Origin of the sequence: Acetobacter sp. DmW_043 (assembly GCF_002153485.1) — a bacterium.
Classification (GTDB): Bacteria; Pseudomonadota; Alphaproteobacteria; order Acetobacterales; family Acetobacteraceae; genus Acetobacter; species Acetobacter thailandicus.
In genome coordinates, this window is record NZ_JOMN01000010.1 from 1 (window position 1) to 57,671 (window position 57,671).

The window sequence follows — 57,671 nt, forward strand, 5'->3', positions numbered from 1 at the left end:
GTAAGCCTGTGAATCACAATCTCTCGCTCAGTTCAATAAATTAACAGGTCCTGAGCCTAGTTTTTTTGGAGAAGATCATCAGGTGATGATCTTCTCGTTATAGGGTTTTTAATATTCAGGTTTCTGCCCGGGTTCTGCTTTGAATGTTGCCGCACCTGGTGTGCCTGAGTAGGTGATAATAAGAACAGTTGGTGTTGAACCACTGACCCCGCGGTGAACATCATCAACTGATTCCGTAAAGCCTTCACCAGCATGAAAAACCTGTTTTTTACCGCTGGCTTTGTCCTCAATCGTCAGCTGCCCCTGTAAAACATATACCGAATTAGGAAAAGGATGCGTGTGCCATGGCAGAGCAGTATTGGCGGGAATGGACATTCTGAGCATTGTCAGCTGAGGTTGCCCGGCAGGGTAAGTTGTATAGGGTTTACCGTTCCAGGATGTGCTGCTTTTGACCAGCACGTCAGCATGCGCTGAGGATGTGGTATGCGGTTTCTGAGCAAGAGCCGGCGTGATCGCCAGGCAAGCCGTGGTAAAAACTGCAAAGGCGAATTTTGACATAATGCTCCTCTTTACTGTCTGTGGCTTTTTATTCCTATGCATCAAAGCACTGATGATATGCCGCATGCCAGTAAAGAGAGCATGATCCGGCCTCTGACGGGGGCCGGACTGAGATGCGTAAGCGGGATCTTCTGCTTTAGCCGACGGTATGAACCCAGCCCTGGGTGTCATGAGTGCGGCCAAACTGCATATCACACAGAGCCTGACGCAGAGAGGCCGTTACTGCACCTGTTTCTTTACTGATGACATGCTCACCTTTTGAGGTTTTCAGTGTGCCAATTGGGGTGACAACAGCGGCAGTGCCACAGGCAAACAGCTCACGCAGACGGCCGGAGGCAATATCAGCATAAAGCTGGTCGATGGCATAAGGCTCTTCACGCACTGTCAGCCCCTGGCTGCGTGCCAGAGTGAGCAGGGAGTCCCGTGTGATACCGTGCAGGATGGTTCCTTTAAGAGGAGGCGTAAGGAGTGATCCATCATCAAGAACAGCAACGATGTTCATGCCGCCCATTTCCTCAATCCATTTACGCTCAGTGGCGTCAAGGAAGAGAACCTGATGGCAGCCATTCTCTTTCGCTTCCTGCTGGGCTGTCAGGCTGGCTGCATAGTTGCCGCCACATTTGGCTTCACCGGTGCCACCGCGTGAGGCCCGCACGGTATTTTCTTCAACCCATACGGTAACCGGGCCGGCGTCTTTAGAGAAATAATCACCGGCAGCGCAGGCAATGACGATGAATTTATATTCTGCCGAAGGCTTAACACCCAGAGCAACCTCTGTTGCGATCATGAACGGACGAATATACAGCGTGCCGACCTCAGGAGCGGGAATCCAGTCAGCATCAATTTTCACCAGCTGTTTCACCGCATCAAGAAACAGCTCTTCAGGCACCTGAGCCATAGCCATACGTTCGGCTGACCGGCGAAAACGGCGGGCATTTGCATCTGGTCTGAACAGTAATGGCTCACCGGTGGGGCTGCGATAGGCTTTCATGCCTTCAAAAATTTCCTGCGCGTAGTGCAGCACAGAGGCAGCAGGGTCGAGCTGTAAAGGCTGGCGAGGCAGAATTTCAGGTGTGTGCCATCCCTTACCCTCAGTGTAGGTCACAACGGCCATATGTTCAGAAAAGACACGGCCAAACCCTGGGGCTTTAAGGAGCTCTTCACGTTCAGCGGCTGAAATACGGTCAGCTTTTGGTGTGATAGTGAAAGCGGTTTTTATAGGCTGGCTCATCGGGTCTGACGTCTCCGCGTTCATAATGGCTGAAATTTCAGCTTCAGCAGGTCATAATTTCTTTCTGATATGATCTATCATATATTGCTTTGACAGAGCCAGAGTGCCTGGTCACGATATTGCCTGCCGTCAGCGGGAAGTGAAAATTTTTATCAGGATTATTTTCTGCCAGCCATGTAATACAGGCGTTGGTTAGTGAGTGAAGATATAATTTTATCTCCGAATTTAAGAGCATGAGAATGATACCAGTTCTGCCAGCACAGACTTATACAACACTTCCTGAACGGTTTTACGTGCATCCGCCTTTGTCTCCGGTTGTCGCGCCGCAGATCGTGCAGCTTAATACCGCTCTTGCCGGTGAGCTGGGGCTGGACTGTCACTGGCTGCGCAGCAGAGAGGGTGTGGCTATGCTCTCAGGCAATGCAATGCCTGAAGGGGTCATACCTGTCGCGCAGGTGTATGCCGGGCACCAGTTCGGGCAGTTTGTACCTAAGCTGGGTGATGGCCGCGCTATGTTGCTGGGTAGTGTGACAGACCAGAACGGGCATGTGAAAGAAATTCAGCTCAAGGGTGTGGGGCGCACAAGGTTTTCACGTAGTGGTGATGGCCGTGCTGCGCTCGGCCCGGTTCTGCGTGAGTACATTGTCAGTGAGGCCATGGCGGCCCTGGGTGTGCCAACAACACGCGCGCTGGCAGCGGTGACAACCGGCCAGCCGGTATATCGTGAAACACCCCTGCCTGGTGCGGTGCTGACACGTGTGGCCTCAGGTTTCATACGTGTGGGGACGTTTCAGTTTTTTGCCGCACAGGAAGATTTTGAAGGACTGCGCCTGCTGACTGATTATGCTCTGACGCATCATTACCCTGAGGCTTCTCATGAGGGCGGGGCTGCCTGTGCGTTGTTGCGTGAGGTTATAGCCAGTCAGTGTCAGCTGCTTGCTCAGTGGATGTTATATGGCTTTGTGCATGGTGTGATGAACACGGATAATATGGCCATATCAGGTGAAACAATTGATTATGGCCCCTGTGCTTTTATGGAGCATTATGACCCGGATACGGTTTTCAGTTTTATCGATAAAAGAGGCCGTTATGCTTATGGCAGACAGCCAGAGATAGGGTTGTGGAACCTGACCCGCCTGGCTGAAGCCCTTCTGCCTGTCATATCTGAAGATCGGAACACGGCTCTTGAGCTTGCCCGTGCAGAGCTGGCCGTGTTTGAGGGGCAGTTTCAGCAAATTTATCTGGCAGGCTTACGTCAGAAACTGGGGCTGCAGACAGCTCAGGAGGGAGATGCAGGCCTGGTACGCAGCCTGTTTGAGGTGATGCAGGCCCAGCGTCTGGATTATACGGCAACGTTCAGAAGCCTGAGTAATGAGGCAGCACTGAGCACCCCGACAGCATATCTGTCTGAGGCATTGCACCCCTGGGCAGCACAGTGGCAGGCCAGACTTGCCGCAGAACCTTTGCCTGGCACGACACAGCGTGCTCAGGCGATGCAGCGTGTTAACCCGCTGTACATTCCGCGCAATCATCTTGTTGAAGAGATGATCACACAGGCCGTTTCGCATAATAACATGACAGCTTTTGAAGAACTGCTGGCTGTGACATCGCGTCCTTTTGAAGAGCAGCCCGGCAAAGAGCGTTATGCCCGCCCGGCAGAGGCGCATGAGCAGGTGCAGAACACATTCTGCGGCACGTAGCTTCAGGTTTCTTCTGCAATACCGCTGATCTGAATAAATGGTCGTCCACTCTGGCCACGTTCGACATGTGCATGAACGCGGTAGACATCACGCAACACCTCCGGGGTCAGCACCTCAGCTGGAAGGCCATCTGCTTTTATGCGACCTTCATGCAGCAGGAGAACACGATCTGCCATGTTCAGGGCGATATTCAGGTCGTGCAGTACAATCAGGGTGATGAGCGGGCGTTCTCTGGTTTCCTGCTGTAAAAGTCGCATAACGGCAAACTGATGGTGCAGGTCGAGGGCACTGAGGGGTTCATCAAGCAGGAGAGACACAGGTCTTCGGCTGAGAGCCTGAGCAAGCCCGATCAGCTGCCTTTGTCCGCCTGAGAGTGTGCTCATATTTTTCAGGGCCAGGTGGCTGACGGAGAGCCTGTCCAGCCATGCCAGAGCATGTTCGGTCTCTGATATTGTGATTTCTTCATGCCGCCTGGGGCCGCAGGCGCGTTGCGCAGCCATCAGGGCTTCAATAACAGGCAGCTGCACAGCGGCTGGTAATGTCTGAGGCAGATATAAACAGCGTTGTGCCCTTTGTGCCAGAGGCAGGTGCGCGAGGTTTTCATCTCCGAGGGTGAGTGTCGCCTGTGATGGTATCAGGCCGGAGAGAGCACGCAGAAAAGTTGATTTTCCGCTGCCATTAGGCCCTGTGAGAGCACAAATCTGTCCTGATACAAATGGTTTGGGGGAGAGGTCGTGCAAAATGCGACGTCGGCCGAAGCCTGCATTCAGGTTTTTAACCGTCAGGGGGCCGACTGGCGACATTAGTTCAGCTCCTCACGGCGAAGCACGATAATCAGGAAAAATGGGATGCCTGCGAGAGATGTTACGATACCTGTCGGCACAATAAGGCCGGGCACCAGTACGCGTGCAATCAGGGCGGAAAGAGAGAGGATAAGCGCTCCCGTTGCCATGCTGCCTGGCAGGTAAAAGCGGTGATCTTCGCCGAGAAGCCGGCGCGCAATATGTGGTGCAACCAGCCCGACAAAACCGATAACCCCGACAAACGAGACGGCCAGAGCTGAAAGCAGGCTGATACGTATGAGTGAAGCCCGGCGAATGCGCGCGACATCTATCCCAAGGCTTGCTGCTCTTTCTTCTCCCATACGTAATGTGGTGAGTTGCCACGCGGCCCTGAATGAAAACAGGCTGACGACCCCTCCGATACCAGCAATTACTCCGACTTTTGCCCATGATGCGCGGGTCAGACTGCCCAGAGTCCAGAATACAAGATCCTGTAAGGCATCTTCACTGGCGATAAACTGCATAAGAGATACGAGAGCCTGAAAGGTAAAAACCAGGGCGATACCTGTCAGCACGACGACGTTGGTACTGGCGACTCTGCTCTGGCTGATTTTATCTAATAACAGTACGGAAAGCAGGGCACAGATGAATGCACTGGCTGTAATGAGCGTACTTTGAGAAACCAGAGCTGTATGCAGACCTGTGACCAGAATAAGGGAAGCGCCAAAGGCCGCCGCCGCTGAAACGCCAAGTGTAAAAGGGCTGGCAAGCGGATTAGCCAGGATAGTCTGCATTTCGGCTCCTGCCAGTCCGAGTGCCGCCCCCACACACAGGGCCATCAGAGTGTAAGGCAGGCGGATCTGCCAGACGATCAGCCGTTGCGTGGCTGGTACTGTGTCAGGGTGCAGCAGGGTGTGTAACAAAGCGGATGGAGAAAGCCCGGAGGGACCGATGGCAAAGTCAGCAAGGCAGGAGAGTATAATAGCTCCCGTCAGGGTCAGCAGGGTAATGCCGCGTTTGCGCAGAGTTTTGCGGTAAGCTTCATGCACAGAGTGTACGTCATAGCTGCGGAGGGGAGGAGGCCGGGAGATCGTCGGGTTACTCCTGCTTATGGACCCGCAGGAAAGGGCGGGATATGAAGAAAGACAGTTTTTCTGTGTAGCACCAGCCTGTTGTAAGAGAAATGGTTTGCATAAAAAACTCTCTCATCTGACGTTCCCCTCTTTGTGTATAAGGCAGGAAAACCGCGTGACATACTCTGATTCAACTGATGAAAACCCTGAGGCTGATTTTGCCGCAGGAGAGACACTCATTTTTGTTGTGAAGCCTGAACAGGCGGGTGAGCGGGTTGACCGGTTTATTGCACTACATTCGGGCGGTTTGTCGCGTTCACGTGTAAAAACTTTGATCGAGGCAGGGCACCTTACGCGTGACGGGCAGAGTGTAACCGAACCTGCCGAGACGGTGAAAGCAGGTCAGAGTTATTCTCTGAGTGTGCCATCGGCTGTGCCGGCTGTGCCGGAGGGCGAGGCGATGGCATTTGATATTTATTATGAAGACAACGACCTGCTTGTGCTTAATAAGCCTGCGGGGCTGGTTGTACATCCTGCCCCGGGCAATGAGACAGGTACTCTGGTGAATGGCCTTGTTGCCCATTGCGGAGACAGCCTGCAGGGAATTGGCGGGCAAAAACGGCCAGGCATAGTTCATCGTCTTGATAAAGATACATCGGGCCTGATGGTTGTGGCCAAAACAGAGAAAGCGCATCTGGCTTTATCAGAGGATTTCGCAGCCCGGCGGATTGACCGGGCCTATCTTGCCTTGTGCTGGGGCTGTCCTGCTCCGGCAGAGGGAGATTTTGAAGGCAATATCGGGCGTGACAAGCGTGATCGTAAACGTATGACCATTACACCACGCAGCGGGAAGTGGGCTTTAACGCACTATAAAACGCTTAAAAACTTTCAGGGGAGTGCGTCACTGGTAACGTGTAAACTCGCAACCGGGCGTACGCACCAGATCAGAGTGCATTTTTCAGCACATGGATACCCGCTGATAGGTGACCCGGTTTATCTGCGGCGCATTCCCGCTGTCGCGAAGGGATTTTCTGCTACGGCACGGGCTGCTGCACTCGACTTCCCGCGGCAGGCATTACATGCGACCCGCCTTGGGTTTACACACCCGCGTACAGGCGAGGCTTTGCTTTTTGAGGCTCCGGCTCCCGATGACATGGTGCAGCTGGCTGAAATGTTAGAAGCCTGACACAGAAAAAGGGGGAGCAGAATATCTGCTCCCCCTTCTTTTTTACCAGCTCTGTTAAGTGCGGGCTTAGTGCTGTGTTTTTTCTGGCAGAGCATAGGCGGTGATATAATCGCCCAGTCTGGTGCCGAAAGAACCATGACCACCATCGGCAGAAACAACAAACTGACGTCCGTTTGTTTCATATGTCATGGGTGTAGACTGACCACCCGCTGGCAGACGGTCCTGCCAGAGCTGCTTACCTGTGGTGACATCATAAGCGCGGATATAATAATCAGCAGTTGAAGTCAGGAAAGCAACGCCACCGGCTGTAATCAGCGGTCCGCCAAGTGAAGGGATCCCCACTTTGAAAGGCAGCGGCAGAGGTGAGCTGTCATAGGTGGTGCCGTTACGGTGCATCCAGATGATCTTGTTTGTTTTCAGATCAATACCGGCAACATAACCCCAGCCTGGCTGTTTGCAGGGAATACCCAGCGGTGACAGGAAGGCATGCAGGTCAACACCATAAGGTGTGCCGTACTGTGGCTGAACACCGCTTTCTGAGCCGGAAGGACCGGCTTTTGGGTCAGGGTGTGCAGGGTTGCCCGGACCACGCGGGATAAGAGTTGAAACGAACGGAATAGCAATCGGGTTAGCAAAAGCTACCTGTCTGACCGGGTCAACAGCCAGACCACCCCATTCGAACATGCCAAGGTTACCAGGGAAGATCAGCGACCCCTGCAGTGATGGCGGAGTAAACGGACCATCATAGCGCAGGCGTTTGAACATGATGCGGCAGACCATCTGGTCGAACATCGTGCCGCCCCACATGTCAGAATCCTTCAGGCGCTCTTTCGGGCGGAAGGTCAGCTGAGAGTAAGGCTGTGTTGGTGTAACATGATCACCCGGTGCAGCACCCTGTGGCACTGGTGTTTCAGGTGCCGGTACGATCAGGTTACCATTGCGGCGGTCAAGCACAAAGATGTTGCCTGTTTTTGCCGGTGCATAGAGGGCCGGGATAACAGTACCGTCTTTCTGACGAATATCGACCAGGCTGGGCTGAGAAGGAATGTCCATATCCCACAAATCGTGGTGAACTGTCTGATAGAACCAGACCTGTTTGCCTGTGTCAGCATCAAGAGCCAGAATGCCAGAGGCATATTTTTCCTGCTGAGGGGTACGGTTGCCGCCCCAGATGTCAGGTGTTGCAACGCCTGTTGGGATGTAGATCTGGTTCAGGCCTGCATCGTAGGAAGCCGTGATCCATGAGTTAGGTGAGTTGGCAACATACTGATGAGTGGCTGATGGCAGCTCGTTCGGGTCAGGGTTACCTGCATCGAACGCCCACAGCAGTTTACCTGTACGCACATCAAATGCACGGGTTACGCCAGATGGTTCGTGTGTTGAATAGTTATCGGTGACAGCGCCGGAGATGATAACTGCTTTTTTGGTAACAACCGGCGGAGATGTCGGTTCATAAAAACCATCTCTCTTCATTGGCATGCCGTCACTCAGGTCGAGTGCGCCATTGTTAGCAAAGCCGTGGCAGAGTTCACCTGTGTCAGCGTTCAGAGCGATCAGGCGGCCGTCATTTGTTGGCAGGAAGATACGTGCCGTGCAGTCATCAGCCGGAGCGGCAGGAGCAGCGGGTGCATCAGTTGCTGCTGCCGTGTTGTCGGCTTCAGCTGCAACAGGAGCGACTGCCGGTGTTTCAGCGTAAGAAACGCCACGACAGGTCATGTGCTGGAAGGAAGGATTATATTTGATTTTAGGGTCAAATTTCCATTTCTGCTTGCCGGTAGCCGGGTCAAGGGCAAACAAAATCTGGTGCGGTGTGCACAGATAAAGTGTGTCCCGGATTTTGATCGGGGTAACTTCGTCTGTAATTTCACCCGGGTCGTTCGCTGTTTTCAGATCATGGGTGCGGAAGGTCCATGCCACCTTCAGATTTTTAACATTTGCAGGTGTGATCTGTGTCAGGGGTGAGAAGCGGTCACCAAACTGCGTGCGGCCATAAGCGGGCCAGTCACCTGCGGCAGCTTCGGCAGTGTCTCCCGGGGTAACAGGTTCACCCTGCTGTGCCACGGAGGGGAGTGAGCCGGCAATATCCTGCGGGTCCTGCGTTATGGCATAGCCGGCAACGCCCAGGGTGCAGAGAATGCTTAGTGCGAGCGGTAAAAGTGCGACTTTGCTGACTGTCAGCTTGCGTGAGACGAAGGGGAGCAGCAGCAGCAGCCCCAGAGGCGGAATGATATCCAGACGGGGAGCCAGTGTCCAGAAGTCAAAGCCAGCTTCGTTTACAGCCCAGCCGAGTGTGGCAAACACAAGAGCAGCGTAAAGCCATAATACCGCGCTTTTGCGCCTGAAAAGCATTACGGTGGAAACAAGCAGGATAACGCCGCTGAACAGATAAAAGGCTGAACCGCCCAGTACTGCCAGGTAAGCGCCTCCGGCTGTAAGGAAAAGGCCTGTTAGTGCAAACAGGAGGATAGTCAGGATCATGGATACTCCTGATTGAAAGAAAGAACGTCGCTACGATCTATCCCATGGCGCAGGATAAAAAAAGGACACAGACGGTACTTTATTTCATTTCTATGGTTAAGTGCAGGTTTGGTTATAGTGTCTGCGCCTGGCAGCACTTAGCTGTCTGATGTGAGCTTATCAGCGGTTTTCGTCTCAAAATCTGAGGCATCATGCCGTTCATGAAGCTGTGTGGCAGGGTCGCCAAAAGTGCGGTTGACCATGCGGCCACGCTGCACCGCCGGGCGCTGAAGTAACTGATCAGCCCAGCGCGTTACGTGGGGGTAGTCATCAACGCTCAGAAAATGGGCGGCATTATAAAGCCAGCCTTCGACCAGCCCGCCATACCACGGAAAAATGGCCATATCGGCAATGCTATACTCATGTCCTGCAACAAAGGGGTGGTCGGCAAGCTGACGGTTAAGCACATCAAGCAGTCGCTTGGTTTCCATAGCGAAGCGGTCAATTGCATATTCAATTTTGACTGGTGCATACGCGTAAAAATGCCCGAAGCCACCACCAACAAAAGGTGCGCTTCCCATCTGCCAGAACAGCCAGTTCAGGCATTCTGTGCGCTGTGAGGGCGACGCAGGTAAAAAGGCACCAAATTTCTCAGCAAGATATAAAAGGATAGAACCTGATTCAAAAACCCGCTGAGGTTCGGCTCCGCTGTGATCAACCAGGGCCGGAATTTTTGAATTGGGGTTAGCTGCAACAAATCCGGAGCTGAACTGGTCACCCTGGCCGATGTTAATCAGCCAGGCGTCGTATTCAGCGCCTGTATGCCCGGCTGCCAGCAGCTCCTCAAGCAGAATGGTGACCTTAACGCCATTAGGTGTACCAAGCGAGTAGAGCTGGAGCGGGTGCTTGCCAACGGGGAGTGCTTTATCGTGGGTTGCACCGGCAACCGGTCGGTTGATGGCTGCATATTTCCCCCCGGTATTTTTATTCCATTTCCAGACGTCCGGGGGGGTGTAGGTGTCGGGCTGTTTCATAAAAAATACCTTTCACGGTGTGTTGTTGCACAGAAAGCGGTGAAGCAGACGGGTATAGCAACACTAACGCAGAAATTGTGTAATCTATTTTAATTCCTTTGTTTGCCAGGAACCGGAATAAGGTTGTGCAGGGCCGGCGGGCTGTTACAGCCAGGCGCTTAACAGTACAGCAGCAGGAATGGCCACAATCATCCCGACTGTTGTCACCAGCATGATACTCGCTGTTTCAGCCTGGCATTTGCCATATTGCTGGGCAAATAAGACAGACGGTGTTGAAGTTGGCATGGCGCTGGCCACAAAGGTTGCCTTTGCCATAGTACTTTTAAGTCCCCATGCTTTAATAAACACGAAGAAGAGCAACGGCTGAAAGATAATGCAGGTTGCAGAGCCGAAAATAACTATTTTTGATGTCAGGTTAACAGGGAAAGAGGACAGGGTGAGGCCGCAGGCAAAGATGGCAACCGCAGCGGCACAAACGGCAAGAGGCTTAAGTGTTGATATCGTGATATCGGGTAATGTTATGCCTGAAACGGAGATGACCGCACCGAGTACAGGTGCCCATACCAGCGGGTTTTTAAGAGTGTCTTTTAATATGGTGCTGATGGAGGCAGCCTGGCCTTCTGCCATGCTGGCTGACTGAAGCATAAAGACAGCGACTGAGACCTGCACAAGGTTTGTAACAAGTGCGGCCAGCCCGACAACACCACTTCCTGTTTGCAGGCCATAAATCGGTACAAGTACGGTCAGGCCATAAATGGGAGCAGCTGTTGAACTGACTGTATAACCGAGCAGAATGGCTTCAGTTTTGCCAAACTTTTTCATTCGTAAAATCAGGTAGCTTGCTAAAAAAAACAGGGAGTAACCCAGAACCATAATGACGATAACGGGGCCCTGCTGAAGTAACAGAGACTTGTTAAATTGTGCCATGCCAAGAAACAAAGCCACAGGTAACGCATAACGCAGGGCAAGGCGACTGAAGCCTTTTGTCTGGTGTGCGTCAAAATCTTTGTTCCTGCCGGCACAGTAACCAAGTGCGATAATAAAAATAACCGGAGCAATCGCACTAATCATGATGCTGGCGTTCATGATAGTCCCTTTCTGTGATGGTTCACGTTTGTCAGGGTTACATGACACAGGATAAAGGGGAAAATTATGGCAGAAATGACAGTGCAGGTATGTTATTGCACCTGGGGTGTTACGTATTCAGACCCGTAACTTCCTTTTGAAATGCAGTGGCTCAATGGTCACTTCTGACTATAAGGTTGCTTCGCGCCTAACAAAATGTCCCGGCGTTTTCCGTTACGGGCACCTGTAGCTATACCAACGTCATGCCAACGCTCTTTAGGCACAATAAAGCGGACGTAATAAACGCTTCCCCGCCTGGTCATGTTCTGCATGTCATGCTCACCCTTGGCATTCTGCTTGGGTATGACGCTAGGCCTATGACGCACGACTACAGCCCTATGACGCTTGGCTCTGGTAACGCATTGATTTTCAAAGGAAATATCAAGCTGGGGCGAATGACGGGGCTCGAACCCGCGACAACCGGTACCACAAACCGGCGCTCTACCAGCTGAGCTACATCCGCCACACAGCTTGATGCCGTCATTTAGAGAAGGTACGGGCGTCCGTCAATCCATAACTGACATAATCCTGAAGAAAATTTTTCAACGTTGTTTCTGCCAGGTTTCTATACGGCTCAGTGCATCACGCAAAACCTGCTCCTGCTTGCAAAATGCAAAGCGGAGAAGGTGCGCAGGCGGTGTGCCGTTAAGCTGACTGTAAAAAGCTGAGGCTGGTATGGTTGCAACCCCGGCTTCAATGGTCAGAGTTTTTGCAAATGTCATGTCATCTTCACCACGAGCCAGAGGTGAAATATCAGCGATAACAAAATAACTGCCATGGCAGGGGAGCACATCAAGGCCGAGTTTGCGCAGCCCGTCCGAAAGGAGGTCGCGTTTGCCCGCAAAGTCCGCAGCTATTTGTGTAAAATAATCTGTGTCTTTGCGCAGCCCGGCAGCGACAGCCCGCTGAAGGTTGGGAGCCGTTGCAAAGACAAGATTCTGATGCGCTTTGGCAATGACGGATGCCACCGGAGCCGGAGCTGTGACATATCCGACTTTCCAGCCGGTCATTGAAAAACTTTTGCCTGCACTGCCAATGCGAATGCACCGCTCGCGCATGCCGGGTAACGTCATAAGCGAGATATGCTTTGCGCCAAAAGTCAGGTGTTCATACACCTCGTCACATAACGCATAAGCATCGTGCTCTCTGAGCAGGCCGGCAATGAAAGACAGCTCATCGTGAGTGAAGACTTTGCCGGTGGGATTCATAGGCGTGTTGAGCAGGATGGCTTTGGTTCGGGCAGAGAAAGCATCGGCCAGAGCCTGACGAGGAAGGGTCCAGTCCGGATGTTCGAGTCGTACCAGGCGTGGAACCCCGCCAAGCTGAAGCACGACAGGCAGGTAGGTGTCATAGAGGGGTTCTATCAGAACGACCTCATCGCCTGGCTCAATCAGGGCCATAAGAGAGGCAGCAAGTGCCTCGGTTGCTCCTGATGTCACCACTACTTCTGTGTCAGGGTTAATGTTAAGTCCCTGAAAACGCCTGTTCGATTCGGCAACGGCCTGGCGCAGTTCCGGCAGGCCGGTCAGTGGTGCGTACTGGTTTTGACCGTCGAGCAGAGCGTTCACAGCTGTCTGCACAATGTCCTGCGGGCCTTCAGTGTCAGGAAAACCCTGACCTAAGTTGATGGCATTGTGCTCACGTGCAAGCGCAGACATCACTGTGAAAATCGTTGTGGGTAGTGCTTCAAGCTGCTGGTTGAGGGGTTTTGTCATGTGCAGATTCGCTTTCTTTTCGAAAAACAGAAATCATAAAAATGATTTAATATCATTGTATTAATAAGGGTATTGGTGCTTTATCGATATTATTGCTTCTAAGCCCGATTGCTCCTGCGGCCAACCCGTGCCAGTTTGTCACTGCTCGGCCCCGGGTTACTGTTGCCTGAGGACAGGGTTGCATAAAAGATGGACCCTGACAGAGAGCGCCGTGATATAGTGACGATGTGATATGAAAAAGATCGAAGCCATCATAAAGCCTTTTAAGCTCGACGAAGTGAAGGAGGCTCTTCACGAACTCGGGTTGCAGGGCATTACCGTGATCGAAGCTAAAGGTTTTGGCCGGCAGAAAGGCCACACCGAGCTTTATCGTGGCGCCGAATATATTGTTGATTTTCTCCCCAAGATAAAAATTGAGATCGTCTGCCCCGCCAGTCTGGCAGAACGGGCGATTGAAGCCATATCTGCTGCGGCTCGTACGGGGCGGATCGGTGACGGTAAGATCTTTGTGATGCCGGTTGATGATGTGGTACGGATTCGTACGGGAGAAAGAGGAGAAGACGCTATCTGATGTCAGGAAAAAGCAGAGAGCGCTGACCCTGACAGCAACGTTTCAGGACGTGTATTTGATAGTTTTCAGTCATGCCGGTATCTCCGGTTTGCAACAGATGGTTTAAAGTGAGGAAAGAATGGTTAAAAAGACAGCATCTTCCGGCGATGCAAAAGCCGCAGCAGTTAAGCGGGTTTTTGATCTTATTAAAGAGCATTCTGTAGAGCTGGTTGATCTGCGCTTCACAGATCCGCGCGGTAAATGGCACCACACAACACAGTATGTGACCACAATTGAAGATGAAACCTTTGTTGAAGGCTTCATGTTCGATGGCTCCTCTATCGCTGGCTGGAAAGCGATTAACGAGAGCGACATGGTTCTGCTGCCAGACCCTGAAACAGCTGTAATGGACCCGTTCTCAGCCCGTCCTCAGCTGATTCTGTTCTGCGATATTATCGAGCCATCAACCGGGCAGCCTTACAACCGTGACCCACGTTCAACAGCAAAGCTGGCTGAACAGTATCTGAAGGCTTCTGGCCTGGGTGATACCGCATTCTTCGGTCCTGAAGCAGAATTTTTCATTTTCGACAACGTGCTGTTTGGCACAGGCCCGAACTATGGTAAATTCCAGCTCGACAGCATTGAAGGTCCTGGCGCTTCTCTGAAAGAATATCCTGAAGGCAACATGGGTCATCGCCCTGGCCAGAAGGGTGGTTACTTCCCGGTTGCACCAGTTGACAGCGAAGCTGACCTGCGCGCTGAAATGCTCGCCACTATGGGTGAGATGGGTCTGCCGATTGAAAAGCATCACCACGAGGTTGCACAGTCGCAGCATGAGCTGGGCACGAAGTTCGACACGCTGGTGCGTTCTGCTGACTTCATGCAGATCTATAAATACTGTATCCACAATGTTGCTCAGTCTTATGGCAAAACAGCAACCTTCATGCCAAAGCCAATTTATGGCGATAATGGCTCAGGTATGCATGTTCACCAGTCTATCTGGAAAGACGGCAAGCCAACATTTGCTGGCAACGGTTATGCAGACCTTTCTGACACAGCCCTGTATTACATCGGCGGTATCATTAAGCATGCAAAAGCACTCAATGCTTTTACCAACCCGTCAACTAACTCTTACAAGCGTCTGATCCCAGGGTTTGAAGCTCCTGTGCTGCTGGCTTACTCAGCCCGCAACCGTTCAGCATCCTGCCGTATCCCATACGCAACCAACCCTAAAGCTAAGCGGGTTGAAGTGCGTTTCCCTGATCCGACAGCAAACCCATACCTCGCATTCTCTGCCATGCTGATGGCTGGTCTTGATGGTATCAAGAACAAAATTCACCCTGGTGATGCGATGGACAAAGATCTGTATGATCTGCCACCAGAAGAACTGAAGCAGATTCCAACAGTTGCAGGCTCTCTGCGTGAAGCTCTTGAAGCTCTGCAGGCTGATCATGAGTTCCTGCTGGCTGGTGGCGTGTTCACCAAAGACCAGATCGAAAGCTATATCAACATCAAGTGGGAAGATGTGTATCGCTTTGAACACACACCTCACCCTGTTGAGTTCGAAATGTACTACTCAGTCTGATTTTTATCAGAGTGATGAACTAAAAGGCGCGCCCTCTGTTTCAGGGGGCGCGTTTTTTATTGATGGCCTTATGGTGCGGCGGTCTGAAATCTGAAAACAGTTGTCTGATCATATTCCTGTCCGGGTAGCAGCGTCGTTGTCGGAAAGCTCGGATGATTAGGTGAATCAGGGTAGTGCTGCGTTTCGAGTGCGACACCATCTGTCTGACGATATGCCCGTCCCGAAGGCCCGGCATAGGCACCATTGAGTGAGTTGCCGGTGTAAACCTGCATAGCGGGTTGTGTGGTCAGCACGGTCAGAGAACGGCCTGACTGTGGGTCACTGAGTATTGCGGCCTCGCGGAGTGTTTTGCCGTCATAGCCGTCGATAATCCAGTTATGATCATAGCCGCGCGCCTGTAGCATCTGCTGGTCGTTGCTGCGCAAAAAATCTCCGATGGCGTGCATTGCTCTGAAGTCAAAGGGTGTTTGCGCAACCGGACTGATTTGCCCGGTCGGAATACCGTTTGCATCAGTCGGGGTAAAAAGGCTGGCGTTAATTTTTAACCGGTGGTTTGCGACCGAGCCTGACCCTTCTCCAGCAAGATTAAAATAGCTGTGATTTGTCAGGTTAATAACTGTCGGTTTGTCAGTTGTGGCATGATAGTGAATGTGCAGCTGGTTATCATCATCCAGAATATACCGGACTTTGACCTGTAACTTGCCGGGAAAACCTTCTTCACCGTCAGCACTGGTCAGGGTGAGTTCTGCTCCTGTTGTCTGTTTCAGACCAGAGAGTGGCTGCACATGCCAGAGCTTTTTATTAAAACCCGTATTGCCGCCGTGGAGTGTATTGGGCGGAAGGTTTATCGGCGTGTGATAGGTTTTACCTTCAAGCACAAACGTGCCCCGGGCAATACGGTTAGCATAGCGCCCTATCAGGGCACCAAAACATATATTGGCTTCGGCATCTTTTTTGCTGTACCCCTCAAGGTCTGAAAAGCCGAGAACCACGTTATCTATTCTGCCGTTTTTGTCTGGTACTTTTATGGCGGTGATAATCCCCCCGTAAGAGATGAACTGTACTTCCATCCCGTTTTTGTTGTGCAGGGTATAAAGTTCAACAGTTTCACCTGATGGCAGAGCACCATAAGATTCTTTTTTTAGTGTTTGGGTCATGGCAGGCAGGGGAGATAAGAGACTGATCATTACAGACCCCGATATGAGAAGTTTCGTTGCTGTATAGTGCAGAATATTTTCTGATTTATCAGAAAATATGAAGCGGGGAATAAATGAAAAATATATAAAAATACTTAAAAAATTTTTCGTCTTATTTGAGAAAGACTGATTATTTAACGGTAGGGAATATACCAGATCTCCCTTCGGATGCGCTGATACTTTCTGAGAGAGTTTTCTTGACACGTCCATGATTCAGAGTCATCCTTTTCAGCCATCCCGGTGTGTTGTTAAAGAAGCCGGAAGATGGACGCCTGATCCCCTCAGACCGCCCATACGGGGGTGAAGGGGAGAGAGACGTAAATAATGTCTACTTTTGACTGAGGCTTGCCTCTTTTAGCGTTATGCTACCGGGAGAAAAAATACACCTGGTAGTAGAAACAGGGAGTTTTCAGGTCAGGGGAGTACTGGTTCGATGGTGTCTTCTGTTGTTAATGTTGGTCCTGAAAATAACTTATCAAGGTATTTTCAGGAAATTCGTAAATATCCTATCCTCTCCCCCGAAGAGGAACTTCGCCTGTCCTATCTCTGGAAAGATAAAGGGGACGTGAAGGCTGCACATAAACTCGTCACATCACATCTGCGGCTTGTTGCAAAAATTGCCATGGGCTACCGCGGGTATGGTCTGCCGATGAATGAGCTTATCAGTGAAGGCAATGTCGGTATGATGCAGGCCGTTAAACGGTTTGATCCCGACAAAGGCTTCCGTCTTGCAACTTATGCTATGTGGTGGATCAGAGCCGCTATTCAGGAATATATTCTGCACAGCTGGTCTCTGGTTAAAATGGGTACGACTGCGGCACAGAAAAAACTGTTCTTTAATCTCCGTCGCCTTAAAGGGCAGATGCAGGCAATTGAAGACGGTGATCTGCAGCCTGAGCAGGTTGATAAAATTGCTGCAACGCTTGGTGTGTCCGAGCAGGATGTTGTGAGCATGAACCGCCGTATGTCTGCACCTGACCACAGCCTGAATGCGCCAATGCGTGCGGATGAGGCCGGGGAGTGGCAGGACCGTCTGGTTGATGAGCAACATAACCAGGAAGAAGTTTACGCAGAGAATGAGGAGCTTTCAGGCCGAAAAGCTTTGCTGGCAACTGCTCTGGCTACGCTGAATGAGCGTGAACGGCATATTTTCAGCGAACGTCGCCTGAAAGATGAGCCGACAACGCTTGAAAATCTTGCCCTTGAATATTCGATTTCGCGTGAGCGTGTAAGGCAGATCGAGGTACGTGCTTTTGAAAAAGTACAGCTTGCAATGAAGAAAGAAGTTGAGGCCCGCCGTGAGCAGGAACAACAGCAGTAAGTAAAAGCAGGTTTTCTTCAAACGCCAGGATAAGGGAGGTTCAGCCTCCCTTTTTTGTTTGAGCTCAGGCTTCAGGCTAAAGCAACATCCTGAATAAAGAACGTGGCGTCCGTACGGTCGCGCCATGTTTCTGAGCGCAGATATCCGGCGATGTGCAGCAAAGGGCGGGTTGAATCTTCAAGGATTTCTGTCAGAGGGCTTTTATCAGCACGGAAGATAAGGGCTTTAAGCCGTCCCCCCTCTGTGCCACGCAAAAACAGGCGCAATGTGTTTTTATCCGCGCCGATACGATCTGATTTAGTAATATGTACGCCTGATAATGCAATCAGAGGCTCGGCATTGCCCGTGCCAAACGGAGCAAGCAGGGTCATTTGTTCGGCCAGCTCAACAGTTGCTCCGGCCGGAGAGAGCGTGATGTCCACTTCAAGGTCAACCGTTTCGGGCAGTGCTGCCGCTGTTGCGAGACGCTCTTCTAAAAAGGTATGAACCTGCGCCATATTCGCTTCAGGGAAAGAGAAGCCGGCTGCCATAGCGTGTCCGCCACCTGTTGTAAGCAAACCGCTCTGGCGGGCCGCTATGATGGCTGTGCCGAGGTCAATGCCAGGCACAGAACGACCTGAACCTTTAACAGCGCCATCATCCTGTACGGTACCAACCAGAACAGGGCGGTTAAACTGTTCTTTAATGCGCCCTGCGACAATGCCTGCCACGCCCGGGTGCCATGCTTTACTGGCAAGCAGAATAACGGAGTGACCTGCTTCACGCTGTTCAGTGGCCAGCTGCAGGGCATGGTCAAGAATATCTGCTTCAATGGTCTGACGGTTGCGGTTTACACCGTCCAGCCGTTCGGCCATGACACGTGCTTCGTGCGGGTCTTCACAGCGCAGCAGTTTTAAGCCAAGCGTGGCTTCAGCAATGCGCCCCCCTGCGTTAATACGTGGCCCCAGAGCAAACCCGCATGAAAACGCATCCGGCGCGCGGGTAACCCCGGCAACATCAAGTAAGGTAGCCAGACCAGTGCGTTGCCGGCGCGCCATAACTTTAAGGCCCTGTGCGACAAAAGCCCGGTTCAGGTCACGCAGGGGCATGACGTCGCATATGGTGGCCAGAGCCACCAGGTCAAGCTGGCGCATAAGGTCTGGCTCAGGGTGAGTTTTGAACCAGTCCGCTTCACGGAGTTTCTTCTGTGTCGCGATGAGAGAGAGGAAAGCGAGTGCTGCGGCGCAAATATGCTTCAGGCCAGAGGCACAGTCAGGACGGTTGGGGTTAACTGTTGCCAGAATGTCGGGCAGGGCATCCTCAGACTTATGATGGTCGAGAACAATAATATCAGCCCTGTCAGTAATCTGATTGAGAATATCAGCCGCTGCTGTGCCGCAGTCAGCGCAGATGATAAGCGTCGCACCCTGTTCAGCCAGTTTTTCAAGGGCTGGCACGTTAGGACCATAGCCTTCGGTCATCCTGTCCGGGATATGGGTATGAACGGTGCAGCCCAGCTCTTCAAAAAAAGAGGCCAGAATAGCTGAAGAGCACGCACCATCTACGTCATAGTCACCAAATACGCCGATGGTTTCATGCTGCATGGCTGCCCTCGCCATGCGGGCTGCAGCGGGCTCCATATCCTGTAGCTTATTCAGGTCTGGCAGAGCCGTTTTAAGGCGGGGGGTAAGGAATACACTCAGTGTTTCAGGTGTAAGCCCGCGTAAAGCAAGGAGACGCCCTATAATTTCGGGCAGGCCTGCCTGCCTGGCAATGCTGGCCCCCATACGTATGACATCAGGGTTATCTGCTCCCTGCCTGTAAAGCCATCTGCGTCCGGAGACGCTGCTTTCAACCCCCAGAACAGTATGATGCGTTGAGGGTGTCTGGTCTTTGGTCAGGCAGGGAGAGGTCATAACGTGTTAAGTATACTCTTTATAAAGAGGTGGGTTATTTAGGAAGCCAGGTTTTTGTATTGAAGTTGTGATGACCTTCAATAAACCGGATTGTACCCGATTTTGAGCGCATAACGAGCGAATGCGTTACAGCATGTGTTGTGTAGTGGCGAATGCCGCGCAGCAATGTGCCGGAAGTAACCCCGGTTGCTGAAAACAGAACCGACCCGGCTGCCATGTCATGCAGGTCAAGTTTACGGTCAGGGTTTTTACCCGGGTTCATTGTTCTGGCACGTTCGCGCTGTGCATCATCTTCAAATAAAAGACGGGCCTGCATCTGTCCGTTAGCACAGCGCAGGGCTGCCGCGGCCAGTACGCCTTCAGGGGCTCCGCCTGAGCCGGCATAGATATCAACCTGGCTTGTGTCCATACAGGTTGCAATAACTGCCGCAACATCACCATCGCTTAACAGGCGCACGCGTGCACCGGCCTCGCGGGTTTTTGCAATCAGCTCTTCGTGGCGTTCACGGTCAAGCGTGCACAGAACGATTTCTTCAATAGGTTTATTTTTAGCTTTTGCCAGGTTGCGCAGGTTGGCCGCGATAGAGGAATCGAGGTCAACCACGCCTTCAGGCAGGTTTGAACCAACAGCAATTTTGTCCATATAGACATCAGGTGCGTGCAGGAAATTACCTTTTTCGGCCAGTGCCACAACCGTAATGGCATTGGGCATATCTTTGGCGCACAGGTTCGTACCCTCAAGCGGGTCAACGGCTATATCCATTGCCGGGCCACCTGAGCCGACTTTTTCACCAATGTAGAGCATTGGTGCTTCGTCCATTTCGCCTTCACCAATGACAACGGTGCCATCAATGGCTACCGTGTCAAAAGCGGTGCGCATACCCTCAACGGCAGCATCATCAGCTTCATTTTTTTTGCCGCGACCCGTCCAGTGAGACGAGGCAAGAGCTGCGGCTTCGGTAACGCGCACCAGTTCGAGTGCCAGGTTGCGGTCAGAAACAACAAACCTCTTAGCGTCCTGTGAGTCGGGCATAAAAATTCCTTCCTGATTATACAGAGGGTATCAGAGTTTAAGCCACTTAGTCAGTTTCGATACGAATGACGACAGGAGAGGCTGTCACAACGCTGAGAGCTTTGATGCGTGTAACAGCGTCCTGCATAGCGGCTTCAGATGTCTGATGAGTGACCAGAATCAAAGGCACATGAGGTGTTGTTTCGTTTCTGGCTGGGGTGGGTTGCAGCATACTGCGAAGTGAAACCCCACAGTCGCGTAGTACGGCGGAAACATCGGCAATAACGCCGGGGCGGTCTTCCACCAGCAGGCGCAGGTAGAACGCCCCTTTACCGGCTGAAAGTGGCAGTGCCTGAAGGGCAGGCTTGTCAGAATGTTCGACACCCCAGACAGAGACTGTCTTGCCGCGTGCGATATCAATCAGATCGGCGGTGACAGCGCTGGCTGTCGGGCCGGCACCGGCGCCGCGTCCTTCAATCATCAGGCGGCCGGCAAAGGCACTTTCTGTCACGACAGCGTTAAAAACACCGTCAACCTGAGCGATGGGAGCATCTTCCCTGACAAGACATGGTGTTACGCGGGCTTCAAGCCCGTCTTCACGCAGGCTGGCCAGCCCCAGCAGCTTGATGCGGTAGCCCAGTTTGCGTGCGAAATCGAGATCAGCTGAGCCAATCTGGCGAATGCCCTCAACGTGAAGGCTGTCAAAAACAACAGGCTGACCAAAGGCGAGACCTGCCAGAATAGCCAGCTTATGGGCAGCATCCCAGCCATCAACGTCTGTTGACGGGTCAGCCTCAGCGTAGCCCAGTTTTTGCGCATCAGCCAGAACGGTTGCAAAATCCTGTCCGGTTTCACGCATGACGGTCAGAATGTAGTTACAGGTGCCATTAAGGATACCGCCAATGCGTTCAAGGCGGTCAGCAGCAAGCCCCTCTCTGACAGTTTTAATGGCAGGGATACCACCCGCAACAGCAGCTTCGAAAAGCAGAGGTGCGGCATTGTCAGCGCTCAGTTTTGCCAGTGCCGGCCCATGTAGTGCGAGAAGAGCTTTATTGGCGGTAACAACAGGTTTGCCAGCTTTCAGCGCGGCTTCAACCAGTGTTCTGGCGGTGCCTTCAGCACCACCAATAAGCTCAACAATAACATCAACTTCAGCATCATTTACGAGGTCAGCTGCGTTATCATACCAGCGCAGGGTATCAAGACATATGCCGCGGTCCTGTTTGCGGTTGCGCGCACTGACAGCCACAACTTTTAAAGCCCGGCCGGCACGTGCACTGATCAGATCCGCATTAGCTTCAATCAGTTTAATGACGCCTGCGCCGACTGTACCCAGCCCTGCAATACCAAGACGAAGAGGAGAAGAAGAAGAAGATAAAGCACTCACGACCTGGCGGGCTCCGGCTTGCTGGTGGAGGGAGAAGAAGCGGGTTGTTTTACACCATGTGCAGCAAGAAAGCCACGAATGGCCCGTGTTGCCTGGCGCAGGCGATGGGTGTTTTCGACCAGGCCAATTCTGACAAAGCCTTCACCATATTCACCAAAACCCAGGCCTGGCGCTACGGCAACGCCTGCTTCTTCAAGCAGAAGTTTAGAGAAGGCAACGCTTCCAAGATCACGGAATTTTTCGGGAATAGGCGCCCACGCGAACATTGATCCTTCCGGAGAGGGGACATCCCAGCCGGCAGCATGCAGGCCGCGAATCAGAACGTCGCGGCGTTCTTTATAAAGCGCACGAATTTCACTTACGCAGTCCTGCGGGCCGTTAAGAGCCGCGACAGCAGCAACCTGAATGGGGGTGAAGGCACCATAATCCAGGTAGGATTTGATGCGGGTCAGGGCCGCGACCAGGCGTTCATTCCCTGCAGCAAAGCCCATACGCCAGCCAGCCATAGAGTAGGTTTTGGAGAGCGAGGTAAATTCAACGGCGATATCTTTGGCGCCTGGTACAGCCAGAATCGAAGGAGGGACCAGATTGCCAAAATAGATCTCTGCGTAGGCCAGGTCAGAGAGAATATAAATCTCATGTTTTCTGGCAAACGCTACGAGTTCTTTATAAAAATCGAGGTCAGCCAGGTAAGCCGTCGGGTTTGACGGGAAATTTACAATCAGAGCTGTTGGTTTAGGCACAGAATGTCGCACGGCACGGTCAAGTGCGCTGAGCATGTTGTCGTCAGGTGTTGCCGGAATAGAGCGTACTGAGGCCCCTGCAATCATAAAGCCAAACTGATGAATGGGATATGACGGGTTCGGCACCAGAATAGTGTCACCAGGGCTGGTGATGGCTGACGCCAGATTAGCCAGCCCTTCTTTCGAACCCAGAGTTGCAATCACTTCGCGTTCAGGGTCGAGTTTGACATTAAAACGGCGTTCATAATAGCCGGCCAGTGCGCGGCGCAGGCCAGGAATGCCTTTACTGACCGAATAACGGTGCGAGCGGGCATCCTGCACTGTTTCGATCAGTTTTTTAACAATGTGAGGTGGGGTGGGGCTGTCAGGGTTACCCATGCCCAGATCGATAATATCTTCACCTCTGGCCCTGGCCGCCGCCTTCGCCTGGTTAACTGAGGCAAAAACATACGGGGGCAGGCGGCGGATACGATGGAATTCTTCGGTCATGGACGGCAAATATCCGAGGTGAGGATGCGGGCAGAGCCCGCCTGGTTACGAGACAGGTCATAGTAGTGGCAGAAACGGATGAGGCAACTCCCCTTAAGGGCTTCTTATATTACTTTTTACTATAGATTTGTTATGGCGAGACTGTGTTCATGGTGTGGTTGATACATGAGTACCGCTGCCAAAAGACTCAGCGCGAATATGAATAGCATTAGCAGGTACGTGCAAAGCTATAAGCTGGCTGGCTACACGCTGGGCCCGAAGCAGCCCGAGCTGGACAGCATCGGCCTGGTCACTGGCACTCAGCGAGATGGAGCTGCCGGATGCCCGGACATAGAACGGTCCCTGAGGGGTTTTGCCAACAAGCTTGATCAGCGCAGAGTCCTGCCCGGCAGAAAGCTGGTCAGAGCCTGGCATAAAGTGCAGGGCTGTGCCTGTCGGGTCAGCCAGATCATAGTCCGGGGTTTTTTCGTCCGGTATCAGCGCATCTGAGGGAACATTAATCCCTGCTACAGAGGGTACCGCCGGAGGCGCTTCCGCAATCTGTGGCAGGTCGCTGTCAGCCACGGGCAGCGCCTGCGCCTTGCCTGTGACTTCAGGCATGGCAAGTTCTGCTTCCTGCTGTGGTGCCGCAGGGGCTTTGCTCTGGGGAGCTGATGTTTTTTTTGCCTCAGTTTGCGGTGGCGCGGTTGCGGCATCCATCACGGCACCATTTTGCCCTTCAGCCAGTGCCGGAGCTGCAGAGTTTTTAGAGGATGTCAGTCTGGCTGATGGAGGAGGAGGGATGTCAGGTGTCAGTGTGCCATTGGCGGCTTCGGTGCGGTGTGTCAGGTTTTTGTCACGAATAAGCTGTTCGGTCAGCAGAGCACGCGCTTCAGGTGATGGCATAGGCGGGACAGTTGTCGGGACGAGACCAACATTTGGATAGGGCTCATTGGCTCCTGGCGGCGGTGGTCTTTGTGTTGCGATAATTCCCCCTCGCATTTTTTGTGTCCAGTCAAGGCTGTTATCCACAAAGTCCTTATGGTTGTTGCTGCACCCGTTCAGCAGCAGGCCACCCGCCGCGAAAAACAGCTGCACCGGCAGTCTCGTTGCCTTGCAGGGTAAACAGGTCAGAACACTCTGTTTCAGATTTCTGAACTGCCGGGAACATACATTAGGCATGTGGGTGCAGATACTCCGTTGTAAACACTGTCTGTGGCTATCCTAGCTGCTTCTCAGCCTGGTGGCGAGATCATCTGTGCAGGGAGTTTTCTTTTACGTTATTGCTGTCCTGTTACTTTTGCCACTTGGCACAGGCGCAGAGCAGGGGCAGGATGTAGCCATGACACATGATACAAATGATGCGGAGACAGGTATGACGGGTATTTTCTCCCGCGACATGATCAGACTTGATGATGAGGAGCCCGATGCTCCTGATACCCCTGAAACACCAGGCGGGTCTGAGAAAGAAACGCAGAAACCTCAGGCCGCAGAGCTTGAGGAAAAGTTATTTAAGCAGAGAAAAGTGCTTATTTTTGGCGGTATTAACGACAAAATAGCACGTGACGTAACTGGCAGATTGCTTGCGCTTGCAGGTGAGTCTGACAAGCCGATTGATGTTTATGTGAACTCTCCCGGAGGGCATGTAGAGAGCGGTGATACGATTCACGATATGATTCGTTTTGTCGATTCGGTGGCGCCGGTGAACATGATTGGCACAGGCTGGGTTGCTTCGGCTGGTGCCCTTATTTTTGCGGCCGGGCACAAAGACCGTCGTTTCTGTTTACCTAATACGCGCTTCCTGTTGCATCAGCCAATGGGCGGTGTAAGAGGCCCCGCAACTGATATTGATATCGAGGCACGCGAAATTATTAAAATGCGCGAGCGTCTTAACAGGTTGTTTGCGCGTGAAACCGGTCATTCTTACGAAAAAATTTCGAAAGATACAGACCGTAATTACTGGATGTCTGCACAGGAAGCGATTGATTATGGTCTGGTGACCAGAATTATTTCGAAATTGTCTGATATTCATTAAGTTCTGGCTTCGGTATGGCTTTTCTGATTCTCAGAATCAGAAAAGCCAGTAATTTACTACTCCCGGGCAGTTTTCTGGCTTTGCGGCGTTTTGCTCTGTGTTTTGTCAGAAAAGCCCTTAGCGAACGGGCGTTATATGATGAACTCTCTTTCTGATATTTATACAAAATTACCTGACAGAATTGATGATCTGCCAGTTCCTCCTGATTCAGCCGCTGTTGTCAAAGCAGATTATCAGGCCCGGCACTGGGTGAGCGCACATCGCGGACCTCTGGTTCCAGGTTCTGCTGAACACAAGCAGGCTATGGCGCAGATGTTTCGTGATACGTTTAATCCCTATAAGCCATCAGTTATTGACTGGCCGAAGCTTGACCCTGAAACACTCAGGCGTGTGACCTCTCTGCCTATCTGGGATATTGCTGTGCAGACTGAGGGGAAAGCACGGCTGCGTATGGCAGCTTATGCCAGTCTGGTTGATGATCCGGATATCAGAGATGCGATTTCGCGTAATGCCTGGGAAGAGAATCGTCATAAAGAAGTTCTGAGCAAACTTGTTGCGGCCTATAATATTCCTATGGCTCCGGAGCCGCCGTATATCGAGCCCAAAGATGCTGAGTGGGCATATATGGTCACAGGCTTCTCTGAGTGTGTGGACAGTTTTTTTGCTTTTGGGTTATTTGAACTGGCAAAGCGTTCAGCTTTTTTCCCACCGGAGCTGATTGAGACGTTTGAGCCGGTTATGCAGGAAGAATGCAGGCACATTTTATTATTTGCCAACTGGCTGGCCTGGTATCGTGCTGTTTTACCGTGGTACCGTCGCCCTTATTTCGAGCTTAAGGTTGTTGCGGTCTGGCTTTTCCTTATTTATGAGCGGTTAAGTCTGGTTAAAACGGTTGATGACAAGGGTGAAGTACACACACAGGATAATAATTTTACAGTTACCGGTACAAAAGAGATTTCCAGTATTGATCTGAATTTGCCTGATTTTATGGCGTTATGTATCGAGGAAGATGACCGTCGTTTTTCCGGTTATGACCCGCGTCTGCTACGCCCTAAAGCAGCACCACGACTGGCAAAAGCGATTTGTACGGCAGGCCGTACATGGCAGTTTGTTCGTGGTATTGTAAGTGCTGCGCGTCATAAAGACCGGCCATAAAGTCTGTATGTCATGGCACTGCTGTTTTGCAGTGCCATGACGTTGCTCTCCGGCTGGAAAAGAGAGCTAATCCTCAGAAACCGGGCGATGTCCCACATGCAGCGTTAAAGTGACAGGTTTGTTCCTGCGGGTAACTGAAATCTGCACGTCCGTATTAGGCTGAGCTGCCGCAATGGCACGAATCAGGATGCGCGCTGAGCTGATACTGTCTTTGTTGATTTTTGTTATAATGTCACCGCGCAGCATGCCGCTTTTGGCAGCAGGCCCGTTTCTGTCGACCTCTACAACCTTTGCGCCATCACGTGAGGGAGTATCTTCAAGGGTCGCCCCCATCCATCCCCGGTCAATGTGACCATAGCGGCGCAGTGCCTCGACAACAGGGATGACTATTTCTGACGGAATGGAAAAGCCAATCCCTACCGACCCGCCTGTAGGTGACACAATGGCCGTATTAAGTGCAATGACCTGACCGGCCAGGTTGAATGTGGGACCACCTGAATTGCCAGGATTAATCGGGGCATCAAGCTGTAAAAAATCATCAAACGGGCCGGTGCCTATATCGCGCCCGCGTGCGGAAACAATGCCTGCTGTGACGGATGACCCCAGACCAAAAGGATTACCTGCAGCGAGAATCCAGTCTCCTACCTGTACCTGACGGCTATCGCCCCATTCCAGGTAAGGGAGGGTATGCTGTGTTTCAATTTTTATCACAGCGATATCTGTCAGTTTATCAATGCCGACGAGGCGTGCGGTATATTCATTACCGTTAAGCAGCGAGACGGTAATAGTGTCAGCATCATCAACAACGTGACCATTAGTGACGATTAACCCGCTTGGATCAAGGATGAACCCTGAGCCGGCTTCAAGAATATTATTGCCATGTTTGCGCATGCGTTCGCGCAGGCGGTGTTCAAGAGGTGTCCCTTTAATAGTGCTCGGTAATTTTTTTTGCGCGGAAGAATCAGAGCCACGCGTCACGGCAATGTTGACAACTGCAGGCACAACTTTTTTGACAAGGGGAGCAAAAGAGCCTGTGCCAGGTGGCTGGACAATGGGCTGAGCCGGAGGGATGTAAGTCGGCTGTGCTCTGGCACGTAATGTGATCCAGCCTGCGCTGACGGCAAGGGTAGTAAGGCAAACTGCCGAACAGCGTAAGAAAAGCTTCATGATCTCAGTATCAGTTTTTTTAAAACAGTCATCTCAGCTCCATTTTTACAGCTGTCAGCGCAATGAACCAGCAAAACATCAAAACATGTGTTTTTTGGTTTGTCACTGTGACATTGCACAGACAGGTGAGCGCAGGTTCTTAGTATTATCTGCCTGAGCTTCGCTTTGCTTTTGGCTGTGCCGGGGCAAGGGCCGGGTTTTCTGGCCACTCATGTTTTGGGTAGCGGCCTCGCATATCCCGCCTCATGTCCAGCCAGCCATTTTTCCAGAAATTTTCCAGGTCAGCCGTAATAGCCTGTGGTCTGCCAGCGGGTGAAAGCAGCGCCAGGCGAAGAGGAACGAGGCCTGATGCGAGTTGTGGTGTCGCTGTTGTGCCATAAAAAACCTGAGCTCTGGCTGAGGCCACAGGCACGGGCTGGGTATAATCAACAGCGGCGCTCCCGCCTGGAAATGTCAGCTGTACAGGCAGGTGCGTATCCAGCCAGCGGGTGCGTGCATAGCCCAGGTAAGTGCACAGAAGCTGGGAGAGGTCCAGTTCTTTCAGAGCCGTTACTGAGGTTATATTATCCATCCAGGGGGCAAGCCATTCTTCCATCCCGGCAGCAAGAGCTTCTGTCGAAAAATCGGGCCATCCCTCTTCACTGGTGTTGCCTGCTGCGGGAAGGTTACGCGCCAGTTCAACGCGCGCCTGAAGCTGACGGGCGGCATCTGTCCAGCCAAGTGTTGTGTCTGGTGCTGCTTTAGCCTGTTGGAGAAGGAGAGCCGCAGCATTGGCGGTATCAACTTTTTCGGTGATATCTTTAAGGATCAGGCAGCCTATGCGTGTGCGTCTGCGGGCAAGAATAGCACCCGAAACAGGGTCAAGCGTGGTTTCAACCTGTTCTTTTGTGCGTGCCAGTAAAGCAGGTGGTAACGCGTCAGGGTCAAGCGGGGCAGCCAGACGAATTTCAGCCGATGTGCGCAAATGAAGACTTGCTACAGCCAGGAGTTTTTTTTCGGCCAGTGTGTCATCGCGCCGTAGTTTTGCATTGTTGCCACCTGACAGACGAAAGCTCCCGGCTTCTCCGCGTGAGAGGGCCACCCGGTCAGGAAAGCCAGCGGCGAGAAGAGCCGCGGGGTCACCTTGTGCTGCATGCCCGGGCCGAAGCCCCAGGCGGGTACGAAAACGATTTGCTGTTTGCCTGATCGCTGCGAGTGCTGCCCGGTCTGCCTGCGGGTGGTCATGGCCTGCAATCAGGTCAAGGCGCAGAGAAATATCTGAGAGTGCCGGCGTGGGAGGGCCACTACGGCCGCTTGTTACAGGGCGCAGGGGGTCACGCTCCTCCAGCAAAGCAGCAATATCGGCGGCAAGAGCCATCTCTTCTCTGGTTCTGGCAGCCAGCATCATTGCAGCCAGGCGCGGGTGCGTGCCCAGGCCAGCCATTTTGCGCCCCAGGCTGGTAATCGTTTTATCGTCATTGAGTGCACCAAGCAGCATAAGCAGCTGCGTTGCTGTTGCGACAGCACTGCCAGGAGGCGCATCAGGCAGGGGCAGGGCTGATGTCGTGTCGCCGGTTGTATCAGCCCACAATGTGGTGGAGAGGACAAAATCAGATAAATCAGATTCGAGAATTTCAGGACGGTCATGCTGAGGCAGTCCGCGCTCAGCTGCGGCTGTCCACAGGCGAATGGCAATGCCAGGCGCTTCACGGCCGGCACGGCCGGCACGTTGTCTGGCGGCTGCTTTTGAAATGCGCACAGTGGCGAGGCGTGACAGGCCAGCTCCGGCATCAAAGCGTGGGGCGCGGCGAAAGCCACCATCAATAACAACCCGCACACCCGGAACAGTCAGAGAGGTTTCAGCAATTGAGGTCGCAAGGATAACCCGTCTGGGGCCGCCTGGGTCAGGACGCAGCACGCGGTTTTGTTCAGCCGGAGGGAGCTCTCCATGCAGAGGTAATACAGCTGCCGCGCAATTTTCGAGTAAAGCGGCTGTGCGTCGTATCTCTCCCTTTCCTGGTAAAAAGACGAGGATATTACCTTCAGTATCCGTGAGTGCCTGGCGGACCGCAGCTGCTGTGGCCGCCGGCAGGTCACGAATATGCGCAATATCACGTTTTGCATGCTGCACAGTAAGCGGAAAAATGCGCCCTTCACTGGTGATGACAGGAGCCTGCATCAGGGCTGTGAGCCGGTCTGTTTCAGCTGTGGCTGACATTGCAACAAGGCGCAGGTCAGGGCGCAGACTACGTTGCAGATCAAGGCAGAAAGCCAGAGCAAGGTCAGCTTCAAGGGAGCGTTCGTGTATTTCGTCGATGATGACGCAGGCAACCCCTTCAAGCATAGGGTCATTCAGTACCTGGCGTAAAAACAGCCCTTCCGTCAGCACTTCAATGCGTGTGCGGGCAGAGACTGCTGAATCGAGGCGCGTGCGATAGCCTGCAAAACCGCCGGCTTCCTCGCCCCGCAGGCTGGCAATGCGCTGGGCTGCAGCACGGGCTGCCAGCCTGCGGGGTTCGAGCATAATGATGCGGTCAGTTTCTTTGCGCCACGAAGCGCGGGCAAGCACGGGGGGAACAGTCGTGGTTTTACCGGCACCTGGCGGTGCGACCAGAATGGCTGATGTGCCCTGTTCCAGAGCATTATAAAGCTCTGGCAGAACATCGCGTATGGGCAGGGTATCTGCCACAGAGAACAGGGAGGAAGAAGCTGCTGCTGACATAAGTCAGTTATGGCAGACCTGTCGGGAACTGCAATCTCCTGATGCTATATCAGAGGATTGCAGTGTTGTCTTTTGCTTCGGTTACCCGGGTAATTTCAGGGTATGAGGAGGGGGGGACATAACCTTTGACTGAGTTGCAGTGCTGTCAGAAGAGGTGTCTTCTCCTGCAGGGAAGACCGCATCAGGTTCCGCTGACTGTGATGGTGTTTTTGTGGCGGAAGGCTGAGCAGCACTGTAACCTGTTATTGTTACAGGAGCATTGTCTGAGCTGGTTGCAGAAGGAATAGCTGATGCCCCTGTGGTGGTAGATACTGTAGCAGCTGAAGAGGCTGACTGCTGTGGTACAGTAACGGCTGCAGCTGGTGTGACAGATGAGTCCGTGGTTGCGGCTGGTGTGTTGCCTGGCTGGTCAAGGGACTGTGTTTGTACGGCTGAGTTGAGCGGTTTGCCGCCGCCATCGAGCATCCAGCTGGTCATTTTATGTTGCAGCTGATACTCCAGCTCAACATTCATATCCTGCATCATCTCTTTGGTCAGCGCATAGAGGTTAGCCGGTTTGTCTGCGTTGCCATCTGACAAATTTGGACGCATTTGCCGGGTTACCTGCATGTCTGAGCTGGCAACAGTGAGGCCTTCGGGGTTGAGAATGGTGAGACGTGTATTCATCTGTCCGGCCAGGTTGCCACCGGCATTATTCAGGATAGACGCGCGCGAGATAATAAATTGCGCAACATCACCATTCGTTCCTACAGCGGCCAGTCTGTCCTGTGCCATCTGGCGTAAAGCCTGCGCAGGAGGAACAGGGGAAGATGCGGCAATATTACCCTCAACCGGGTTTTCTGTTGTCTGATCAAGAATATCAATGCGTGAAACATTGAGGTTGAGCCTGGTCAGATAAGAATAGTTCAGTGGGGTAAAAGCCTGTTCGGACTGCTTATCGTTTGCGCATCCTGACAGGAGCAGCACCGGAGAGGAAAGGATCGACATCGCCATTGACAGGCGGAGCAAACGGGAAAACGGCATCATGGCACGAACTTTCTTATAATCAGAATTCTGTCCAGGCTCGGGGTGTGTGTAAAAAATCGTTTCTTCACGACCCTGCCATTCATTGTGCAGCGGCAATCAGACTAACACAGATGGTGGCAGGGTAATGATGTCTTATCTGTCAGTCATTATCCTCTGAGCTGATGTCGTCTCGCTGAAAATGAAAGCTGATGTTACAAAATTCGCAGGTCATGGTAATCAGCCTGTCGTCGAGCATCATGTGGTCGAGATCATCATCAGAAAAATTCTGTAAAATTTCTGTCAGCCGGGCACGAGAGCAGCGACATCCATAAGCCAGAGCACGTGGCTGACCGATCTGCAGCCCTTCTGCGTGGAATAATCTGAACAGAAGTTCTCTGGGGGGCAGTGCATCGTCCAGGAGTTCGCTGGCTTTAAGGGTCGATGCCAGAATAGTGGCTGTGTTCCAGCTGTCATCTGGTGTGTCGTCGGTTTCAATATGAATGCCACCGTCGTCAGCGAGCCGTTCAAGAATGAGCGCTCCGGTGCGCCATCCTGCATCAGTCAGCTCACAGTGCAGGCTGATCCAGCAGGCATGCTGCTCACTGGTTTTGAAGTAATGGCTGATCATATCAGTCAGGCTGTCGCCTGAGATATCGACAATACCCTGGTGACGTTCTGTTTCTGGCCCCTGATCAATCGTCAGTGCCAGGTAACCATCACCAGTCAGGTCGTAGTCAGATGGTTCTGGCTTTTCACTGAGCAGAGCTGTGACAGCCTCTTCATCCGCGCGAATATAAAAACGCAGCGCACCAGTGTTGGTACAGTCCGCGACCAGCAGGCTGACAGGACCATTGCCTTTGATTTGCAGAGAGAAAGATCCCTGAAATTTAAGTGCAGAGGCAAGAGCTGCGACAACAGAGAGGGCTTTGCCGGCAAGGCGGGTAACAGCGGCATGGTGGTCATGGCGGGTTAGCATTACATCTGCCAGCACACCGGGGCGTACCAGCCTGCCACGAACCGGGCGCCCCTGAAGGTAGAAAGGGGTGACGCCGCCAGGCACAACCAGATCGGGCACATCGGGGCGCTGTCGATCAAGAAAAGCAGGGGTTTTCATAAAGAGCCTTAGTTCTTTTCGTTAAAGCGTTAGTCCTGACCCATTGAGAGCCAGTCGGCACCACCCATAGCCCAGGCAAGAATACCTTTTTGTGCATGAAGGCGGTTTTCGGCCTCATCAAATACAACAGAGTGTTTTCCTTCAAAAACATCCTGCGTGACTTCCTCGCCTATATGGGCAGGCAGGCAGTGCATAAAAAGGGCGTCAGGGGCAGCAAGGGCCATAAGCCTGGAATCAACGCGGTATGGTTCGAGTTTCAGAATGCGCGATGTCGCTTCGTCCTGCGAGTCAGACATGCTGATCCAGGTATCTGTGATAACGCAGTCGGCTCCGCGCACGGCATCCTGGGGGCTTTGCGTCCACTCAATTTTTCCGCCTTCGCGTGCAGCCCACTCAAGTGTGGGCTGGTGCGGCAGCATATCGGGTGGTGTGGCAGCGCGCAGAGTAAAACCGAAACGCACAGCGCCTTCGATCAGTGAGGTCAGTACGTTATTGCCGTCACCTGTCCAGGCAAAAGTCCGTCCTTTTACCGGGCCGCGTTTTTCTTCAAAGGTCAGGATGTCAGCCAGAATCTGTACCGGATGAGAGGAGGGCGTGAGGCCGTTAATAACGGGCACCGAACTCCATTTTGCCAGGGCATGCAGAGACTCTGTTTTGCCCGTGCGCAGAACCAGTGAATCGACAAAGCGTGACAGCACCCGCCCTGTGTCAGCAATGGTTTCGCCTCGTCCAAGCTGCATTTCTGAGGGGCTGAGAATAACGGCATCACCCCCCAGCTGGCGGATGCCAACCTCGAAGGAGACACGCGTACGGGTAGAGGGTTTGGAAAGAATGATCCCCAGTGTCCGTCCCGCCAGTGGTGTGCGGGGATGCAGCGGAAAACGGCGGTTCTGCTGCATTTTTTTGATATCGCGGGCAACGTCAAGAATCTGACGCAGGGTTGTTGCGTCAATATCTTTCAGGTCGAGGAAATGCCGCAGAGTGGTGTCAGATGAGGCAGATACAGCAGGAGATAAAACGTCAGACATTATACAGCCTCCGCAGCGTTCTGGTTTACACTGAGCAGCTCAGCAGTTTTTTTAAGGCGGGAGACAGCCTCAAGACATTCATCTTCAGTCACCGTCAGTGGAGGAAGCAGGCGCAGCACATTGTCACCAGCCGTGACACAGAGCAGCCCGGCCTCAGTTGCGGCCTCAAGCACGTTACCTGCCGGTGGCACACAATGCAGGCCGATCAGCAGGCCACGTCCGCGGCGCGCATCGAAAACACCCGGATATTGGGTGATCAGCTCATCGAGTAATGTGTCGAGTAGTCTGGCCCGTGCACAGACCTGGTCCAGAAAGCCGGGTGCAAGCAGTACATCAAGCACGGCATTGGCTGCGGCACAGGCCAGAGGGCTGCCACCAAAAGTGGTGCCATGGGTGCCAAAAGTCATAGCTTTTGCGACAGTCTCGGTTGCCAGAACCGCACCGATCGGAAAGCCACCGCCAAGACCTTTAGCTGTTGACATCACATCTGGTAAGACACCGGCCCATTCATGAGCAAAGAGCCGGCCTGTGCGGCCAACACCCGTCTGCACTTCATCAAAAGCCAGCAGAACCCCGGTTTCATCACATAGTGCACGAAGCTGGCTTAAAAATTCGCCAGAGGCTGCCCTGATGCCGCTTTCGCCCTGGATGGGTTCAAGCATAATGGCGCAGGTGCGTGCGGTGAGTGCTTTTTTGACCGCTTCAATGTCGTTAAAAGGTACGTGAATAAAGTCAGGCACGGGTGTGCCAAAACCATCGAGATATTTTGGGTTGCCTGTTGCTGAAAGCATAGCAAGGGTACGGCCATGAAAAGCCCCGTCCATGCAGATAATTTCAGTGCGTTCGGGGTAGCCGGCAAGGGCCTGTGCACGGCGTGCAAATTTTACCATGCCCTCATTAGCTTCAGCCCCGGAGTTGCAGAAGAACACACTGTCAGCAAAGCTGTGTTCTGTCAGGCGCTGTGCCAGCTTTTCAGCCTGAGGAATGCGAAACAGGTTTGAGACATGCATAACTTTTGCAGCCTGCTGCTGAATAGCGTTAACCAGGTGAGGGTGTGCATGGCCGAGCGAGCAGGTCGCTATACCGGCGGCAAAGTCCAGGAATCGTCGCCCGTCAGTCGTGTACAGCCATGCGCCTTCGCCTTTTTCAAAGGCAAGATTGGCGCGGTTGTAGGTAGGGGTCAGAGCTGGAATCATGGAGAATATCTTTACATTACCGTCGTTAAAAGTTTCTGGACGCGTTCGGATGGAGGCACAAAAACAGAAAAGCCCGCTGCCTGTACGGAGCGGGTGATCTGTCATGCAACGCTATGATGGGCCAGCAAAAGGCGATAAGTCAAATATGTTACGTTAAAAAGTCTTGAAGAAAACGGGTTTCTGCCATCAGATGAAAAAGAATAACCGTGTATTTTATCAGGAGTGCAGGTGGTCTTTGTGACAATTCCTTCTGAATGCCCCCCACCGCCTGATCGCACACGATTGCGTGAGGTCGCTCTGGCGCATCTCGCGCGGTTTGCCGCGACACGCCATGACCTTGAGCTGGTTTTGTTCCGTCGTGTTGCCAGGTGGGAGCGTGCAGCCCTGAAAGCCGGAGCGGACCGGGATGATCTGACTGGTAAGAGTGAAGCTCTGCGCGACGTTATTAAAGAGGTCGCCGCTGACATGGTGCGGCTCGGTGCGGTTAATGATGAGGATTATGCACGGGCGCGGGCGCGGCGGCTGGTCCGGTCCGGCCGCTCTGGTAAGGCTGTGCAGGCGCATCTGGCGTCTCACGGTGTGGATGCCCCGTTACGTGAGGCCGCTCTTGAAGGTGCTGTGGAAAGTTTTTCGGCCCAGGAAACAGAGCTTGCCGCAGCGCTTGTGCTGGCACGGAAGAGACGGCTTGGGCCTTTTGCCTCTTTGCCGCGCCTGAACAGCAGAGTTACCGCTCAGGCAGAAGATGACGGGCCTCAGGCTGAGCAGGCTATGCGTCATAAAGCACTCGGTGTTTTTGCGCGCTCGGGTTTTGGTCATGATGTGGCCCGGCGGGTGCTCGATATGGAAGCAGAGGAAGCTGAAGAATGGACCGAGCGTCTGCGTGCCGAGTCGTAAGGCGGAGCATTGTTTGTCTTGCTTTGCTGGTGCTCTCGGCCTGCGGGGGAGGGTGGAATGGCAGGCTTCAGTGTGCACCCTACGCACGTGAGCACTCTCAGGTAAGTTTGTTGCATGGTGATGCCGCAAGCTGGTGGTGGCAGGCGAAGGGGCGTTATGTCAGGTCGTCTGTGCCACAGCCGGGGGATGTGCTGGTGTTTCGCTCAACACGTCGCCTGCCGGCGGGGCATGTGTCTGTTGTGCGTAAAGTCAAAAATAGTCGCTGGATTATTGTTGATCACGCAAACTGGGAGCCCGGGCGGGTGACCCGTAATGCCCCTGTGCAGGATGTTTCGGCTGCGAATAACTGGACGAAAGTAAAGGTCTGGTGGGCCCCGATTGATGGGATGGGCAAAACTGTTTATCCTGCCTATGGCTTCATACAGCCCTAGGCTGGTAGAGATCTGTCGTGGCGTTGTGACAAAACAGATATAAATCATGTCGTGGGCTTGTCAGATCATCATCTGACACGTCATGTGCATGGCAGAATATTTTAAGGTAGTATAACCGCGCGCAGAGCTGGCGTGTGGTCAATGAGGGGCAGCAGAATGGGTAGTTTTAGCATCTGGCACTGGCTGATAGTTCTGGCTGTTGTTGTGGTGGTGTTTGGTGGCGGTGGTAAAATCAGCTCTCTTATGGGTGATTTTGCTAAGGGCCTTAAGTCATTTAAAAAACATATGGCTGACGATGAGCCCATGAACCAGGAGCCACCCGTTTCAGGCGGGCAAATTCCTTCTCCGCCACCGTCTGCCACAACTGAGCAGACCGCACAGCGTGAGAAAACACACTAAATCTGTTGCAGTGGCGGTCTGAATTTTTTCGTATTATACAAGGCCTCTGACGCGCCTGCATATCCGGCGTATTCAGAGAGAGGTTGAGCGGGCGTAATGACTGATTTTGCACATGCTGTCAGAGATATTCTTCAGGCAGGGCAGCGTATGGACAGCAGAGGCTGGGTGCCCGCTACAGCGGGTAACATCAGCCGCCGCCTTGAGGATGGTGCCATCGCGATAACCCGCTCGGGGGGGCACAAGGGCTTTTTGCAGGCTGATGGCGTTATCACTGTCGATATGCAGGGCAGGCCTCTGCGTCAGCAGGACGTGCCAAGCGCTGAAACATTGCTGCATTGTCAGATTTATCGCAACGACCCGACGGCGGGTGCTGTGCTGCATGGGCATTCAGTTGCCGCCACAGTTTTGTCTATGCTGAGTGCCGACCCTGCTCTGGTGCTTTCAGACTATGAAGTGCTCAAAGTGTTTGAAGGGCAGACAACCCACAAAACCAGCGTGTCGGTCCCTGTGTTTGAGAATGATCAGGATATTGCGCGTCTGGCCGGCGTTGTTGAGCCCTTTTTTGGTCGTATGTCTGCCGGGTATATTATTCGCGGGCACGGGGTCTATGTCTGGGGTAAAAATATGGCAACGGCTCTGGCACGCCTTGAAGGGCTCGAGTTTTTGCTGGCCTGTGAGCTTGAAAGAAGGAAACTGGCGCGATGAGCACTCTTACCATCTTTGAGGATACAGCACCCGGGCAGGCTGTTGTACAAACATCTGACCCTGCGCAGATAGCTGCGCTCCTTAAACCTTTTAATGTGCGTTTTGAGCGTTGGGAGGGGCCTGAAATTCCTCCGCGTGATGCTGATGAGGCTACAGTGCTTACAGCATACCGTCCGTTTCTTGATCGCCTTATGGGTGAAACAGGTGCCGGTTCGGCCGATGTTCTGCGGGTTAATGCACAAACGCCGAACTATGGGGCACTGCGCAAAAAATTCCTGTCAGAGCATACGCATAGCGAAGATGAAGTGCGTTTTTTTGTGCATGGCAGCGGTCATTTCGTTCTGCATATTGACGACCGGATTTATGATGTCGAATGCTGTCAGTCAGATCTGATCTCAGTGCCTGAAGGGTATAAGCACTGGTTTGATGGCGGCCCGGCTCCTGATTTTGTCACTCTGCGTATCTTTACGCACAAGGAAGGCTGGATTGCGGATTATACCGATACCGATCTGGCACAACGTTTTCTGGTGTATCCACAGTGAAATCTTCTGTTTCAGCTCCCCGCGTTGTTCTGCTCGACATTGAGGGAACAACAGCACCGGTGTCTTTTGTGCACCAGATTCTTTTTCCCTACGCCCGTGGGTGTCTGAAAGACTACCTTGATGAGCATGCTGATGATGCAGCCGTGCAGAAAATCGTCGCGGATGTCAGAAAGATTGCTCCTGATAAGTCACCGGCAGAGCAGCTGATCAGCTGGATTGATGAGGATGCAAAAGTTGCTCCGCTGAAAGAGCTGCAGGGGCTGATCTGGGCCAGAGGGTACCAGCAGGGTGAGCTGACAGCCCGCCTTTACCCTGATGTTGCGCCTGTGCTGCAAAAATGGTCTGAAAATGGTCTGACACTGGCTGTTTACTCCTCAGGTTCTCAAGCGGCTCAGAGGTTGATTTATGGCCATACAGAGCAGGGTGATCTGACACCGCTTTTCAGTCATTTTTTTGATCTCAGAGTGGGTGGTAAGAAAGAAGCTGACAGTTACCGGGCGATCGTGAAGGAAGCCGGCTGGCAGGCTGCTGATGTTTTGTTCCTTTCTGATGTAACTGCTGAGCTTGATGCCGCGGCTGAAGCCGGGCTGAAAGTGTGTCAGGTTGTGCGGCCTGAAGATGGTACAGTTGCCGGCACGTCGCACCCTGTCGCAGCCAGCCTGCCAGAGGCTGCCCGCCACTTTGCCCTGCCTGGTCAGGAGGGCGCGTAAGTATGACAGCACGGCTGCACAAAGACTGGAAATCAGTTCCGGATGAGGTGCGGGGATGTGCGGCAGCGCTGGGGAACTTTGATGGGGTGCATCGCGGCCATGCGCACCTTGTCCGGACACTGCATAGTGCCCGGCCTGATTTGCCTCTGGCCGTTGTTGCGTTTGAACCCCACCCGGGTGAGTTGTTCCGCCCGACTGAGCCACCCTTCCGGCTCACTTTGTCTGCTGAGCGGCTTGCAGCTTTGTCTGCTCTCGGTGTGAAGCATGTTTTCCAGATTCGCTTCGATGAAGCTTTTTCCCACATGCCGGCAGAACGTTTCGCTGAAGATGTTCTGAGCGAGGCTCTTGGGCTGAAGCATGTCGCCTGCGGGGCTGATTTTTGTTTCGGGTTCAAACGCTCAGGTAATGCCGAGTTTCTGGCAGAGCGGTGCGGCGAACTGAATATGGGCTTTATAGCCGTTTCGGCCCTGACAGATGAAGCCGGCCCTTATTCCTCCACCCGTATTCGTAAACTTCTTAAAGCCGGTCAGCCTGAAAGAGCCGCTGAGGAGCTTGGACGTTTATGGTCGGTGCATGGTGTTGTGCAGCACGGTGCAAAGCGCGGGCGACTACTGGGTTTTCCGACCGCAAATATCGCGCTTGGTCGCCATCTTGAGCCTGCGCGCGGTGTTTATGCTGTCACAGTGCGCCTGACAAATGGTTCTGCTTATGCTGGTGTCGCCAATATTGGCATTCGCCCCACGATTGATGACGGGCTTGAAAGTCGCCTCGAAGTGCATTTATTTGACTATGAGGGCGATTTGTACGGTCAGGAAGTCTCGGTGGCATTGCACCGTATGCTGCGCCCTGAAAAACGGTTTGACGGCCTCGATGCACTGAGGCAGCAGATCACCCGTGATGCAGACGAGGCCCGTCAGGTTATTGATCAGGAAAGAGGGAGCTTATGAAAAGGCTGCTTGGTATTCTGTTATATGTGATAGGTTTGCCGTTTCTCGGGGTTCTGCTCTGGTTTCTTGTCCCGCCCGAGCAGTATCTGAGAACGGTCGTTGCGGCATTTTTTACCTATATCGTGTCGATCTATTTGATAGATGATCTGCTTTTCAGGCAAAAAAACCATCGTATTTCCTGATTTTGACGTTTTTCGGGCCTTCTTTTGTGCAGCAGAGCGTTTTCTGCACTGTAATTGCTTGACCCGCAGGGCCTTCGTCAGGATAACCTGAAGAGATATGTGTGACGGCAGAGCCTGCCTGTCACGTTGTGTGCTGAACCCCAATAAGAGTGACGTCTGCCGTTCCATGTCTAAATCCAGCAGCGATACGGAAAAAACCTCTCCCGCCGATCTTTATCGCGATACGGTTTTTTTACCGCGTACTTCTTTCCCCATGCGAGGCAGTCTGCCTGTACGCGAGCCTGAGTGGCTGAAAAAATGGGAAGAAAACGGGCTGGATGATCAGATTAAAATACAGAGTGAAGGGCGCCAGCCTTTTACGCTGCATGATGGCCCTCCCTATGCAAACGGTCACCTGCATATTGGCCATGCGCTCAATAAAATTGGTAAAGATGTTATCAATCGTGCGCGTCGCATGTCGGGTTACGCTGTACGCTATATTCCAGGCTGGGACTGTCATGGCCTTCCGATCGAATGGAAGGTTGAAGAAGAGTACAGTAAGAGTAAGCGTAACAAAGAGAGTGTTCCGGTCCTTGAGTTCAGGGCCGAATGTCGCGCCTATGCCGCAAAATGGCTGAATGTGCAGATGGAGGAGTTTAAACGCCTGGGTGTTCAGGCAGAGTGGACGAATCGTTATGCAACGATGGACTTCTCTTCCGAGGCAGCCATTGTGCAGGAGATCGGCCGTTTTCTGCTGAATGGCGGGTTATATCGTGGTCTTCGCCCTGTCATGTGGAGCCCGGTTGAAAAAACTGCCTTGGCTGAAGCTGAAATCGAATATCGCGATCATAAATCGACAACTGTTCTGGTTGCTTTCCCTGTTGTCAGAGATCCGACCGCTGCTCAGGCGTTGCAGGATGTCTCTGTCGTTATCTGGACAACAACACCCTGGACCCTGCCAGCTAACCGAGCTCTGGCCTATGGCCCTGAGATCACCTATGTCGTTCTGCGTATTGACGAGACAGCTCCCGATGCGCTGCTGGCGCCTGGATCAAGGGTTCTGGTTGCTGAATCACTGATAGGTGCTTTCTGTCGTGATGCGCACATCACAGCTCATCATGTGGTGTATACGCTGCCAGGCAGCGCGCTTGAGGGCGTTGTCTGTGCACATCCGCTGCGTGGCTCTGGCTATGAGTATGATGTGCCCATGCTGCCAGGCGACTTTGTAACGACCGATGCGGGTACCGGCCTCGTTCACATGGCACCTTCACATGGTGAGGATGATTTCCGCCTTTGTCGTTCGTATGGCATTGAAGTGCCAGAAATTGTGCAGGATGACGGTCTTTATGCGCCATGGGTGCCTGGCTTTGCCGGTGTACATGTTTTTAAGGCTGCCGATGTCGTTTGTGCCGCACTGACTGACAGCATGCAGCAGAGAATAGCTCAAAAGCAGTCTCCTGCTGGTCTTGTTGCCCGTGGTGAGCTGGTTCACTCTTATCCGCATTCATGGCGTTCACGTGCTCCGGTCATTTATCGTGCAACACCTCAGTGGTTTATCCGGATGGATGGTGAGGGGGATCTGCGTGAGAAAGCTCTCAACGCGCTTGACGGTGTAAATTTTGTCCCGGCTCAGGCACGTAACCGACTGACCTCCATGGTGCGTAACCGTCCTGACTGGTGCATCAGCCGTCAGCGTGCCTGGGGTGTGCCTATTGCTGTATTTGTCGAAAAACGCTCAGGTGAGGTGTTGCGTGACCCGGCAGTGATGCAGCGCATTGTTGAGGCTTTTCGTGAAGAGGGGGCTGATGTCTGGTATAGTGCGCCGGCTTCGCGCTTCCTTGGAGCTGATCGTAACCCTGACGATTATGAGCAGGTGTTTGATATCGTCGATGTCTGGTTTGAAAGTGGTTCAACACATGCTTTCGTTCTTGGGCAGCCAGGCCTGACATTCCCGGCCGATGTTTATCTCGAAGGCTCAGATCAGCATCGTGGCTGGTTCCAGTCCTCTCTGCTTGAGAGCGTTGGTACCCGGGGTGTTTCACCTTTCAGAACGCTCGTGACAAATGGCTTTGTGCTTGATGAGCAGGGCCGTAAGATGTCAAAATCCCTGGGTAATGTTATTGCCCCGCAGGAGGTAAATGACAGTCTTGGTGCTGATATTCTGCGTCTGTGGGTGATGAACTCAGATACGCATGAAGATTTGCGTATCGGCAAAGAAATCCTTAAGCAGCAGGGTGAGCTGTACCGGCGTTTGCGCAACACTCTGCGCTGGGTGCTGGGTGCTCTCGAAGGGTTTGAGGCTGATGAGGCTGTGCCTTATAACGAACTGCCCGAACTTGAGCGCTGGGTGCTGCACAGACTGACTGACCTGGGCGGCCTGGTTAACAGCGCGGTAGAAACTCATCAGTGGGTTGGCGTTTATCCGGCTCTGCATGGTTTCTGCACGACCGACCTGTCAGCATTTTATTTCGATATTCGTAAAGATACGCTCTACTGTGATGCTCCTGATACGCTGACACGTCGCGCAACCCGCACGGTGCTTGATATTCTGCATCGTTGTCTGACCACGTGGCTTGCTCCAGTGCTGGTGTTTACAGCTGAGGAGGCCTGGACCGCTCGCTTTGGTGAGAGTTCAAGCGTGCATCTGCAGGCGTTCCCTGAGCTGCCGGCTGAGTGGAATAACCCTGAGCTTGATGAACGCTGGGTCAAACTGCGTGGTGTAAGACGTATTATTACAACCGAAATTGAAGATGCCCGCCGTAATGGTACAATTGGATCTTCATTACAGGCGCAGGTTGAGCTGACCTTGTCAGAAGAGGAAGCCAGTCTGTTTGCCGGTGTTGACTGGTCTGAGCTGTGTATTGTTTCTCATGTTGATATCATGATCGACCCGCAGAGCAGCTCAGTTTATATCGAGGGCTCTGAGGGTGGCCTGTTGCATGGTGCACCTGTTGTACGTGCGGCTGAGGGTGAAAAATGTGTGCGTTGCTGGAAAGTACTGCCAGAGACAGGCTCCCGTCCTGACTACCCGGGGCTGTGCCTGCGCTGTGTGTCTGTGGTCGGCGCAACCCTGGCCCCTGATATGCAGGAGGAAGCGTGAGCAAACCTTTTTTGCTGCGCTCAGCGGGGCTGGGTCTGCTGGTTATGTTTCTGGTGCTTTCAGCTGACCAGCTAAGCAAATTCTGGATTCTCTACGGTCTTGACCTGCCAGAGAAAGGTTCGGTCTATGTTTTACCGTTCCTTAATTTCTCGATGGTGTGGAATCATGCCGTGACCTTTGGCCTGCTTGGCGGGGTTGCAGGGCCGTTTGTTTTTTCCGCAGTGGCGCTGGCTGTGGTATGTGGTTTGCTGGTGTGGATGTTTAAAACATCCAGCCGCCTGATAGCGGTTTGTGTCGGAGCAATTATTGGCGGCGCGATAGGTAATGTGATTGACCGTCTGCGTTATGGGGCAGTGGTTGATTTTCTGCACGCTCACGCTTTTGGTCATTCATGGTACGTGTTTAATATTGCTGACTCAGCTATTGTCTGTGCAGTAGGCGTTTTGTTGTTGCATAATATGCGTGCAGGCAATAAGCCGCAGGCCACTTAAACAAGAAAACCAGTCTGTGGTGTGCTGACTGGTCTGAAAAGGGTAAAAGGCAAAAAATGTCACGCTGTGTTGTAGGACTGACTTCTTCTTTCTTGTTATGCGGGTTAACGCTGCTGTCTGGCTGCACAGGGTCTGAAGCTGCACGTGCCTTTGGTCTTGAGCGCAGTATGCCTGATGAATATACGGTGACAACACGCGCACCACTTTCTATGCCGCCCATGAACGAACTGGCCAGGCCTGTCAGTGGCGCTGAGCGCCCTCAGGATGAGAGCGAGCGTCTGCAGGCTCTTGAAACTTTGTCTCCTGATGTTGCTCTGCATGGTGAAAGTGGTGCTTCCAGCTCAGGGCAGACAATTCTGGTTCAGTCAGCAACAGCCGCATCTGATGCATCAGATGAAGGCGGGCTTGAGCCGAATGATTCAGGTTTTGTTGATCAGATCATGTTCTGGCACGGTGGTACAGCCGGCTCAGTCGTTGATGCTGACAAAGAAAATGATCGCCTGAAAAAGAATGCAGCTCTTGGTAAGCCTTTGACTTCAGGGGCAACCCCAACGAAACCGGCTAACAAAAAGAGCTGGTATCAGCCCTGGTAAGATGGCCGCCTGACCCGTGTCAGCTGACATGATGCCAGAGGGGCCGGGTGCAGTGCCGCTCCGGCCCAGGCTGCGCCGCCTGCCAGAGGTACTGGTCAACCGCATCGCGGCAGGTGAGGTGATTGAGAGGCCTGCAGCGGCCTTAAAAGAGCTGGTTGAAAATGCCATCGATTCGGGTGCGCAGCGTCTTGATATTCGTCTGGAAGGTGGCGGCACTGACCGGATAATTGTTACAGACGATGGCTGTGGCATGACCCCCGATGAGTTGCTGCTTGCTGTCGAACGGCACTGCACCTCAAAGCTTAATGATGAAACCCTCGTGCGCATTACAACGCTTGGGTTTCGTGGTGAAGCTCTTCCTTCCATTGGTGCTGCGGCGCGTCTGACCATTACGTCACGCACTGCGCAGGATAGTACCGCCTGGCGTATACATGTGGCCGGAGGTAAAATTACACCTCCTGAACCTGTAGCGGGTGTGCCGGGTACCAGCGTTGTTGTTGAAGACCTTTTTTTTGCAACACCGGCTCGTCGTAAATTTCTTAAAAGTGCCAGGGTAGAAGGTAATCACGCTGAGGCTGCTATTCGCCGTCTTGCGCTCTCAGTGCCGGGTACCGCTTTCCGTTTCACGATGGATGGGCGTGAACGGCTTGACCTGCCTGCGCAGGATATGGCCGCCCGTGCCTCAGCTGTGCTGGGCGTGCAGGATGCTGATGGTTTTCTAAATATTCATGGTGAGCGCGATGGAATGGTGCTGTCAGGTTTTGCCTGTGGCGCCTCTGTACATCGGGCAACAGGAGCCGGGCAGTTTATGCTGGTGAATAACCGGCCGGTTGTTGACCCTGTGCTGAAAACGGCTGTGAGTGTGGCATACCGCCGGGTTATGGAGGTGGGTCGGCACCCTGTACTGGTGCTGATGCTTGATATCCCGCCAGAAAAAGTTGATGTGAATGTTCATCCCGCTAAAACAGAGCTCCGTTTTGCTGATGAGGCTGCCGTCAGGTCACTGGTTATCGGCACGCTGAGCAGGGCATTAGAAGGAGGGGCAGGCTATGTCGGTGTCAGGCCCTCTTTACCGCCAGCCGGTCGTCCGGCTCGTATCTGGTATCCACCCGAGCAGACTGCTTTAGCGCAGGCTGCAACAGCGCCCTATCCGGCACAGAGCACCTTACATCGTCCTGCTGAAGGACGTCTGGCATTGCCTGACTCTCCTTCTGTCCGGGTTTTGCCTCCGCAGGAGCACAGATTTTCAGAGGGTGTCCGGGCACCGTTGCATCATCCCGAGCCTGTCACTGTTCATGTTGAGGATGAGACAGATTACCCTCTGGGTGGTGCTGTTGCGCAGGTTCTGGATACGTATGTGATTGCTGTTGCTTCTGATGGCGGCCTGGTGCTGGTTGACCAGCATGCAGCTCATGAGCGCCTGACCCATGAACGCATGCGTGAGCAGTTTCTGAGTGGTCAGGTAAAGGCGCAGCGTTTACTTGTGCCTGATGTCATTGATCTGCCACCTGCCCAGGTGGAGCTGCTTGTTGCCAGACAGGCTCTGCTCTCACAACTTGGTATAGAGCTTGAGGCCTTTGGTGCAGATGCTGTTCTGGTCAGAGGGTTGCCAGCTTTGCTGAATACCAGCGACTCGAGAGGTATTTTGCGTGATCTGGCAGAAGAGCTTGAGGCAGATGACAGCGGCAGACCTGATGAAATGCCTTCTCTGGATAGCAGGCTTGATGCTGTCATTGCCCGTATGGCCTGTCATGGCAGTATCCGGGCCGGTCGTCGCCTGACCCGCGAAGAGATGGATGCTTTGCTTCGTCAGATGGAGCAGACGCCCAGGGCAGGTACCTGCTCACATGGACGTCCGACATGGTTGAAATTTAGTAAAAAAGATCTCGAAAAGCTTTTTGGCCGCAGGTAGTGTTTCAGAGTATTTTATAAAAATTCCTGCAGGTCGGCTGAATGTGAACACTATTTCTCTGGCCGGCTGCAAGAAAAGGGAGCACAATAGAGCTTACTTATTTAGTGTAACCCGGATGGTGAGAACGCCGTGTACTCCAGCCTGCTTTCCATAATCACGTATCTTCCTTTAGCCGGCGTCCTGCTGGTCATTCTTATGGGAAGAGGCAATACCAAACAACTGGCAGCCAAATGGGTTGGGTTCGCAACCAGCCTTGCTGTCCTCGTCCTGAGCGTTATGTTGTGGTGTGGGTTCGACCCTAAAACACCCGGGCTCCAGTTTGAGCAGCGTCTGGGCTGGATGACAGATTATGGTATGTCCTACCATACCGGCCTTGATGGTATTTCCCTGGTCTTTATCCTGCTGACAGCTGTGGTGACACCGCTGACACTCATGGTGAGCTGGAATTCTGTCAAAACGCAGATCAGCACCTTTACTGTGACAGTCCTTTTGCTTGAAACAGCTCTGTTCGGCCTGTTTTCAGCGCAGGATCTCATTCTGTTTTATATTTTCTATGAAGCAACGCTTATCCCAGCCAGTCTTATGATTGGTGTCTGGGGTGGTCGCCGCAGAATCTGGGCCTCTTTGCAGTTCTTTCTGTTCACTTTTGGTGGCTCGCTGTTCATGCTGCTTGCACTGGTCGCAATGTGGCTGAAAACCGGGACGACTGATATACAGGCTCTGATGAACGCAGGGTTCTCGCATCAGGTTCAGGGCTGGCTGCTGCTTGCTTTCATTCTTGCTTTTGGTGTGAAACTCCCGCTGTTTCCGCTGCATGCCTGGCTGCCTGATGCGTATACCGAGGCACCGGCTCCTGCGTCTGCTATGCTGTCGGGCATTTTGTCTAAGGCCGGTGCTTATGGGTTGCTGCGCTTTGGTATCCTGATGTTCCCTGAAGCAGCCCATGCCTTCGCTCCTTACGTTCTTGCGCTGGGCGTTGTGGCGATCATTTATGCGGCCTATATTGCCTTTGCACAGACCGATATGAAGCGGGTTATCGCATATTCCTCATTCTCTCATATGGGTATGATTGCTGTTGGTCTGTTCACGCTGACCGCAGAGGGGATTGATGGTGCTATTCTGCAAATGCTCTCACATGGTATCGTGATTGCTGCATTGTTCTTTTGTGTGTCAGTTATTGCCGTAAGAGCCGGGACCAGAGAGATCGGGCAGCTTGGTGGTGTTGCGCGACAGATGCCTCTGCTGGCGACATTTGCCATGCTTTTCACAATGGCGAATGTTGGTCTGCCAGGCACGAGCTCTTTTGCCGGTGAGTTGCTGGTGATTATGGGTGCAGTACATGTGTCTTTGTGGGTCGCCTTACTGGCAGGCACCACCATGATCATGGGCGCTGTCTATATGCTTTATCTATACAAAGGCGTGTTGTTTGGCACAGTCAGAGAAACCACAAGTGCCCTGCGTGACCTGACGATGACAGAGGTTGCTGTGCTTGCTCCTCTGGCTGTTATTATTTTGTGGATGGGCATTTACCCCGGTACTTTTACCCGTCTTTTCGATCCGGTCGTGACGCAGAGTGTACAGGCTGAACTTATGAACAGAGCCGCTGCTGATCATACCGCGATGTTGCAGGCCCCACATGAGCATGCCGTTTACCGGTAAGGCCTGTAAAAGTTTTGCTGATGATAAAAGCCAGACCTGAGTGTCTGGCTTTTTTTATGTGTGAGATGATGAAGTGGGCCGGTCTTTTTTCTCAGGCATGATCACGGTGCCAGCCGAAGCTGCTGCGACCAGGAGAATACCGCAAAAACGTAAAAGCTCGAGATGCTCATGCAGGATGAGAACCCCGGCGAGCACAGCACAGACGGGTTCAAGGCTATAGAAAATGCCCAGCTCACGTGCTGAGAGCGTGTGCATGGCACGCATCTCCAGTGCATAAGGTATCGCAGAAGAGCAGAGTGCAACTATAAAGCCCAGTGCCAGCAGAGAGGGGTGTGATGAGCCTGTAATAAGTGCGGGTACAAAGCAGGGAAAGAAAAGACTGATGCCGCCGCAAAGCTGCCCCAGGGCGCAGGCATGACCGGGTGCCATTTTACCAATCAGCCGTTTGCCAAAGACAACGTAAAATGCCCAGCAGGTGGCTGCCCCAAGCGCAAAAAGAACACCAAGTGTATCGGGGGAGGTTGTATGCGATGGTCTGAGTAAGAGAACCAGGCCTGTAACAGTCAGCAAAAGCCATCCGACATCTGCCAGACGCTGTGAGTGAAGGAAGGCCAGGAAAAGCGGGCCGGTAAATTCGATAGCAACCGTCATGCCCAGAGGGATGCGCTGAAGTGCCAGATAGAAAAACACATTCATCAGGGCGGTGACCAGACCATACGGCATGGCCATACGCAGGGTTTTCCACGACAATATAGTCCAGCTGCGAAAAAATATGACCAGGATCACGGCAGCAAAGCAGGCACGTAAGCCAACCATGCCGGTTGCACCGAAAATGGGAAACATAGTTTTAGCAGCAGATGAGCCAAATTGCAGGGAGATCATTCCCCCCAGTAACTGCATAACAGCGGTTGTGCGTTCTTTGGTTGTTGTCTGCTTGTGGTCAGTGCTCATGTATACCGCACAGGATGTGCAGAGAGAGAAAAGGTCAGGGCAGGCATAGGCTCAGACATCCAGAAGTTCATCAGCTGATGAGGCATGCTCCTGAATGAACGCAAAACGCAGTTCAGGTTTTCGCCCCATCAGGCTTTCAACGCGTTCACGTGTCAGGAGTCTGTCTTCAGCGGGGATAACTACGCGTAGCAGAGTGCGCTTACGTGGGTCCATAGTTGTTTCTTTAAGGTCAGCGGGTGGCATTTCTCCGAGCCCTTTAAAACGAGAGACGTCTACTTTGCCACGTGACTTAAAGACGGTTTTAAGTTTCTTTTCACGGTCATCGTCATCCATTGCGTAGACGGTGCGTGTGCCCTGTGTCAGCCGGTAGAGAGGAGGCTGCGCCAGGTAGAGATGACCGCCCTGAATAATTTCTGGCAGCTCGCGGTAAAAGAAGGTCATCAGCAGCGAGGCTATGTGTGCACCGTCTACGTCAGCATCGGTCATGATAATAACACGGCCATAGCGCAGTTTTGTAATATCGCAGCGGTCACCTGATCCACAGCCCAGAGCTTCAATCAGGTCACGCAGTTCCTGGTTCGCCCGAAGTTTTTCAGTCGTAGCGCTGGCGACGTTAAGAATTTTGCCTCTGAGCGGCAGAATAGCCTGGGTTTCACGGTTACGGGCCTGTTTAGCTGATCCACCAGCGGAGTCGCCTTCAACCAGAAAAATTTCAGTATCCTGCGCCTGTTCCCTGGTGCAGTCAGTCAGCTTGCCTGGCAGGCGCAGGCGGCGCGTAGCACTTTTACGGGGTGTATCTTTTTGTTCACGCCGCCGAAGGCGCTCCTCCGCACGGTCAATAACAAATGCCAGAAGCGCATCAGCCTGAGGCGGGTTCTGTGCCAGCCAGTGATCAAAACGGTCACGCAGGGCCGTCTCAACCAGTTTACTGGCTTCGGGTGATGTCAGTTTTTCTTTGGTCTGGCCCTGAAACTGCGGGTCACGGATAAATACCGAGAGCTTTGCCGCAATGGCGCCAAGAATATCTTCAGCCGTAATGGCCGAAGCTTTTTTTGTTGAACGCTGATCACCCCAGGTGCGAAGACCTTTGACCAGAGCATTACGAAAACCAGTTTCGTGTGTGCCGCCCTGTGATGTCGGGATCGTATTACAGTAGGAGGCCAGAGCGGCTGTACCGCTGTCGAGAAAAGCAACAGCCCACTCGACTCGTCCGTTATCCTGACCGTCATGTGTGGGGGGGAGGGAGGCGACATCTGTCCATAACGGGGTAAGCAGTGCCGGGTTGGTTCCCAGCTCGTCTGTCAGGCTGTCTGCCAGCCCGCCTGGAAAGTGTAATACGGCTTCAGCAGGTGTCTCGTTCCCAGATTTTAGTAACGAGGGGTCGCAGGCCCAGCGAATAGTCACCCCACGAAACAAAAATGCTTTTGAACGGCATAGTTTATAAAGGCGGGCCGGCGAGAAGTGATGTGTACCAAAAATTTGTGTGTCAGGTACAAAAGCGATCTGCGTACCACGACGGTTTTGTGTAACGCCGGCCTTCTCCAGTGGCGTCACGGGGATGCCGCGTTCGTAGCTTTGCTGCCAGATGGTGCGGTCGCGGGCTATTTCGACATCCATCCGTGATGACAATGCATTGACGACGGATGAACCTACACCATGAAGACCGCCTGATGTGGCATAGGCCTTACCGGAAAATTTGCCACCGGCGTGCAGTGTTGTGAGAATAACCTCAAGAGCTGAGCGGTCAGGAAAGCGAGGGTGTGCATCAACGGGGATGCCACGGCCATTATCGCGAATAACCAGTCTGTCACCTGGTTCCAGTGTGACATCAATAGTGGAGGCATGCCCGGCAACGGCTTCATCCATTGCGTTATCAAGCACTTCTGCTGCCAGGTGATGCAGGGCGGTTTCATCTGTACCGCCAATATACATGCCCGGTCTGCGGCGGACTGGTTCAAGCCCTTCAAGAACTTCAATCGCATCAGCATTATAATCTGCTGTTTTGCCCGCATTATCTGTTCCGGTTGCCGTGGCAGGTGCTTTGCCTGTCGGCTTGCGGGGGGGACGGGGAAGCCCGGAAAACAGGTCACTCATGGTCGGGGTCTGTCCAGCATTAATAACGTAGGGTGTCAGGTCGGGGGAGTATAAGGTGAATGTTCGGGAACAAAAAGTGAACTGAAATAAATTTTCACTATAATCAGAATGTTTCTGACAAAAATGCATTTCCCAGGGGAGGGTAATGCAGGTCACCAAGCCTCCGGTGCTCTGTAATTATGAGACCGAAGGCTGTGGGTACAGATCTTATTTTTTAGCAGTACGGGTTGCGCGGCGAACCGGGCGTTTACCTTTGGTTGAGGCAGGAGCTGCACAGGTTTCGAAAGATGCTGGCTGTGTAATATCTTTTGCATCTGTATAGGCAGCGAGGTCGGCTGCGCTGCTCAGAGCATTGACTTCGTCAAACATGGGAACGCGCTGCATGCAGAAGATTGTACCTGCTGACAGACCTTTTTCTGACTGAACATTGGCCAGCTGTGTAATATAATCGTCATGCTGGCGCTGTGCGTTGCGACCATAGGTTGCGCGGAAATAAGTGTTCAGCTTTTTTTCTTCTTCCAGAAGGTTACCGCGGAATTTTGCAACAAATGAGTTGTATTTATCCTGAGCACTGCAGGAGAGTGCTGTAACCATCAGCTCACTTTTCAGGGCCTGGACGTTAAATGCTTCATGAGCAGGAGAGTGCCCGCAGGCGTTTGCAGCAAAACTGCTGCCAGAGCTGTGCAGAATGCCAGCTGTAAGAGCACAGGCAGCCAGGAGACGGGAAAAACGAGACATATGGTTCCTCCGGTATATACTGGAACCAGCATTTCTGTCGTGTCTGACAGGGGATGCACAGATCTGTTTCAGCATACAAATGGTTTTTTTAAAAATTTCAGGTGACGCGGAATAGCGCATTTAGTCGGGGAACATACAGATGTTTTAACTCTATTTCTATGGTGTTTGGTGCGCATTGTAAGTTTTTTTTAAAGTAACCCATTTATAGCTGTCAGGGAAAAACAGAACGAAAACAGAGAACAGCTATGACTAAATTATGTCATAAATAACAAAAACAGCCAGTTTCATACTGGTAGTGCTTTTTTAAGCTCTTTCTTCCTGGCTCCGGATGTTCTAAGTGCAGAGGTCATAATAGTTATGTATTCTGTAATTGGACTGGCAATCATTTGAAGCGTTATGTCAGGATGGTTGCGGCTGCATTTTTAACAACTGATAAAAAATTAAGTGGAGTTGACGAGTGCGCTTGCGAGAATTTGCTGTGCTGGCAGTGTCGGGTACTATGCTTGCCGGTTGTGCGACGACCACGGGTTCTGTTTCTGCGCCTGCCGGGTCTCCTAATCCGTTCGGGTATCTGAAAACATCAGCTGTGTGTACGACAACGCCAGTAACGGCTGGTGCTGATGGTCAGCTCTCAACGACCATGACGGTGCGCTCTGATGACGGGCTGTGTGAACTGAAAGTCTCTCAGCCAGGTGGTGGTGCTTACGCCTCTTTTGGTGTTGATCCTGTGCCAGAACACGGTAAAGCGCTGATCTATGATCTGGATAGCGATACACATATCACCTACACCCCGACTCTGGGTTATGCCGGTACAGACGAATTTGTTGTCACTCTTATTCCGACAGCAGGTGGCGCCCGCCAGCATCTGAAAGTTTCAGTGAAAGTTGATGCGACAGGTGTCGTCGCAGCTAAGCCGGTAGTTCCGGCCCAGGCAGAGAAAGCACCAGTTAAAGCAAAAGCTCCTGTGCGCCGTCGTGCACCGGTTAAGAAATAAATCAGGTAAAATTAACCGGCTTCCTTATTCTCAGGTCTGAGGAAGCCGGGCCTTCTGCGTTTTATTGTGAAAACAGGGCGCAGGTCTTAGTTTTCAGATGGAAAAAGTAATAGGCTCATTTAAAGGCCGCTTGAGCCCTGCGCTTTCGGTCTTTTTAACCAGATCATCAAGGCTGGTTTTTTTCATTTGTGCCGTGACTTCTTTATCAAGCTGTTTCCAGGTCGGGTCTATAACCTTTGCAAAGAGCGGCCCCTGTGGGCCATCTTCATGACCTGGTTCATCCTGAGTGACGGCTGCAATGATATCAACCAGTGAGATATCACGCCGGGGACGACCGAGTCTGTAGCCGCCGCGTGGTCCGCGTATGCTTTCAAGCAATCCTGTACGGGAGAGGGACTGTAGCAAAGGCTCAATTCCTCTGCGGGCCAGGCTTGAGCGCTCGGCAATATCAGCCGCACTCACAGTGCCGGAACGGCCGGCGTAAAAAGCCACATCCAGCATAATCAGAATTGCTGTTATGGCCCGGTCTCGGCGCAAAATCATGTTCCGGTATCCTTCCACTGTAAAAAAGGAAATAAAATGTTAAAAGCTGCTCTAACCCCCCTATAGCAGGGGATGCTCTGTTTATCTACGAACTTATTTCGTATTATATTCATTAGAACAGGTTTATTCAGGCAACAATAATAAGGCAGTGATATGAGCGTTTCCGATCTTGATGCCGCAAAATATGGTTTTGCAGCTCCTCGTGGCCGGGTTTACGAGTCTATTGTTGATGTTACAGGCGGAACACCACTGGTCGCTGTTCCGCATCTGACAAAAGAGGACGAACTTCAGGCGCGTCTTCTTCTCAAGCTCGAGTTTTTCAATCCTCTTGGCTCCGTTAAGGATCGTATCGGGGCAGCTATGATACTCGCGGCAGAGAAAGAAGGGCGCATCAGCCCAGGACGGACGGTTCTTGTCGAGCCGACATCAGGCAATACCGGTATTTCTCTGGCTTTTGTTGCAGCTGCGCGTGGTTACCGCCTGGTGGTAACCATGCCGGAGGGAGCATCCATTGAGCGCCGCCGCATGTTGCGCCTTATGGACGCTCAGGTTGAACTGACCCCCTCACGTTTAGGCATGGCGGGCGCTATAGCGCGTGCTCATGAAATTATTGAGGAGATGCCGGATGCCTGGATGCCCGGGCAGTTTGATAACCCGGTTAACCCGCAGATTCATGCTCTCACAACAGCTGAGGAGATCTGGGCAGATACCGATGGTGCGGTAGATGTTGTGGTGGCTGGTGTAGGTACCGGAGGTACTGCTACAGGTATCGCAGAATGCCTGAAACCACGTAAAAAAGGTCTTCAGGTTTTTGGTGTTGAGCCCACAGAAAGCGCTATCCTGAATGGGGATGAGCCCGGACCTCACGGTATTCAGGGCATTGGCCCTGGTTTTTGTCCTGCAACGCTGCATACAAAGTCGCTTGATGGTGTGCTGACAACCTCAGAGCGTGAGGCAATTGCGGCAGCCCGGCGCTGTGCCCGTCTTGATGGCATTCCTGTTGGTATTTCCTCTGGTGCAAGTCTGCATGCTGCTTTGCAGCTTGCGAAAAAAGATGAGTACAAAGGCAAAACAATCGTTGCTATTGCACCCTCTTTCGCAGAGCGTTATCTCTCAACGTCTTTGTTTAACGGGCTCTGAAAAACTATCATACAGGCCTCAGCTCTGTTCAGGGCAGAGGCCTGGTCTGGTAGAGAGAGATTCTCAGGCCACCATGAGGAACCGGAGCCGTTACCGGCAAAAATGGCAGAGCTGTTGCATGCGCCAGGCTGGATTCGCTGGTGATTATAGCGACACGCCATCCTGAAAAGCGGGCTTTCATCGTGTTGCCAAAAGCCCGGTAAAGTGCGGCCAGCTGTGCCTTGTCACCCAGCCTGGTGCCATAAGGCGGGTTACAGATTACCAGGCCAGGAGCCTCTCCCTCAGGTGGAGAGATCTCGCTCACAGGCTGGCAGGCAAAGGCCGTATAGCTGTCAACGCCAGCTCTTTTTGCATTAGCCTCACTCATGACAATGGCACCCGCATCCCGGTCGCTGCCACAAAAACGGCAGGAAGGAAGACGTGCGCTTTTAACAGCGCGCATTTTCTCCCAGGCCTCTTTGTCAAAAGGCACGAGCTGTTCGAAGGCAAAATGTCGTGCGCGTCCCGGGTTCAGGCGTGCGGCAATTTCTGCTGCTTCGATTATAAAAGTGCCGGACCCACACATCGGGTCAAATACCGGTTCAGCACCGGTGTAGCCGCATTGCATCAGGAAAAGAGAAGCCAGTGTTTCGCGTAGCGGAGCACGATTTACAGCTTCTTTTGATCCCCGACGATGTAAAAGCTCTCCTGATGTATCTATACTTATCGTGCAGATATCGTCCTCAATACGGGCTTTTACGGTAATTTCTGCCGTTTCGGCGCCGGGAGCTCCCATACTTGCTGTGATAGCCCGTGCAATACGCTCACTGGCAGCACCAGCATGATAAATGCGCGATCTTGCACAGGTCGCCTCAACACGGAAAGGTTTGTCAGCAGGAAGTAGCTTCCCCCACTCGAAGGTTTGCGCTCTGCGTTCAAGCTGGCTCAGATGACGTGCAGGAAAAGACAGCACACGAGCCAGTATTTTACTGGTCCCTCTGATCCATAAATTCGCACGCCACACCTCTGGCCAGCCACCTTTTATAGTGACGCCACCGGGCACAATGCGTGCCTGTTTAAAACCTTTAAGGCGCACTTCATTGCACAACACCGGCTCGAGCCCTGGTGTTGTGGCAAGAAAAATATCAAACTCTGAAGGGTATGTCATAAAATTCCGTTGCGCCTAACGGAGCAGGATCTCAACCCGACGATTCTGAGGTTCCCTTGTGTTCGGGCCTGTATGAACGAGAGGGTCTGCCTGACCATAGCCGTGGACATCAATTGTAGCGCCAGGTACGCCATCGCGCATCAGTTCAGCTTTGACTGCATTTGCACGACGGATGGAGAGAGCCATGTTGTACTCTGCTCCGCGTTTCTGGCCCGGGAAAGCAGATGAATTATCCGTATAACCAGAAACCACAATCCGGGTCAGGCTGGTATGAGTAGAGGCCTGCGCGGCAGTAGAAACGATTGAGCGTGCTTTATCAGTCAGAGTTGCCCGATCCCAGTCAAAGAAGATCAGGTAGCTACGGGTTGCCTGAGGTGCGGGTGCAGCAGGAGTCGCCTCTTCCGGCGGGGGTGGTGGTGGCGGTGCAGGGTTAAATTCATACCGCAGCCCGAGCATCAGTGAGTGATTGAAGTCGGTTTTGGTGTCCCTGTTGCCTGTAGCCAGACTATAAGCCTTGGTCTGATCGGCTCCTACTGTTCCGATAGAAACAGCATGGTGCGATTGCGGACCCAGCATAGTCCAGAAACGATATTCAGCTGTGAGGGAAAGTCCCACAACCCAGGGTGACGGGAAGGACAGACCGAACATGCCCTGATAAGCAAAATTACCAAAGGTACCGCCAATACCCTGACGGAACTGGTTCCCTGGTGCTGTCACTGAGGTGCGCATGTTGGTCCAGCCATAGCCGATACCAGCACCAAAATATGGGAAAATCCAGGGACGGCCAACATCCATGTCAAAGAAAGCATTGGCCATCACGCCATAGGTCTGTCTGCGCCCACCGGCTTTGCTGCTGACAGCACTCGATATGAATTTTTCATAAGCCATGCTGCGATAGTCGCCCTCGACCTCGACACGGAAGCCGTTACCCAGTCCATAGCCGAGTGAGCCAATGCCTGTTCCGCCCGTGCGCCAGCGATCCCGGCCGGTGGGGAACATAGGTGAGGAGCGGACGCGCTGATCCTGGTTGAAAGTCGCACCGCCTTCGCCGCCAATATAAATGCCCTGCACTGGCTGTGCGCAGGCCGGAGCCAGGCTAAGCAGATACAGGCCAGCAGCAGCCAGCGGCGCAGAAAGCAATGTCCGCCCGAGAAGATCTTGGCGCCGCTTCATCTTTTTCTCCCGCACTGGCACTGACTGTTCAGTGGCCTATAACAATAGTGTATGCATACGGTCTGTAGAACCGCTATGCCTTTCTTGCTGTAAACTTGCATGATCTGCAACAGGTGAGAGGAATTGTTTTATGATACACTCTCATTATCTGCCCTGTTGTTCCTCCATGTGTGGCTGAAATGATATACTCTTAACGATTATTTTCATACCAGAGTTGCTTCAAATGGTAATCTGAAACCGGGCGCTTCGAGCTCCAGTACCCATAAATCGGGGTCATACCGTCTCTGCCTTTCAATGTACTGCCCTGTCTCCTCAACTGTAAGAGGTATTTCTCCGCTGGAAAAAAACCATGCCGGATCACCATTTGTTGTACGGGTCTGAGACAGAATCATAGCAGATCCATCACGTTCGAGTAAAACAACCAGCAGACTGCCAGCTTCGGATGCCCCTTTGTGGATGAGCATCGCTGATTGTCCGTCCCTGCCAGCTTCGCGCAGAATGGCTTTAGCAGCGATATCAGCTCGTAGTCGTGGTGCAGACATTACTGATGTGTCGCCGTTGTCTGCTGAGATGCATCCTCTGGGGTAGCGGAAATGGCAGCTTTATACCAGGCTTTATTATTGAGAATCATCTGTGCGGTCTCAGTATCTTCGTCTCTGCCCAGAGCTGCCGGGCAGGCTTTACGAATGGAAAGGATGTTTGATGTCGAAATAGGGAAACGTGCTGATCGAGAGGCTTCAAGAGCTGGTTTATTTTCAAGGTGCCCCTGAGACAGGGCATGCATCTGCCGGGCAATGGCACTGGCGCCGAGGCTTGTGCAGATATGTGGCATGACGCCGAGTCCCTGCAATGGCCAGTCCAGCGGAGCCATGACGCGGCTCCAGGTCACGAACAGCTCACTTTTATTAGGTAGCTGGGCCACGGTTTGTACCAGGCCTTTCCCCAGGGTTGAGCTGCCTATAATTACGGCTCTGTGATGGTCTGCGAGGGCCGCAGCCAGAATTTCTGCCGCGCTGGCGGTGTGCCCATCCACCAGTACTGCAATAGGCAGGCCGCTGGTCATGTCGCCACCCTGTACCGCCCAGATATGATTAGCCTCCGGGTCACGGCCATCAGTTACTGCAGCAACGCCGTGATCGAGCAGAAGGGCAGACGCCGTGACAGCCTGCTGCAGTACACCACCCCTGTTTCCTCTGAGGTCGATGATGATGCCGCGCAGATGTGTATCCTGCATCGCCTGGTCGAGATACTGGCTCATCTCTTCTGCAGTATCAGAGGAGAAAGCTGTGATACGTAAAATAAGCAGTGAGCCACTGGTAAAAGCAAACACTGTTTCAGGCGGTACCCGTGCCCTGCGTACAGACACAACGTGGCTGCGTTTACGACCTGGAGAGAGAAGGCGCAGATGTACAAGGGAATCTTCATTCCCTTTGAGCCATTCTGAAACAGTTTTTACACTCTGGCCGGCTGTTGAGCGGCCATCTACGGCAACCAGCCTGTCACCCGCATCAACAGAGGCTGTCCAGGCCGGGCCGTTGGCATTTACCGTTTTAATGAGGATATGTCCGCCCTTGTGAGTAAGCGTAACACCGGCATCGGCCTCACCGCCGGTACGGGCTATCCGGTCTGAGCTGGCAGGGGATGGTCCGATATAGCGTGAGTAAGGGTCAAGATGATTAAACAGCTCATCAAAAAAGGTTTGAAGGAGATCATCCTGGCTGATTTTACGAAAAGTTTCTGAATGGGTCTGTGCCGCCGTTATAAAATGCACAGCCAGCTCTACCCAAGCGGCACTGTCTGCGGCAGGTGGTGCAGGCTGAGTAAAAAGCGTTTTTTGCCCGTCCATGAGACTGATTTCTTTTTTATCAGTATGCAGGGACAATGTCGGGTCAAGGGCTGTTAGTGCCCCCAGCCCCCACAGAGTGAAC

50 protein-coding genes and 1 tRNA gene (1 of these 51 running past the window's edge) are annotated in these 57,671 nt (G+C 52.8%); 22 read left to right on the forward strand and 29 right to left on the reverse strand.

Features of this window, described 5'->3' with window-relative positions:
- Window positions 1-108 precede the first annotated feature (108 nt).
- Both HK11_RS03585 and HK11_RS03590 read right to left on the reverse strand, forming a co-directional pair.
- On the reverse strand, window positions 109-558 hold the full coding sequence (locus HK11_RS03585) for a cupin domain-containing protein (RefSeq protein WP_086553978.1): 450 nt from the start codon (window positions 556-558) through the stop codon (window positions 109-111).
- A 136-nt stretch (window positions 559-694) separates the two neighbouring features.
- Window positions 695-1,789, reverse strand: coding sequence for a branched-chain amino acid aminotransferase (locus HK11_RS03590; RefSeq protein ID WP_086554030.1), 1,095 nt, complete (start codon window positions 1,787-1,789; stop codon window positions 695-697).
- Between the two features lie 239 nt (window positions 1,790-2,028).
- Here HK11_RS03590 and HK11_RS03600 point away from each other — a divergent pair, with 239 nt between their 5' ends.
- Window positions 2,029-3,489: a YdiU family protein gene (locus HK11_RS03600; RefSeq protein ID WP_086554031.1), complete on the forward strand. Its 1,461-nt coding sequence runs from the start codon at window positions 2,029-2,031 to the stop codon at window positions 3,487-3,489.
- Between the two features lie 2 nt (window positions 3,490-3,491).
- Here the strand turns inward: HK11_RS03600 and HK11_RS03605 are convergent, their stop codons facing one another.
- Together HK11_RS03605 and HK11_RS03610 are read right to left on the reverse strand one after the other, a co-directional pair.
- A complete protein-coding gene (locus HK11_RS03605) occupies window positions 3,492-4,292 on the reverse strand; it encodes an ABC transporter ATP-binding protein (RefSeq protein WP_086553980.1) in 801 nt (266 codons plus the stop codon).
- A complete protein-coding gene (locus HK11_RS03610; protein ID WP_086553981.1) occupies window positions 4,292-5,320 on the reverse strand; it encodes an iron ABC transporter permease in 1,029 nt (342 codons plus the stop codon). Before HK11_RS03610 ends, HK11_RS03605 begins: the two co-directional genes overlap by 1 nt.
- A 262-nt stretch (window positions 5,321-5,582) precedes the next feature.
- Between HK11_RS03610 and HK11_RS03615 the strand changes: the two genes are divergently transcribed.
- Window positions 5,583-6,530, forward strand: a complete 948-nt coding sequence (locus tag HK11_RS03615; RefSeq protein ID WP_233133297.1) for an RluA family pseudouridine synthase — start codon at window positions 5,583-5,585, stop codon at window positions 6,528-6,530.
- A 66-nt stretch (window positions 6,531-6,596) separates the two neighbouring features.
- Here the strand turns inward: HK11_RS03615 and HK11_RS03620 are convergent, their stop codons facing one another.
- The 5 genes from HK11_RS03620 to HK11_RS03640 form a co-directional block, all read right to left on the reverse strand.
- Window positions 6,597-9,008 carry a glucose/quinate/shikimate family membrane-bound PQQ-dependent dehydrogenase gene (locus HK11_RS03620; RefSeq protein ID WP_086553983.1) on the reverse strand — a complete coding sequence of 804 codons (2,412 nt, stop codon included), beginning with the start codon at window positions 9,006-9,008 and terminating at the stop codon, window positions 6,597-6,599.
- Between the two features lie 137 nt (window positions 9,009-9,145).
- Complete coding sequence (yghU, locus tag HK11_RS03625; RefSeq protein WP_086553984.1) at window positions 9,146-10,021, reverse strand: glutathione-dependent disulfide-bond oxidoreductase; 876 nt, start codon at window positions 10,019-10,021, stop codon at window positions 9,146-9,148.
- A gap of 144 nt (window positions 10,022-10,165) precedes the next feature.
- Entirely contained in the window at window positions 10,166-11,107 is a 942-nt protein-coding gene (locus HK11_RS03630; RefSeq protein WP_086553985.1) for an AEC family transporter, read from the reverse strand.
- A 426-nt stretch (window positions 11,108-11,533) separates the two neighbouring features.
- Window positions 11,534-11,609 (reverse strand) — tRNA-His (locus tag HK11_RS03635).
- Between the two features lie 79 nt (window positions 11,610-11,688).
- Entirely contained in the window at window positions 11,689-12,861 is a 1,173-nt protein-coding gene (locus HK11_RS03640) for an aminotransferase (RefSeq protein ID WP_086553986.1), read from the reverse strand.
- A 232-nt stretch (window positions 12,862-13,093) separates the two neighbouring features.
- Here HK11_RS03640 and HK11_RS03645 point away from each other — a divergent pair, with 232 nt between their 5' ends.
- Window positions 13,094-13,432 (forward strand): P-II family nitrogen regulator, encoded by a 339-nt coding sequence (locus HK11_RS03645; protein WP_086553987.1) that lies wholly within the window; start codon window positions 13,094-13,096, stop codon window positions 13,430-13,432.
- A 118-nt stretch (window positions 13,433-13,550) separates the two neighbouring features.
- A complete protein-coding gene (gene glnA / locus HK11_RS03650; protein WP_086553988.1) occupies window positions 13,551-14,996 on the forward strand; it encodes a type I glutamate--ammonia ligase in 1,446 nt (481 codons plus the stop codon).
- A 68-nt stretch (window positions 14,997-15,064) separates the two neighbouring features.
- On the opposite strand, the gene HK11_RS03655 is transcribed toward glnA, so the two are convergent.
- Window positions 15,065-16,183: an aldose epimerase family protein gene (locus HK11_RS03655; protein ID WP_086554032.1), complete on the reverse strand. Its 1,119-nt coding sequence runs from the start codon at window positions 16,181-16,183 to the stop codon at window positions 15,065-15,067.
- 442 nt (window positions 16,184-16,625) lie between these two features.
- Here HK11_RS03655 and rpoH point away from each other — a divergent pair, with 442 nt between their 5' ends.
- On the forward strand, window positions 16,626-17,513 hold the full coding sequence (rpoH, locus tag HK11_RS03660; RefSeq protein ID WP_086553989.1) for an RNA polymerase sigma factor RpoH: 888 nt from the start codon (window positions 16,626-16,628) through the stop codon (window positions 17,511-17,513).
- Window positions 17,514-17,584: 71 nt separating this feature from the next.
- Here the strand turns inward: rpoH and recJ are convergent, their stop codons facing one another.
- The 5 genes from recJ to HK11_RS03685 form a co-directional block, all read right to left on the reverse strand.
- Complete coding sequence (gene recJ, locus HK11_RS03665; RefSeq protein WP_086553990.1) at window positions 17,585-19,408, reverse strand: single-stranded-DNA-specific exonuclease RecJ; 1,824 nt, start codon at window positions 19,406-19,408, stop codon at window positions 17,585-17,587.
- Between the two features lie 34 nt (window positions 19,409-19,442).
- Window positions 19,443-20,441 carry a class II fructose-bisphosphatase gene (gene glpX / locus HK11_RS03670; RefSeq protein WP_086553991.1) on the reverse strand — a complete coding sequence of 333 codons (999 nt, stop codon included), beginning with the start codon at window positions 20,439-20,441 and terminating at the stop codon, window positions 19,443-19,445.
- A gap of 46 nt (window positions 20,442-20,487) precedes the next feature.
- Window positions 20,488-21,807: a homoserine dehydrogenase gene (locus HK11_RS03675; RefSeq protein ID WP_086553992.1), complete on the reverse strand. Its 1,320-nt coding sequence runs from the start codon at window positions 21,805-21,807 to the stop codon at window positions 20,488-20,490.
- Complete coding sequence (locus HK11_RS03680) at window positions 21,804-23,039, reverse strand: LL-diaminopimelate aminotransferase (protein WP_086553993.1); 1,236 nt, start codon at window positions 23,037-23,039, stop codon at window positions 21,804-21,806. The genes HK11_RS03675 and HK11_RS03680 overlap by 4 nt, the downstream gene beginning before the upstream one ends.
- Before the next feature lie 147 nt (window positions 23,040-23,186).
- The gene (locus HK11_RS03685; RefSeq protein ID WP_233133293.1) at window positions 23,187-24,116 is read right to left on the reverse strand and encodes a hypothetical protein; all 930 of its coding nucleotides are present in this window, start codon (window positions 24,114-24,116) and stop codon (window positions 23,187-23,189) included.
- 244 nt (window positions 24,117-24,360) lie between these two features.
- Here HK11_RS03685 and HK11_RS03690 point away from each other — a divergent pair, with 244 nt between their 5' ends.
- The 3 genes from HK11_RS03690 to HK11_RS03695 are packed head-to-tail and all read left to right on the forward strand — an operon-like array spanning window position 24,361 to window position 26,208.
- Window positions 24,361-25,053, forward strand: a complete 693-nt coding sequence (locus HK11_RS03690; protein ID WP_173559719.1) for an ATP-dependent Clp protease proteolytic subunit — start codon at window positions 24,361-24,363, stop codon at window positions 25,051-25,053.
- Window positions 25,054-25,067: 14 nt separating this feature from the next.
- Window positions 25,068-25,208, forward strand: coding sequence for a hypothetical protein (locus HK11_RS12315; RefSeq protein ID WP_158092781.1), 141 nt, complete (start codon window positions 25,068-25,070; stop codon window positions 25,206-25,208).
- Window positions 25,192-26,208 carry a hypothetical protein gene (locus HK11_RS03695; RefSeq protein WP_086553994.1) on the forward strand — a complete coding sequence of 339 codons (1,017 nt, stop codon included), beginning with the start codon at window positions 25,192-25,194 and terminating at the stop codon, window positions 26,206-26,208. The genes HK11_RS12315 and HK11_RS03695 overlap by 17 nt, the downstream gene beginning before the upstream one ends.
- A gap of 66 nt (window positions 26,209-26,274) precedes the next feature.
- Here the strand turns inward: HK11_RS03695 and HK11_RS03700 are convergent, their stop codons facing one another.
- The 6 genes from HK11_RS03700 to HK11_RS03725 all read right to left on the reverse strand — a co-directional run bounded on the left by HK11_RS03700 (window position 26,275) and on the right by HK11_RS03725 (window position 34,419).
- Window positions 26,275-27,375: a S1C family serine protease gene (locus HK11_RS03700; protein WP_086553995.1), complete on the reverse strand. Its 1,101-nt coding sequence runs from the start codon at window positions 27,373-27,375 to the stop codon at window positions 26,275-26,277.
- A gap of 145 nt (window positions 27,376-27,520) precedes the next feature.
- Window positions 27,521-30,076: an ATP-dependent helicase HrpB gene (hrpB, locus tag HK11_RS03705; RefSeq protein ID WP_086553996.1), complete on the reverse strand. Its 2,556-nt coding sequence runs from the start codon at window positions 30,074-30,076 to the stop codon at window positions 27,521-27,523.
- 81 nt (window positions 30,077-30,157) lie between these two features.
- Window positions 30,158-31,102, reverse strand: a complete 945-nt coding sequence (locus tag HK11_RS03710; protein WP_143216347.1) for a hypothetical protein — start codon at window positions 31,100-31,102, stop codon at window positions 30,158-30,160.
- 139 nt (window positions 31,103-31,241) lie between these two features.
- A complete protein-coding gene (locus HK11_RS03715; RefSeq protein ID WP_086553998.1) occupies window positions 31,242-32,195 on the reverse strand; it encodes an Hsp33 family molecular chaperone HslO in 954 nt (317 codons plus the stop codon).
- 29 nt (window positions 32,196-32,224) lie between these two features.
- On the reverse strand, window positions 32,225-33,223 hold the full coding sequence (argF, locus tag HK11_RS03720; RefSeq protein WP_086553999.1) for an ornithine carbamoyltransferase: 999 nt from the start codon (window positions 33,221-33,223) through the stop codon (window positions 32,225-32,227).
- Window positions 33,223-34,419, reverse strand: coding sequence for an aspartate aminotransferase family protein (locus HK11_RS03725; RefSeq protein ID WP_086554000.1), 1,197 nt, complete (start codon window positions 34,417-34,419; stop codon window positions 33,223-33,225). Before HK11_RS03725 ends, argF begins: the two co-directional genes overlap by 1 nt.
- Before the next feature lie 237 nt (window positions 34,420-34,656).
- Between HK11_RS03725 and HK11_RS03730 the strand changes: the two genes are divergently transcribed.
- From HK11_RS03730 to HK11_RS03790, 12 genes are all read left to right on the forward strand, one after another.
- Window positions 34,657-35,313, forward strand: a complete 657-nt coding sequence (locus HK11_RS03730) for a RecX family transcriptional regulator (protein ID WP_233133294.1) — start codon at window positions 34,657-34,659, stop codon at window positions 35,311-35,313.
- Window positions 35,283-35,744 (forward strand): CHAP domain-containing protein, encoded by a 462-nt coding sequence (locus HK11_RS03735; RefSeq protein WP_086554002.1) that lies wholly within the window; start codon window positions 35,283-35,285, stop codon window positions 35,742-35,744. The genes HK11_RS03730 and HK11_RS03735 overlap by 31 nt, the downstream gene beginning before the upstream one ends.
- A gap of 156 nt (window positions 35,745-35,900) precedes the next feature.
- Window positions 35,901-36,143 carry a twin-arginine translocase TatA/TatE family subunit gene (locus tag HK11_RS03740; RefSeq protein WP_086554003.1) on the forward strand — a complete coding sequence of 81 codons (243 nt, stop codon included), beginning with the start codon at window positions 35,901-35,903 and terminating at the stop codon, window positions 36,141-36,143.
- Window positions 36,144-36,239: 96 nt separating this feature from the next.
- Entirely contained in the window at window positions 36,240-36,848 is a 609-nt protein-coding gene (locus tag HK11_RS03745) for a methylthioribulose 1-phosphate dehydratase (protein WP_086554004.1), read from the forward strand.
- Complete coding sequence (locus HK11_RS03750) at window positions 36,845-37,390, forward strand: acireductone dioxygenase (protein WP_086554005.1); 546 nt, start codon at window positions 36,845-36,847, stop codon at window positions 37,388-37,390. Before HK11_RS03745 ends, HK11_RS03750 begins: the two co-directional genes overlap by 4 nt.
- Window positions 37,387-38,100 (forward strand): acireductone synthase, encoded by a 714-nt coding sequence (mtnC, locus tag HK11_RS03755; RefSeq protein ID WP_086554006.1) that lies wholly within the window; start codon window positions 37,387-37,389, stop codon window positions 38,098-38,100. Before HK11_RS03750 ends, mtnC begins: the two co-directional genes overlap by 4 nt.
- 2 nt (window positions 38,101-38,102) lie before the next feature.
- Complete coding sequence (locus tag HK11_RS03760) at window positions 38,103-39,047, forward strand: bifunctional riboflavin kinase/FAD synthetase (RefSeq protein WP_086554007.1); 945 nt, start codon at window positions 38,103-38,105, stop codon at window positions 39,045-39,047.
- A 348-nt stretch (window positions 39,048-39,395) separates the two neighbouring features.
- Window positions 39,396-42,308, forward strand: a complete 2,913-nt coding sequence (gene ileS / locus HK11_RS03770; protein WP_086554035.1) for an isoleucine--tRNA ligase — start codon at window positions 39,396-39,398, stop codon at window positions 42,306-42,308.
- 44 nt (window positions 42,309-42,352) lie between these two features.
- On the forward strand, window positions 42,353-42,799 hold the full coding sequence (lspA, locus tag HK11_RS03775) for a signal peptidase II (protein WP_233133298.1): 447 nt from the start codon (window positions 42,353-42,355) through the stop codon (window positions 42,797-42,799).
- 56 nt (window positions 42,800-42,855) lie between these two features.
- Window positions 42,856-43,392 (forward strand): DUF3035 domain-containing protein, encoded by a 537-nt coding sequence (locus HK11_RS03780; protein ID WP_086554010.1) that lies wholly within the window; start codon window positions 42,856-42,858, stop codon window positions 43,390-43,392.
- 31 nt (window positions 43,393-43,423) lie between these two features.
- On the forward strand, window positions 43,424-45,304 hold the full coding sequence (gene mutL, locus HK11_RS03785; protein ID WP_086554036.1) for a DNA mismatch repair endonuclease MutL: 1,881 nt from the start codon (window positions 43,424-43,426) through the stop codon (window positions 45,302-45,304).
- A 129-nt stretch (window positions 45,305-45,433) separates the two neighbouring features.
- On the forward strand, window positions 45,434-46,963 hold the full coding sequence (locus HK11_RS03790; RefSeq protein ID WP_086554011.1) for a NuoM family protein: 1,530 nt from the start codon (window positions 45,434-45,436) through the stop codon (window positions 46,961-46,963).
- 54 nt (window positions 46,964-47,017) lie between these two features.
- Here the strand turns inward: HK11_RS03790 and HK11_RS03795 are convergent, their stop codons facing one another.
- The 3 genes from HK11_RS03795 to HK11_RS03805 form a co-directional block, all read right to left on the reverse strand.
- The gene (locus HK11_RS03795; protein WP_086554012.1) at window positions 47,018-47,914 is read right to left on the reverse strand and encodes a DMT family transporter; all 897 of its coding nucleotides are present in this window, start codon (window positions 47,912-47,914) and stop codon (window positions 47,018-47,020) included.
- Window positions 47,915-47,965: 51 nt separating this feature from the next.
- Window positions 47,966-50,008: a DNA topoisomerase IV subunit B gene (gene parE, locus HK11_RS03800; protein ID WP_086554013.1), complete on the reverse strand. Its 2,043-nt coding sequence runs from the start codon at window positions 50,006-50,008 to the stop codon at window positions 47,966-47,968.
- A 207-nt stretch (window positions 50,009-50,215) separates the two neighbouring features.
- Window positions 50,216-50,746, reverse strand: a complete 531-nt coding sequence (locus tag HK11_RS03805) for a hypothetical protein (RefSeq protein ID WP_086554014.1) — start codon at window positions 50,744-50,746, stop codon at window positions 50,216-50,218.
- A gap of 457 nt (window positions 50,747-51,203) precedes the next feature.
- Between HK11_RS03805 and HK11_RS03810 the strand changes: the two genes are divergently transcribed.
- Window positions 51,204-51,740, forward strand: coding sequence for an Ig-like domain-containing protein (locus HK11_RS03810; RefSeq protein WP_086554015.1), 537 nt, complete (start codon window positions 51,204-51,206; stop codon window positions 51,738-51,740).
- Window positions 51,741-51,833: 93 nt separating this feature from the next.
- Here HK11_RS03810 and HK11_RS03815 read toward each other — a convergent pair whose 3' ends face one another.
- Complete coding sequence (locus tag HK11_RS03815; protein ID WP_086554016.1) at window positions 51,834-52,283, reverse strand: Rrf2 family transcriptional regulator; 450 nt, start codon at window positions 52,281-52,283, stop codon at window positions 51,834-51,836.
- Between the two features lie 153 nt (window positions 52,284-52,436).
- Here HK11_RS03815 and cysK point away from each other — a divergent pair, with 153 nt between their 5' ends.
- Window positions 52,437-53,423, forward strand: coding sequence for a cysteine synthase A (gene cysK, locus HK11_RS03820; RefSeq protein WP_086554017.1), 987 nt, complete (start codon window positions 52,437-52,439; stop codon window positions 53,421-53,423).
- A gap of 28 nt (window positions 53,424-53,451) precedes the next feature.
- On the opposite strand, the gene HK11_RS03825 is transcribed toward cysK, so the two are convergent.
- The 4 genes from HK11_RS03825 to HK11_RS03840 form a co-directional block, all read right to left on the reverse strand.
- Window positions 53,452-54,570, reverse strand: a complete 1,119-nt coding sequence (locus tag HK11_RS03825; RefSeq protein WP_086554018.1) for a class I SAM-dependent RNA methyltransferase — start codon at window positions 54,568-54,570, stop codon at window positions 53,452-53,454.
- A gap of 15 nt (window positions 54,571-54,585) precedes the next feature.
- Complete coding sequence (locus HK11_RS03830) at window positions 54,586-55,743, reverse strand: OmpA family protein (protein WP_086554019.1); 1,158 nt, start codon at window positions 55,741-55,743, stop codon at window positions 54,586-54,588.
- A gap of 203 nt (window positions 55,744-55,946) precedes the next feature.
- Entirely contained in the window at window positions 55,947-56,285 is a 339-nt protein-coding gene (locus tag HK11_RS03835) for a DUF1491 family protein (RefSeq protein ID WP_086554020.1), read from the reverse strand.
- A protein-coding gene (locus HK11_RS03840; RefSeq protein ID WP_086554021.1) for a S41 family peptidase crosses the window boundary here: on the reverse strand, window positions 56,285-57,671 show its 3' portion. Its footprint extends 296 nt past the window's final position; 1,387 of the gene's 1,683 nt are visible here — the last part of the coding sequence; its start codon lies beyond the right edge, outside the window; its stop codon occupies window positions 56,285-56,287. The genes HK11_RS03835 and HK11_RS03840 overlap by 1 nt, the downstream gene beginning before the upstream one ends.

Coding starts and splice junctions, on each gene's coding strand:
- HK11_RS03830 (WP_086554019.1), bottom strand. CDS start 55,743: ATGAAGCGGCGCCAAGATCTTCTCGGGCGGACATTGCTTTCTGCGCCG.
- HK11_RS03715 (WP_086553998.1), bottom strand. CDS start 32,195: ATGAAAACCCCTGCTTTTCTTGATCGACAGCGCCCCGATGTGCCCGAT.
- rpoH (WP_086553989.1), top strand. CDS start 16,626: ATGGTGTCTTCTGTTGTTAATGTTGGTCCTGAAAATAACTTATCAAGG.
- HK11_RS03640 (WP_086553986.1), bottom strand. CDS start 12,861: ATGACAAAACCCCTCAACCAGCAGCTTGAAGCACTACCCACAACGATT.
- HK11_RS03585 (WP_086553978.1), bottom strand. CDS start 558: ATGTCAAAATTCGCCTTTGCAGTTTTTACCACGGCTTGCCTGGCGATC.
- HK11_RS03680 (WP_086553993.1), bottom strand. CDS start 23,039: ATGACCGAAGAATTCCATCGTATCCGCCGCCTGCCCCCGTATGTTTTT.
- HK11_RS03700 (WP_086553995.1), bottom strand. CDS start 27,375: ATGAAGCTTTTCTTACGCTGTTCGGCAGTTTGCCTTACTACCCTTGCC.
- hrpB (WP_086553996.1), bottom strand. CDS start 30,076: ATGTCAGCAGCAGCTTCTTCCTCCCTGTTCTCTGTGGCAGATACCCTG.
- HK11_RS03655 (WP_086554032.1), bottom strand. CDS start 16,183: ATGATCAGTCTCTTATCTCCCCTGCCTGCCATGACCCAAACACTAAAA.
- HK11_RS03780 (WP_086554010.1), top strand. CDS start 42,856: ATGTCACGCTGTGTTGTAGGACTGACTTCTTCTTTCTTGTTATGCGGG.
- HK11_RS03745 (WP_086554004.1), top strand. CDS start 36,240: ATGACTGATTTTGCACATGCTGTCAGAGATATTCTTCAGGCAGGGCAG.
- HK11_RS03710 (WP_143216347.1), bottom strand. CDS start 31,102: ATGATGCCGTTTTCCCGTTTGCTCCGCCTGTCAATGGCGATGTCGATC.
- HK11_RS03835 (WP_086554020.1), bottom strand. CDS start 56,285: ATGTCTGCACCACGACTACGAGCTGATATCGCTGCTAAAGCCATTCTG.
- HK11_RS03630 (WP_086553985.1), bottom strand. CDS start 11,107: ATGAACGCCAGCATCATGATTAGTGCGATTGCTCCGGTTATTTTTATT.
- argF (WP_086553999.1), bottom strand. CDS start 33,223: ATGTCTGACGTTTTATCTCCTGCTGTATCTGCCTCATCTGACACCACT.
- HK11_RS03695 (WP_086553994.1), top strand. CDS start 25,192: ATGAACTCTCTTTCTGATATTTATACAAAATTACCTGACAGAATTGAT.
- parE (WP_086554013.1), bottom strand. CDS start 50,008: ATGAGTGACCTGTTTTCCGGGCTTCCCCGTCCCCCCCGCAAGCCGACA.
- glpX (WP_086553991.1), bottom strand. CDS start 20,441: ATGCCCGACTCACAGGACGCTAAGAGGTTTGTTGTTTCTGACCGCAAC.
- HK11_RS03725 (WP_086554000.1), bottom strand. CDS start 34,419: ATGATTCCAGCTCTGACCCCTACCTACAACCGCGCCAATCTTGCCTTT.
- cysK (WP_086554017.1), top strand. CDS start 52,437: ATGAGCGTTTCCGATCTTGATGCCGCAAAATATGGTTTTGCAGCTCCT.
- HK11_RS03735 (WP_086554002.1), top strand. CDS start 35,283: ATGGACCGAGCGTCTGCGTGCCGAGTCGTAAGGCGGAGCATTGTTTGT.
- HK11_RS03690 (WP_173559719.1), top strand. CDS start 24,361: ATGACACATGATACAAATGATGCGGAGACAGGTATGACGGGTATTTTC.
- HK11_RS12315 (WP_158092781.1), top strand. CDS start 25,068: ATGGCTTTTCTGATTCTCAGAATCAGAAAAGCCAGTAATTTACTACTC.
- HK11_RS03590 (WP_086554030.1), bottom strand. CDS start 1,789: ATGAGCCAGCCTATAAAAACCGCTTTCACTATCACACCAAAAGCTGAC.
- recJ (WP_086553990.1), bottom strand. CDS start 19,408: ATGACCTCTCCCTGCCTGACCAAAGACCAGACACCCTCAACGCATCAT.
- HK11_RS03600 (WP_086554031.1), top strand. CDS start 2,029: ATGATACCAGTTCTGCCAGCACAGACTTATACAACACTTCCTGAACGG.
- ileS (WP_086554035.1), top strand. CDS start 39,396: ATGTCTAAATCCAGCAGCGATACGGAAAAAACCTCTCCCGCCGATCTT.
- lspA (WP_233133298.1), top strand. CDS start 42,353: ATGTTTCTGGTGCTTTCAGCTGACCAGCTAAGCAAATTCTGGATTCTC.
- glnA (WP_086553988.1), top strand. CDS start 13,551: ATGGTTAAAAAGACAGCATCTTCCGGCGATGCAAAAGCCGCAGCAGTT.
- mutL (WP_086554036.1), top strand. CDS start 43,424: ATGCCAGAGGGGCCGGGTGCAGTGCCGCTCCGGCCCAGGCTGCGCCGC.
- HK11_RS03645 (WP_086553987.1), top strand. CDS start 13,094: ATGAAAAAGATCGAAGCCATCATAAAGCCTTTTAAGCTCGACGAAGTG.
- HK11_RS03740 (WP_086554003.1), top strand. CDS start 35,901: ATGGGTAGTTTTAGCATCTGGCACTGGCTGATAGTTCTGGCTGTTGTT.
- HK11_RS03815 (WP_086554016.1), bottom strand. CDS start 52,283: ATGATTTTGCGCCGAGACCGGGCCATAACAGCAATTCTGATTATGCTG.
- HK11_RS03750 (WP_086554005.1), top strand. CDS start 36,845: ATGAGCACTCTTACCATCTTTGAGGATACAGCACCCGGGCAGGCTGTT.
- HK11_RS03825 (WP_086554018.1), bottom strand. CDS start 54,570: ATGACATACCCTTCAGAGTTTGATATTTTTCTTGCCACAACACCAGGG.
- HK11_RS03620 (WP_086553983.1), bottom strand. CDS start 9,008: ATGATCCTGACTATCCTCCTGTTTGCACTAACAGGCCTTTTCCTTACA.
- HK11_RS03795 (WP_086554012.1), bottom strand. CDS start 47,914: ATGAGCACTGACCACAAGCAGACAACAACCAAAGAACGCACAACCGCT.
- yghU (WP_086553984.1), bottom strand. CDS start 10,021: ATGAAACAGCCCGACACCTACACCCCCCCGGACGTCTGGAAATGGAAT.
- HK11_RS03760 (WP_086554007.1), top strand. CDS start 38,103: ATGACAGCACGGCTGCACAAAGACTGGAAATCAGTTCCGGATGAGGTG.
- HK11_RS03605 (WP_086553980.1), bottom strand. CDS start 4,292: ATGTCGCCAGTCGGCCCCCTGACGGTTAAAAACCTGAATGCAGGCTTC.
- HK11_RS03805 (WP_086554014.1), bottom strand. CDS start 50,746: ATGTCTCGTTTTTCCCGTCTCCTGGCTGCCTGTGCTCTTACAGCTGGC.